This is a genomic window from Brevibacillus sp. FSL K6-6036, assembly GCF_037964015.1.
GTDB classification, from domain to species: domain Bacteria; phylum Bacillota; class Bacilli; order Brevibacillales; family Brevibacillaceae; genus Brevibacillus; species Brevibacillus borstelensis.
The window spans coordinates 3,652,319-3,709,989 of sequence record NZ_CP150173.1 but is presented as its reverse complement, the minus strand read 5'-3'; the positions used below and the strand labels follow the sequence as shown (position 1 = coordinate 3,709,989).

The following is a 57,671-nucleotide window of genomic DNA, read 5'->3' as shown; positions in this document are numbered from 1 at the left end:
CCGGTTCAAGGAGAAGAAACCGGGCTGATCGGGATTGACCATATCGTCGGAAACGTGGAAGTCATGGACGAATGGGTGGCCTACTACCAAAAAGTCATGGGCTTCACGGCCGTGCAGAACTTCAGCGACGATGACATCTCGACCGAGTACTCCGCATTGATGTCAAAAGTGATGCAAAGCGGCACGGGGCGGATCAAGTTCCCGATCAACGAACCGGCCGAGGGGCGCCGGAAGTCGCAGATCCAGGAATTTCTCGAGTTTTACAAAGGTCCGGGTGTGCAGCATATCGCCCTGTTGACCAACGATATAGTAAAAACAGTTTCCGCACTGCGGGCAAATGGCGTGGACTTCCTCTACGTACCGGACACGTACTACGAAGAACTGAAGGAGCGTGTCGGAGAGATCGACGAAGACATCGAAACGCTCCGCAACCTGCGGGTGCTGGTGGACCGCGACGATGAAGGATACCTCTTGCAGTTGTTCAGCAAGCCGATTGTAGACCGTCCGACCCTGTTCGTAGAAATCATTCAGCGAAAAGGGGCGCGCGGCTTCGGCAACGGAAATTTCAAGGCGCTGTTTGAAGCGCTCGAGAGAGAACAGGAGCTGCGGGGCAATCTGTAAGAAGCGGCTTGGCTTTCTGTCCGTCGACAGCTATGGCTGTTGGCGGATTTTTTTGTGCGTCAATTCAGTCTAGACTGACGATTTGCTTGACCGCATAAGCACTCCGTGGCGATAATGATAACAACAGACTGGAAGAGGAGCGACAAGGATGAATTTGGCCCTCATGATCCCCTTGGCAGAACGAACTGCCGTACTGGTCGTAGCTGCCTTGCTGTTCACGCGCGTCAAAGCATTTCGCAGCCTATTAAACCAGCGAGCCACTTACAAAGACAAAGCAGTCATGGTTCTCATCTTTTCCGGAATTTCGATTTTAGGCACGTACAACGGCATCTGGTACCAGGACGCGATTGCCAACTCCCGCGTGATCGGCACCATCGTGGCGGGCCTTCTGGCAGGGCCGTGGGTAGGTCTGGCGACTGGGCTGGTCGCCGGCATTCATCGCTACACGCTTGGCGGCTTCACCGATCTGGCTTGTGCCATCTCCACGATCAGCGAAGGAGTTTTGGCCGGCCTTTTTTACAGGTTCCGGCGGACGCGGGAAATTCGCTGGACGACGGCAATGGCCGTCGGATTCGTCGCAGAGTGGATGCAGATGGCGATCATTTTGCTGGTGGCCAGGCCGTATGCGGATGCCCTGGCATTGGTGAAGGCCATCAGCGTGCCGATGTCGGTGGTGAATGCGCTCGGGATCGCCGTCCTGATCATCATTATCGATCTGGCAAAGACGGAAGAGGACCGGATTGGCGCTCTTCAGGCTCAGCGAACGATGCAGGTCGCGGACAAAACGCTTTCTTACCTCAGACAAGGGCTTACCTATGAGTCAGCCAAGCGCGTCGCCGAGGAAATCCTCCGCACGACCAGAGTGGCGGCCGTGGCGATTACGGACACGAAGACGGTCCTTGCCCATGTCGGCGCCGGCTCCTCTCATCATGTGGTCGGGCAGGAGATTACCACAAAAGCGACCAGGGAAGTGCTGGAGACCAAGGAAGTGAAGATCGCGGGGACAAAAGAGGAGATCGGCTGCCGGGAAAACAACTGCACACTGCGCAGCGCCATACTCGTACCGCTGATGCGCAAGCGGGGAGAGGTAGCCGGTGTGCTCAAGCTGTATCAGGATCGATCCCGCAAGCTGTCGGCGGTCGACCTGGAGCTCGTTCGCGGGCTGGGCAACCTGATCTCGACCCAGCTCGAGCTGGCCGATCTCGAAAAGCAGGCCCGTCTTTTGGCGGATGCCGAGATCAAGGCGCTGCATGCGCAAATCAATCCGCACTTTTTGTTCAACGCGCTCAATACGATTGTTTCCTTCATCCGCTTTCGCCCCGAGCAGGCGCGGGAGCTGCTCATTCATTTGGGAGAATATTTCCGCAAGAATTTGCACGACAGCGGTGGTTTTGTGACGCTGGCGGAGGAGCTGGAGCACATCGAGGCTTACCTCGCGATCGAGCGGGCCCGCTTCGGCGAAAAGCTGAAAGTGGAATATGAAATCGAGCCGGGCGTAGACCGCTATGTCGTTCCCGGGCTCGTCCTCCAGCCGCTCGTGGAAAACGCGATCAAGCACGGACTGTTGCCGAAGCGCGAGGGAGGCGTCGTCAAAATCAGCGCCCGCTTGAAGGACAAGCAGGTATTGGAGCTGAAGGTTGCGGACAATGGTGTGGGCATGGAAAAGGACCCGTTTGTCCCGCCCCCTCCGGCCCAGGACGGAAAACGCCGGCTGTCCGGCATCGGGCTGTCCAATGTAAGGAGCCGTCTGCAGGCCATCTACGGCCAGCCGTACGGGATCGTGATCGACAGCAAAAAGGGGCTGGGAACGACTTGTCTCATAGAATTGCCTTTAGGAGTGAAAGTTCATGCTGAAAGTGTTCATCGTGGATGATGAAGCCCCGGCAAGGGCAGAGCTTCGCTATCTCCTGGAACAATTTTCGGATGTAGCCGTCATTGGAGAAGCAGAGAGCGGGGAAGAGGCGCTCGAGCTTATTCCCGACGCGGAGCCGGATGCCGTCTTTCTCGATATTCACCTGCACGATCGCGACGGCGTCGATGTAGGGCAGGATTTGCTCGAATTGATGGTGCAGCCGCCCGTCATTATTTTTGCCAGCGCCTATGAGATCCACGCGGTCCGGGCTTTTGAGACGGAAGCGGTGGATTACATCGTCAAGCCGTTCAGCGAGCATCGATTGGAGAAAACGATCAACCGTGTCCGAAAGCTTCGTCCGCTGCCGGGAAGCGAAGCGGCCCAGCAGCCTTATCTGGAAATGCAACTGCAAAGCTTGCTCCAGACCGTACTTCAAGATCAGCAGCCGCGCCGGATACCGGTGGAGCGCAACGGGAAGATCATGCTGATCGATCCCAACGATATCGTCTACGCTACGGTGGACGGCCGATACGCGAGCATACATACGGAAGAGGAGCAGTACGCCACATCCTTTACCCTGCAAGAGCTGGAGAGCAGGCTGTCGCCCAAACAATTTTTCCGGACGCACCGGGCGTTCATCGCCAATCTGTACCGCACTGCAGAGCTGGTTCCCTGGTTCAAGGGAGCGCTCTATCTGGTCATGCAGGACGCTCAGCGGACGGAAGTCCCGGTAAGCCGCAATGTCGTGAAGGAGTTGAAGAAACGGCTGGGATTTTAGTTCCAACTTACTTTTTTTACTTTGACAAAAAAGCATGTATCCGGGAATATGGCTTTTGCTGCGGCAGCGGCCACTTGCCCGGATACATGCTTTTATCCTTTTATTGACATGGATTCCGTTATCTTTCTACATCATCTGGAAAGCCCAAAATAAGGCGGACAATGCCAATAATCCCGCCAGCCAGGTGAAGCTTTTCCGTGTCCACCAAAATAGCCAAATAGCCCCGATGCCTGCGATGATCAACAGAAAAGGCTCATTGCCCTTTTGCCACCAGGAAATCAGCAGAGTGGGAACAAGTCCAAACAGTGTAGAAAAGACGCTTTCATGAGCCGTTTCGTTTCAACCCTGCATTTTCTCCTTTCGTGCTCGATTTTTTACTGTTCAGACAATTTTTGTTTTTTTGATGTACAACCGTGTGATAGGGTAGGTTGAGGTCTTATTCCTCATGTTCCTATTCATCATTTTACAAGGGGGAGAAAGGAATGAAAAAATGGCTTCTCTCAGTCCTGATCTGGGGCGGGGTTGCTGCGCTGGGGGCAGTTGCCTTCGGCTTTCTGGCCCTGTCACGCGGTGAATCCGTCAACTCGTTCTGGCTGCTGACAGCTGCGATCTGTTCGTACGCTGTCGCGTATCGCTTCTACAGCAGGTTCATCGCCCGGAAGATCATGGGACTCGATGACAATCGGGCTACACCTGCAGAAGTGAATAATGACGGGAAGGACTTTGTTCCGACCAACAAATGGGTCTTGTTCGGGCATCACTTCGCGGCCATCGCCGGTGCCGGGCCGCTCGTCGGACCGACATTGGCCGCGCAAATGGGCTACCTGCCGGGGACGATCTGGATTATCGTCGGGGTCGTCATCGGCGGAGCGGTACAGGACTTTATCATCCTGTTCGGCTCGATGCGGCGCAATGGAAAGTCGCTTGGCCAGATTGCCAAGGAAGAGATCGGTCCTTTTGGCGGGGCGCTTGCCCTGATCGGGATCGTAGCAATCATGGTGATTTTGATTGCCGTATTGGCCATGGTCGTTGTCAATGCGCTGGCTGAATCGCCATGGGCGACATTTACCATCTTTATGACGCTGCCGATTGCCATTCTGATGGGGCTGTACATGCGGTACATTCGCCCCGGGCGAGTCATGGAAGGCTCGCTGATCGGACTGGTGCTTCTGTTCCTGTCTCTGTGGTGGGGACAGGCGGTCGCTGAATCTCCTACCTGGGGACCTGCGTTTACCTTTAGCAAGGTTCAGCTCGCCTGGATGATTATCGCTTACGGGTTCGTCGCGTCTGTCCTGCCTGTCTGGCTGCTGCTGGCGCCTCGCGATTACTTAAGCTCGTTTTTGAAGGTCGGAACGATTGCCGTTCTCGCTGTAGGGATCGTGCTGACGCTGCCGCCGCTGGAGATGCCGGCTCTGACGAAATTTATCGACGGAACCGGTCCTGTCTTTGCCGGAAACCTGTTCCCGTTCCTGTTTATTACGATCGCCTGCGGAGCCGTCTCCGGTTTCCATGCGCTCGTCTCTTCCGGTACAACTCCGAAGATGATTGCCAAGGAATCGCATGCGCCGATGATCGGCTACGGCGGGATGCTGATGGAATCTGCTGTCGCGATTATGGCGATGATTGCGGCTTGCGTACTGACACCTGGTGTCTACTTCGCCATTAACTCGCCGGCTGCGGTAATCGGGGTGGATGCGGTCGCCGCCGCACAGACGATTTCGAGCTGGGGCTTTACGATCACTCCCGATGTGATTACGACACTCGCACAGGACATCAACGAAAAAACGATCCTGTCCCGGACGGGCGGAGCACCTTCGCTGGCCATCGGGATGGCGACCATTTTCTCTACGGTGTTGGGCGGTAAGGCATTGATGGCCTTCTGGTATCATTTCGCGATCTTGTTTGAAGCCGTTTTCATTTTGACGACAATCGATGCTGGTACGCGTGTCGGACGCTTCATGGTTCAGGACATGCTGGGCAATATTTTCCCGAAAATGAAGCAGGTAGACTGGCTGCCGGGGAACCTGATCGGCTCCGCCGTCATCACGGCAGGCTGGGGATACTTCCTCTACCAAGGGGTTGTCGATCCGCTGGGCGGAATTTATACCCTGTGGCCGCTGTTCGGTATCGCCAACCAGATGCTGGCTGCAATCGCCTTCGTTGTCGGTACGACGCTCATTATCAAAATGGGCAAGGCGCGGTACGCCTGGGTCACCTTGCTGCCGATGGTTTGGCTGACGTCAGCTACACTGACCGCTGCATGGCAAAAGCTGTTCCACGCCGATCCGAAGATCAGTTTCCTGGCTCACGCAGATGCATTCCAAAAGGCGCTTGATGCCGGAACGCTTCCTGCGGGTGTCAAGACAGTGGAGGCAGCCCAGAAGATGATCCTGAATGACCAGATTGACGCTGCCGTCTGCGCGATTTTCATGGCGATCATCATCGGGATTATTGCCGACGGGATACGGCTGTGGATCAGCATTTTGCGCGGAAAGAAATTCGAGCTTCACGAATCCCCGTACATTCAATCCAAAGGGGACAATTACTACGACGGCAAAGGACATGCCATCGCATGAGAAAAAGGTGGAGAACGATCAAAAAGTCCCTTCGTCAGATCAGCTCGATCATCAAGACCATCTTCGGCATGCCGGACTACGATCGTTATCTGCAGCATTGGTACCAGACCCACGCCAAACCCGGGTACTTTCCGATGACGGAAAGAGAGTATTATATCTACGCGCTGCGTGAGCGCTATGAAAAAGGCGGAGTGACCCGCTGCTGTTAGCTGCTGTCGCTCATCACTGCCGGTAGCCGTTGCTTGCCAGCGCTGTTCCTTACTTACAGATGTTCCCTGCAGCATCCTGCAAGACCAGACGGGAGGCCAATCAACAGGCCTCCCATGACTTTTTGCCGGGCTTTCATCAGGTGGACAGCAGGGTGTATCAGCAGGGAAAGTATGGTACACTAGAGGCAAAGTCAAGATGTGGGTGGCGATACGTGTGCATGCAACAACCTTGGAGGCACTCAAGGAACTCGCTCTGGATTGTGCCAGAAGCGCAGGAGAACTCAGTCTCAGACGAATGAAGCAGCCTTTTACTGTCGAATATAAAACATCCGCTTCAGATCTTGTCACAGCTGTGGACAAGGAAGTGGAGAAGCATGTTATCGATGCGATTCTGCGCCAGTATCCCGAGCATGGCATACTGGGCGAGGAGCGAACGTTTACGGGAGATCCCGGCGAGTATGACACTTTATGGGTCATCGATCCGATTGATGGAACGACCAATTTTGTTCATCAGCAGATCAACTTTGCTGTTTCCATTGCCGTTTATCACAAAGGGGAAGGATTGATCGGTGTCGTCTATGATCCATCCCGGGATGAGATGTTTCACGCAGTAAAGGGGCAAGGCGCTTATTTGAATGGCCAAAGACTGCGTCTGGAAAAGACCGTTTCCTTGGAGGAAGCTTTGCTTTGTACCAGCGTTTTCTGGAACAAACAAGCGGAACAAATGGGGATTGACCTGATCGTGAAAAAATTGGCCGGCAAGGTGCGAGGCATGCGTCTGCTGGGCAGCGCTGCCCTGGAAATGGCGTACGTGGCGGCAGGACGACTCGACGGGTATGTCAGCCTCTCGCTGAACGCCTGGGATTTTGGAGCGGGGAGAATTCTGGTAGAAGAAGCAGGAGGCAAGGTGACCACAATGGACGGGAAGCCGTTGCCGTTTGATCGGAAAAGCAGCGTCATGGCTTGCAACACGACGTTTTACGAAGAACTACAGCACTACATCCAATCGGAGCAGGACGCCGATCCTTCCTGATTCCATCATACTGCTCATAAAAACTGCCTGTCGGGCAGTTTTTTTATTTTGCCTCCGTACCATTGGAGAAGCGGTTATAAAAGGTAGGGGGAAAGTCAACAATGGAGGAAAAAAGGAGATGCCGCATGATTTTCTCGAGATCATGGAAAAAGCGGAAGCTCCGCTCAGGGGGGCACTTGTCTTCCCTGTCTTTTCAGCCCGGCTCAGACGAGAGGGGACTGACGCCGCTGTCTTTCGAGCTGGAAAGCAATTTGCACATTCTCCGAAACATTTTCGCCGATTGCACGGATGTTCTTTTTCATGATTTTTGGATAAGTGGAAGCCGGAGAGCCATCCTGATCTACATCAATGGCACCGCCAATCAGGAGGAACTCAATCAACAGGTGCTGACCCCCTTGCTGGAGGGGCGGAGGAGATCGGCCGGGTCCCCTTTGTTTCACGGGATCATCCCCGTAGCCTCCGGAAGCGAGATCGGGACTATCGAGGAGACCGTCAGACACGTCATGGACGGCAATCCTGTCATTTTGACGGATGGAGAAAACACTGCGACCTCGGTCGGATTAACCAAGTGGGAGACGCGCTCAGTCGAGGAGCCTATCGCCGAATCTGTCGTTCGCGGACCAAGAGAAGGCTTCGTGGAAACCGTAGAAATCAACACCTCGCTTTTGCGGAAAAGATTGCGCACTCCGCTTTTGAAGATGAAGTCCTACAAATTGGGGAGCATCTCCCATACCGAAGTGGTAATCGCCTACCTTCAGGGAGTCGCGGAGAAAGCGCTGGTCGATGAGGTGGAAAAACGTTTGCACAGCATACGGATCGACGGGGTATTGGACAGCGGAGATTTGGAGGAGCTGCTGCAGGACAACCCGTATTCTCCTTTTCCGCAGCTTCTGTCGACCGAGAGGCCGGATATTGCCTGCTCTCAATTATTGGAGGGCAGAGTCGTCATCCTCGTCGAGGGCTCGCCGATCGCCGTGGTGGCTCCGACGACCTTTTACTCCTTTCTGCAATCTCCCGAGGATTATTACGAGCGCTATTTCTTTGGCACCGTGATCAGGTGGCTGCGCTATCTGTTCTTGTTTATTGCGCTGCTTGGCCCCTCCTTTTATGTGGCAATCGTTTCTTTTCATCAGGAAATGATTCCGACGGCGCTGCTTTTGACGATGGCCAACTCCCGGGAGCTTGTTCCATTCCCTGCGTTGTTGGAAGCGCTTTTGATGGAGATCACCTTTGAAGCGTTGCGGGAAGCGGGTGTCCGCCTGCCCAAGCAGGTCGGGGCGGCGGTCAGCATCGTAGGTGCCCTCGTTATCGGGCAAGCGGCGATTGAAGCAGGGCTCGTCTCTTCGCCGATGGTCATGGTTGTCGCAATCACTGGCATCGCGTCTTTTATCATTCCTCATTACACGCTTGGAGTGGCGATCAGAATTCTGCGTTTTCCGATCATGCTGCTCTCCGGCATTTTTGGCATTATGGGGCTGATGCTGGGACTGCTGATGCTGCTCACGCATCTGTTTACCCTGCGATCCTTTGGCGTCCCGTATTTAAGCCCGCTTGCGCCGTTAAACCTGCAGGAGCTGTCCGACGTGATGGCGAGAGTGCCTCTCTGGATGACGGATGCGTCGGTGGATGAGCACAGGGGCAAGAATACAGGCCGCGATCAAGAGCCCGATACTACCTAGCAGGTAGGCAGAAGGAGCGGCGAAGACGAGGATGAAAAAGGCTGTCGGATGAAGGAGGAGCGGCAAGGAGTGAAGGTGTACCGGTTGCTTGGAGTCGTTCTTCTGCTGCTTGGCTTGACCGGTTGTTGGGATCGCAAAGAAATTAATGACATCGCGATTATTACTGCAGCGGGTGTCGACCTGACCGAAGACAAAAAGGTAGAGCTATCGGTCCAGCTCTATGTCAATCACGCGGGCAGACAGCAGGAAGAGGCCGACCAAACCGTCGTGCAATCAGCGACAGGCATCACTCTGGCCGACGCGGTAGAAAGTCTGCAGGACACGCTTTCCGCACAAGTTTTTTGGGGCCATACGGAGGTGTTTATCTTTGGCAGGGACATCGCAAGAACGGGAATTGAAGGCCATGTCGATTATTTTTTTCGGCAGCCGGGTCCTCGCGGGCTTGCCTATTTGTTCGTGAGCAGAGGCAAGGCCAAAGATATTTTGAAGCAAAAGCCGCCGCTTGAGAGAAGCAGCTCCAAGTCGCTCGAAGAGATCGCCAAGGCCCAAAAAGGTGAAGGCGTGACCTTAAAAGAGCTGGCCCAGATGATGGAGAATCCGGCAAAAGTATCGATCATTCCCCTGGTGGCAACATTGCCGGAGCAAGATGGCGGGCCAGTTCCCTACATCTACGGAATGGGCGTGCTGAAAAAAGGGAAGTGGGCGGGGCAAATGGACGAGAGGGAAGCGCAAGGGGTGCTGTGGCTTCGAAACAGGATCAAATTTGTCATGATCACCATTCCGATCGAAAAGCATAAGGGATATGTTTCTCTGAAGATGGTCAGGGGCAGGGCAGTTCTCAGCCCGCAGGTCAAAAACAGCAAGTGGTCCATGCAGGTCAAACTGCACGCCGAATACGATGTCAGACAAAATACGACGAATCTGAATATGACCATACCGGCAGATGTCTCCATCGTAGAGTCCTACGCCGCCGCATATACTCGGTCGGTCATAAAAGCTTCCCTGAACAAAGCACAGAATGTCCTGCATGCGGACGTGTTCGATTTTTCCGGCGTCTTTCATCGAAAGTACCCACAGGAATGGAAAAAAGCCGTAGCAGATTGGGAACGCACCTTCTCCGAGATCGAGGTGGACATTCAGTCGACAGCCGAAGTGCTGCGACCCGGGGTGTCCAATCCCCATCAATAAAAAAGGGGCTGGGGCATATTGAAGTGGGTGGGTGTAGCCGCGCTGACCGTTTTGGCACTCGTGCTTGCATGGTACGAGCTTCCGCGGTTGACGGCAGAAATGAAGCGGGAACGAACCGTATTTTTGGTCATCACAGTGACAGGATGGGGGCTGGGAAGCTTGCTGATTTTTTTTCCGGAAATGCCAGGACTGACCCAGCTCGTGGATTTCCTTTACAGACCGCTTTATCCCTTGATCGGGAAAGGGTCCGGTAACGCAGGGGAGTAATGGACATGCTGGATCGAGGCAAAATTTCTGTTCTGCAAATGTGCCTGTCGATGTATTTGATGGTCGGGGCTACGGCCATTCTTATCATTCCGGCGATTACAGCGAAGGAAGCAAAGCAAGACATGTGGATTTCTCCCTTTTGGGGGTCGCTGTCCGGTTTTTTGGCTGTATGGCTGGCTTGGTCGCTTTACAGGTTGACCCCCGGCAAATCGATCATTCAAACCGGAGAGGCGGTTCTGGGACCCCGTTTGGGAAAGGCAGCTGCTCTTCTGTACATTCTTTTTTTGGTGCACGGAGCAGGCCTGATTGTCCGTGAATACGGCGAATTTATCGTCGGTACGATCTTGCTGAAAACGCCGATTGTGGTCGTGATGGGCAGCATCGTGCTCACGGCAGCATTCGCAGTGCGCTCCGGGATCGAGGTGTTGGGGCGCTTTTCTCTCTTGCTCGGTCCGCTCTTTGGTCTCTTTTTGATCGGGATTGTTTTGCTGCTCATTCCGCGGTATGAGCCGACTCATATGCTTCCCGTTATGGAGAACGGGCTTAGACCTTCCCTGGCTGGTGCCGTAACGCCGTTAACCTGGTTTATGGAATTTCTCTTTATTTCCTTTCTCTTTCCGCATCTGCGTGCAGAGGAAACGCATAAAGCGTTGAGAGCGGGGATGTGGGCCGTTGCATTGATGCTGGTCACGATGGTCATCGCGAATCTGTCCGCTCTGTTTCTGTTTGGAGAAATAACCGGAAGGATGTTTTTTCCGGTCTTCAATGCATCCCACTATATCAGCATGGCAGAATTTTTGGAGCATCTCGATGCCATGGTAATGGCGCTGTGGGTCATGGGCGGTTTTTTTCAAATTTCGATGTGGTACTATGTGACCGTTATCAGTGTGGCTCAATGCTTTCACCTTTCGGATTACCGGCCGATCGTCTATTCCGTCGGCATTCTGATCATCGTGTTCAGCTTGTGGCTTGCTCCGGGATTCGCTGATCTGATCAATCTGTTTACCACCTCTGAGCCGTTTTACTCGGCGACCATGCAGATTTTGCTTCCTGCTCTGACCTTGATCATTGGGCTGATCAAGCGGCGGAGAAGGCCACTTTCAGCAGAAGCCGAAAAAGTGGTGAACCGAAAGGGAAATGGCTAAAGCGATGTGTCACGGGAATACAACGACGGGGGACTTTCCGATCCAGGAAAAGATCTGCGTCGTTTTCCTGATGTCAGGAAATCGGGCCACTCCCTTTCTGGCCTGTATAATCCTCCACTTTTTAACAAATAGTAAACAAAGAGATGGAGTACAGTATAAAAAATAACTAGGAATGACAAGGTTGACATATCATTATTCTATATAAATTTAACAATTATAAAAAAGTAGTTAATATTTTTAATAAAAGTATATTCGAGAAAACTGTGATATGATTCATACGATAGTTGTCTGACATCTGGGAGGGACATCAATGGACGCAACTGTGAACTCACAGCAAGGGAAACAAAAACATCCTCCAGGATTGTATTTGTTGTTCTTTACGGAGCTTTGGGAACGCTTTAGCTATTACGGCATGCGCGCCCTGTTAACCCTGTATTTGACCACAGCGCTGATCAGCGGCGGACTAGGCTTTGAAAAGGGCTTGGCGTTGAGCATCTACGGCTTGTTTACCGGTGCCGTTTACTTTACGCCGATCATCGGCGGGTATTTATCGGACCGGTATCTCGGCAGAAGACTGGCGATTACCATGGGCGGTATTACCATGGCAGTGGGGAACTTTCTTCTGTTCGCCGTACAGAGCACAACTGGATTGTATCTGGGCCTTGTTCTCCTGATTATTGGAAACGGTTTCTTCAAGCCGAATATCTCTACGCTGGTCGGTGAGCTTTACCCCGAAAATGACAAGCGCAGGGATGCCGCGTTTACGATTTTCTACATGGGGATCAACGTGGGAGCGCTCTTCGCACCGCTGATCTGCGGCTATTTGGCGGAGGAGCACTTCAAGACCGCGCTGGACGGTGTGGAAATGTACGGCTTCAAGTACGGGTTTTTGGCTGCCGCCATCGGGATGGTGATCGGTCAGATCGCTTTCAACCTGCTTGGCAACCGCTACCTGGGGGATATCGGCAAACAGCCGCTCGGAAAGAGTGAAGCTCCGGGGCAGCAGGAAGCCGCCAATCGGCCGCTCACCAAGAAGGAGAAGCAAAGAACCGCCGTCATCGTCATTTTGGCCTGTTTTGTCGTCTTTTTCTGGGCAGGATTTGAACAGGCGGGGAGCTCTTTGACACTGTACACAGACCTGTTTGTCGATCGTACCATTGGCGGCTGGGAGGTTCCGACCTCTTGGTTTCAATCCTTGAATCCGTTGTTTATTGTGCTTTTGGCACCCGTTATCTCCATGCTGTGGGTGAAGCTGGCCAACAGCAAGCGAGGCGACTTGAATATTCCTACGAAGATGGGACTGGGAATGATCCTGCTCGGTCTCGGGTACATGATTTTGCTGCTGGCTGTCATGCAGACCGGAAGCGACGAAAACAACATCCTGACAAAGTCAAATATTATGATTATTGTGTTGACCTACCTCATGCATACGCTCGGTGAGCTGTTCCTGTCTCCTGTCGGGCTGTCGATGGTCAGCAAGATCGCTCCGGTCAAACTCGCCTCGCTGTTGATGGGCGTATGGCTGGCAAGCTCCGGAGTGGCAAACATCCTGGCCGGCCAATTGGCCGCTTTTACACAGTCGCTCGGATACTTTGAAGTGTTTGGTATCATCGGTTTGATGGCGATTGTACTGGGGCTGGTGCTCCTGCTCGTATCGCGCAAGCTGGTACGGATGATGGAATAACCTCATACAGAAGAAAGGACAGCTCGGGAGGCGGGCTGTCCTTTTTTGCTGTCTTCTTGTCCTTATCCGATTTCGATCCCGTGTGCGGCCAGCGTCTCCCGCAGGGCCCGGGCCATCAGGTCGTATCCGAGCACATGAGGATGGAGGCCGTCATCGGCGAGCTCCTCCCGCAAAGTGAGACCGTCTTCGTCAGTCATGTGCCGGTGGTAGTCCACAAAGATGATGTTTTCAGCGCGTGCGTATTCCTGCAAGGCTTTATTGATGCTGGCGACCAGCTCGTTTCGCAAGCTGTTTTTGGCGTAGCGCTCCATCCGGGTCGGAAGCAGGGAACAGAGAATCGGAGCAATCCCGTTTTCTCTGGCTTGCGTCAACATGGCAGCCAGATCGTCGACGATTTCTTGCTGTATGTGCTCCGGCTGCTTGCGGTCCTCTGGCAGCCACTCGTCCAGGGCCCACGTGTTATTGATGCCGAGAAGGATGATCGCGTAAGCAGGGCGGAGCTGCACCACATCAGCGGCAAACCTACGCAGGGCAAAAGCGGTCGTATCTCCGCCGATTCCCCGGTTGACTATGACACGGCCCGCACCGCCGAAATAGGTGTCGACGTCCCACCAGTGCGTAATCGAGTCCCCGAAAAAGACAAAATCAATTTTCCTTTGGTGATGCAGCAAGGCCTCATTGTGGAAATCAAATTCGTTGCGGCGTCTGTCGGCCGCAGCCTCGATGCCAAACAAGCCGGGCTTGAGCAAAGCTGGTCTGTTTTCTTTCACGTTCATTCTTTCCCTCCGATCCGAGACTAACGGGAGCTTCCGCAAGCTGTCCCCAGTTGCAACCGCACCTTCGCTATTTGAAAACGACAGATGGTGAGTAATGGCTTCAAGTCACGCACTTCCCTATCCTATCATGAGGTTCTGCCCTGTTTTGGCTTTTCCTGCTTGTGGTGCCCATAGGTCAGGGCAGCAAAAAAGCGGGCTTCCGGGGAAGCGCCGCATGTGGTCAGAAAAAGACCGCCCGTTGAAAGGGGGTCAACGGACGGCAATGGAGGACGATATGTCCATCGTAGGGTCTGACACCTCCCATCATAGGTTTTTCATGTTAAGAACAAATAGAGAAACGATAAAGGCTTTGTTAATTTTTTGGAAAGGGGAGGTCTGGAGCCTTTTTTGGCCTGATTTTTTGTCTTGTAGACGAGCATCCATACGAACAGGGAGACTCTCTCATATTCTGTGAAAAGGAGCGGCGTCGCCATTTCTGACGCCTGCTTCAGACAATCACAGAGGAGGCCATGCAAATGAGCGGAGGTTTTCACAATAACAATTTCATCTGGATCATCCTGATCATTGTTTTGATCTTCGCGTTCCTGGACGACTAATTTGTAAAAAAGAAAGAAGACCCTGCTTTCCAAGGAAGCGAGTCTTCTTTCTTTTACATAGACGATGCGGGAAAGCTATCACAAGATAACAGAAATCAATAGCTTGCACGCAGCGAATTATTTTTTCAAATGCTGGAGGAACTGGCGAGTCCGCTCTTCTTTCGGGCTCGTAAACAATTGCTCCGGCGCACCGCGCTCGACGATCACGCCCTGGTCCATAAAGATGACTTCATCTGCCACTTCGCGCGCAAATGCCATCTCATGCGTGACGACCACCATGGTCATCCCTTCGACAGCCAGCTCCTTCATGACCTTTAGCACTTCGCCGACCAGCTCGGGGTCGAGCGCGGAGGTAGGCTCGTCAAACAGCATTACTTTCGGGTCCATGGCGAGAGCGCGGGCGATCCCGACACGCTGCTGCTGGCCGCCGGATAGCTGAGCAGGGTAGTGGTCGAGCTTGTCAGCCAGTCCTACCTTGGACAGCAGCTGCGCCGCCTTGCCTCTTGCGGTCTCCGGTTTTTCTCCTTTTACGGTGACGGGGCCTTCCATGACATTTTGCAGCGCCGTCATGTGCGGGAACAAATTGTAGCTTTGGAAGACCATCCCGGTCTGCTTGCGCAGCTTCGGGATATCCGATTTTGCGACTTTGCGGGAAAAGTCAAGCTGGACATCGCCGATTTGCACGCTGCCCTCGGTCGGGATCTCCAGAGCGTTCAGGCAGCGGAGCAGCGTCGTTTTGCCGGAACCGGACGGCCCGATGATGACGACGACCTTTCCTTTCTCTACCGTCAGCGAGATGCCCTTGAGGACGTGCAGATCGTGAAATCGTTTATGAATGTTGCTGATAGTTATCATGCGTATGCTCCCCTCTAGGCGACGTAGCGGTCAAGCCTGTGCTCGATGCGATCCTGGATCGCCGAGAGTACCAGACAGATCAGCCAGTAGATCAGTGCCGCTTCTGAGTAGACCAGGAGCGGTTCATACGTAGCCGCTGCGATCTCCTGCGCTTTGCGAAACATCTCGGGAACGAGGATAGCCGCAGCGAGCGACGTATCCTTTACCAAGCTGATGTACGAGTTGGACAGAGGCGGGACAGACACGCGCGCCGCCTGCGGCAGGATAATGCGCACCAGCGCTTGCCGATACGTCATGCCGAGTGAATAGCCGGCTTCCCACTGTCCCTTTGGTATGGACAGGATCGCGGCCCGGACCACTTCCGAAGCGTAGGCGCCGACATTGAGAGAGAAGCCGATCACCGCTGATGGGAACGAATCGATCGTAACGCCGATGCTGGGCAGACCGAAAAAGATGATGAACAGTTGCACCAGCAACGGCGTTCCGCGAATGATCGAAACGTACGTGCGGGCGACGCCCACCAGCACTTTGTTGCCGGAAATTCGGGCCAGCGCCGTCAGGATGGCGATGACCAGCCCGATGGCGAACGAAATCAGGGAGAGGGACAGGGAGTACGTCAGAGCGCCTTTCAGAAGCGGCCAAAAGGAGCTCTGCGCAATCTCTACCCATCTGTCAAAGCGTTCCGGGTTGCCAAACAGGTTACTTAGAAACATCTGCACCAAACCATTTCTCGGAGATTTGTTGGAACGTACCGTCTTTCATCATATCGTCAAGCGCTTTGTTGACCGCCTCTACGAGCTCGGTGCTGCCTTTGCGGAACAGAAAACCGTTTTTCGCCCCGTCCGGATGCTTGGCAATAATCTTGATCGGGGTATCCGGCTTTTGCTTCAGAAAATCGAGCAGGGACAAGCCGTCATTGATCGTGACGTCGACACGCTTGGAGACAAGTAGGTCGATCGCTTGGTTGAAGCCCTCCACAGCGACGATTTCTGCGCCGTTTTGCTTGGCGATGTCTGTCAGATTGCTGGTCAAGGTTTGCGCTGCTTTCAATCCTTTGATGCTGTCAAAGCCAGTGACGGTGTTGTTGTCCTTATGTGTCACCAGTACAGCAGTCGACACGGTGTAGGGGTTGGAAAAATCGTATTTCTCCTGACGATCCGGGCGGATGCCGACCTGGTTGGCGACGAGGTCAAACCGCTTGGAGTCGAGGCCGGCGAACATGGCATCCCACTGTGTTTCCTGGAAGACCGGTTCCACCCCGAGACGTTTGGCCACTTCGCTGATCACTTCTACGTCAAAACCGGTCAGCTTGCCGGATTGGTCGTGGAAAGTAAAGGGGGCATACGTCCCTTCCGTACCAATCACCAGTTTCCCTTCGGCTTTTACTTTATCCAACAGGTTTTGTTCTGCCTTTTGCTCGGAAGGGGCCTGTGCAGGAGCAGGGGCCGGAGCGGCGTTATTCGTTGTCGAAGCAGTGCCGGACGAGCCGCATCCCACGATGCCAAACATAAGAGAGGAGATGAGTGCGGAAAACAATAATTTTTTCATAAATAATCCCCCACTAAACCGATGTGATTTGTTTAGAACATACTAAAAGTCTTTGCCTGTTTTGTCAATAAAGAAATCAGCTCTAAAGGGCTGCGAAAAAGCGTCGGCTGTCAATCGGTTCCATCATGCAGAAGAAAAGTGGCAGATCTCTTCTCCGACGGGAAAAGAGACCGTGCCACCTGGTCAAGGGCAATGAGCTTACTTGGAAATGTCCTCGCCAAACCATTTTTCCGAAATCTGCTTCAGCGTGCCATCCTTATGCATGGCATCCAGCGCTTTGTTGATCTCCTCGATCAGTTCGTTGCTGGTGCCTTTGCGGAACATGAAGCCGCAATTGAGGCCTTCTTCTTTGACTTTGACGATTTTGATCGGGGTATCCGGCTTTTGCTTCAGGAAGTCGAGAACAGACAGGTTGTCGTTCAGCACCACATCGACGCGTCTGCTTGCGATCAGCTCGATGGCGTTGTTGAAGTTGTCCACCGCGACGATTTCGGCGCCCAGCTCGCGAGCCATGTCGGCGTAGTTGCTTGTCATCGATTGCCCGGCTTTGAGGCCTTTGATGTCAGGAAAATCCTTTACCGTCTCGTTGTCTTTATGAGCGACGAGCACAGCGCGGGAAACGGAATACGGGGAAGAAAAGTCGTATTTCTCCTGACGGTCGGGACGAATGCCGACCTCATTGGCGATCAGGTCAAACCGCTTGGAATCGAGTCCCGCAAACATGGCATCCCATTGCGTCTCCTGGAAGACCGGTTCTACACCAAGGCGCTTCGCTACTTCTGTAGCCACGTCGATGTCATAGCCGGTCAGCTTGCCGGACTGGTCGTGGAAGGTAAAGGGAGCATAGGTGCCTTCTGTGCCGATCACCAGTTTGCCCTCGGCTTTCACTTTTTCCAACAGGTTTTGAGGAGCAGCCGCCGATTGGTCAGGAGCTGCGGATTGATTTGGGTTTGCAGGCGCTGTAGAGTTGCCGCATCCAGCAATTCCGAGCAATAAAGTCGAAATTAATGCTGTGAAAACAAGTTTTTTCATCGTGAATCCCCCACTAAGTTGATATGATTTTATGGATTCATACTAAAAGCCTTTCTTCTATTTGTCAATGAAAAGAGTGCGAGGGAGAAGAAAAGCACGGACAAGGAGAAAAGGAACAGAAACTCCCTCTTCTAAAAAGGATGTCCATTTGATATCCTGTTATAAGTCTACGAGACGCGAGAGTTCGGAATCCCCACCTCTCGTAAAACAAAACTAGGGGAGAGCAGTCAATTGCCTAAGGTCTGTTCTTATGGAAGCCGCTCTCCTGCATTTCGCGTGGAGGCGGCTTTTTTGCGTAGGTGAGCAGGATCGAGGCGGGCTGATTGCTCTTCGCTTTAGGAGGAACTGATCCGATGAATTTTCCACCGGAAGAGAAGCGTTTTCTCTACCTGACAGCGACGTTCATGACGTTGCTGGTTGTTGCCAACATCGTTTCGGCAAAGGTCATTGACCTGTGGGGCGTGATTTTGCCAGCCGCGGTGATTGGGTATCCGCTGACGTATCTGTTGACAGACGCGATCAGCGAGCTGTACGGGGAGGCACGGGCCCGCCAGGTCGTCTACGCAGGCTTTTGGGCCAACGCTCTGATGCTCCTTTTTGTCCAGGCGACGATTCTTCTGCCTCCTGCCGGCTTTTGGCCGCTCCAGGAGTCGTACGAATCCGTCATGGCTTCCTCCGCGCGCGTGGTCATTGCCAGCATGCTGTCCTATTTTGCCGCGCAAATGGCTGACGTCAAGGTCTTTCATTTCATTAAGCGGCGAACGGGGGAGAAGCATTTCTGGCTGCGCAAAAACGTATCGACTGCAATCAGTCAGTTGCTCGACACATCGATCTTTATCGTCATCGCTTTTTACGGGACGATGCCGACAGATGCCTTGCTGCAGATGATCATGTTTCAGTATTTGGTGAAAACGATGATTGCCGTCGTGGATACGCCGTTGTCCTATCTGGTCGTCAAAGGAGCGAGAAGGCAGCGAGCTGTCTCTGGCTTGGCCGGTTGAAGCGGGGAAAAGGCACAAGGAGCTTCCCGATCACGCAACAAAGCTTCCCGATCACACACAATAAAAATGGAAAGGACCGATGAAGGAAATGGCAACAGTGGAGCACAATCACAGCAAGTACAACAGCATTCGTTTTGATACACAGGATGAATCGGCGATTCTGGTCGACATTCTCGAGACGATTCCGTACGAATACGTGGGAAAGCGTACCGAAATCATGATGCCTACGAATGAATTTACATCTGTTTGTCCGTGGTCGGGTCTGCCAGACTTCGCAGACCTGAAAATTTATCTCGTGCCAAATGAAAAGCTGATTGAGATGAAGTCGCTGAAGTACTATTTGACCTCGTACCGCAATGTCGGAATATATCAGGAGCATGCGACGAACCGGATATTAAACGATCTGGTGGCGTGCTGCGATCCGCTGTACATGCGCATCGTCGCCGTCTGGAATGCGCGCGGCGGCCTTGGAACCGAAGTGGTAGTTGAGTATGTGAAGGAAGAAGCGTAAAATAAGGACGAGTATCATTGCCCCCGTTCGTTTTGCACGGGGGTACTGTTATATATGAACATCACTTTGTCGTCATTATTTTTGTCGCAAATAAAGGAGAAGAACAGCATGCTAAACGATTGGCGGATGTATACGGATGCGAGCGGCCAGGACCAGAATCACATGGGCTGGCATGAAGTATTGAAGGAAATCGCCCAGTTGAACGGTACGTCGAGGACGCTGGTCCATGCCGCATACGGCGATCATGTCGACCTGGTGGTAGCCGGCGGTAATCAGGGCCAAATTCTGGTCCAGTGGAAAGAGCATGAGCCTGAGGCGCGCCATTACGTTTTGACCGCCGACAAGCCGGCCGGAACGATGAGCACCTTGACGATCGAAGGGGCGGATGTTTCTTTTCCGGCTTCCTGGTGTATCGAATTGGAACAGGCCATACCTGTATTGGGCGATCTTTTGCGTACCTGCGAAAAAGGAGAGCCGTCGGGACTGACCTGGATATCGGTGGAGATGTAGCAAGGGAGGCACTCATATATGGAAATATCGCTGCTGCTCCAATCGATTCTGCTGATGGCGGTGATCATTGCGATTGGAAGTGTGATCGGATATCGTCAACCGCTGACGGGGGAATCCCGTCAGCTCATCATCACGATTATCGTCAACGTGGCTATGCCGTGCATCATTTTGGACGGGGTGTTCCAGACGCCGATCGACAGCCAGACGATGACGCAAATTGTTATCATTTTTGGTATTTCCGTACTATTGAATTGTCTCGGCATCCTGCTCGGTTGGCTGGGGGCGCGGACCTTGCCTTTGCCGGAAAAGAAACGGCGCGAGATGGCGATTCTCTCCGGATTGGGGAATACGGGCTTTATCGGACTCCCGCTCTGCGCGGCGCTGTTCGGGCCAAAAGGAGCGCTTTTGGCAGCCGTATTTGATGCGGGGGTGGACGTCGTGATGTGGACCGTAGCGGTAATGATGCTCCAGGAAAAAGGGGCCTTTAGTCTGAAAGGCTTGAAGGCGATGGTCAATATTCCGATGATCGCCATCGTTCTCGGACTGGGAGCGGCCATGGCGGGATTCATGCCTCCGGAGCCGGTCAAGCATCTGGTCGGCACGCTGGCAAAGCTGGCTTCTCCGCTTGCGATGATGTACATAGGGATGCTGCTGCCGCTGCTGCTCAGGAAAAAGCCCCATTTCTCACTCCCGGTTCTGGGCATGCCGCTGACCTTCAAGCTGATCGTCTTTCCGCTGTCCGCTGCTTTGCTGCTGTCCGTTCTCCATTTGGATGGGGAGATTACCCGTGTCGCGATCATCCAGGTAGCGATGCCGACGCTGACGATGGCATCGATCCTGTTCGCGCGATACGCGGCAGATGAAGAGATGGGGGCGATGACGACGGTTTTTTCGACCCTGCTGGCCCTCGTTTCCATCCCTGCTGTCATCATGGTGGGTAATTTTTTCTTGCGATAACGGGCACTCTCCTTCATGAAGATTGTTTTGATTGATTGTGAAACGTTTCATGGCGATACACAGTCAAACAAGGTAAACCGGCTGTATTAATGGAGGAATTGAACATGAGAGGAAAACGTGCAATCGCTTGTTTGATCGGGCTTCAACTTTTGATGGCAGTACCTGTGGGCGCTGCGGGGAATGCATCCGGCAACGCAGCCGCCAGTCCGGCAAGCAACACACAAATTTCCGTAAACGGGCAGGCTTTGCAGTTGAAGCAGCCAGCCATCATCATCGACGGCCGTACGTATTTGGCGATTGAAGACATGGCGGGCATCCTGCAAGCAAAGTGGCAAGCCGGCAACAATCAAAAAGAGGTCGCTGTCACTCTGCCTGACGGAAAGACTATCTCCTTTCAGATAAACACGAAGCGGGTCGCTGTCGACAACAAGTGGTCGGAGATCGACCAGGGCGCGATTCTCCACAACAAGCAAATGTATGTGCCGCTCAGATGGATGACGGAGAAAAGCGGGTACGAGTTGAAGTGGAATCCCCAAACGAGGACGGTGGAAATCGTGGCGCCAGTGGGAAATGAAGAGTTCAAGCAAGTGGACTTCACTTCGCTGAGCGAGGACGAAAAAGCGTTTGTCCAGCAGGTAAAAGGGACGCAGGGCGTGCATCAAAAGGGTGATTTGTACGTGATCGCCCGCGGTCAGGCGCCCAACCCCGGTTACGGCATCGAAATCGTGAATACGGAAATGAGCTGGGAGCAGCTGAAGGTGTACGTGAAGCTGACCAAGCCGGAGCCGGGCCGGATGTATGCGCAAGTGATTTCGTATCCGTTTATCGTGGCCAAGGTTAAGCTGCCGCCGTATACAACGCTGCTCGTGCTGGATGCCAATACGAAAAAGCCGTTGTTTGAAGGGGCGCAAGGGATGTAATCCGGAATTCGGTCAAGCAATGGGTGTCAGAGCAGGCGATTGCCCCACACGGGATCAGCCGGCCTGGCCCTCTTTTTTGAAGCGAAAGGCGACAGGTTTGCCGTATTCAATTTAAGCGGCTGCCCAGTTGTTTTTCCAAAAAGAGTCGTGTATAGTGAAAATATTGGAAAATGCTTATCCTCAGGAAGGAGGTGCAGGTACGTGTTTGGAACCGTTCAAGCTTGGTTTGTTGTGGAAACTAGCAGTATGACACATGATTTTTTGCTCCAAGGGGAAAGTCTGCCCTTTTTTGGTCATACAACCGAACGGAACAAAACAGGCGTACCGTGCATCGATACTTGCAACCGCAGGTGACAAGGCGAACTGAATCATAGTTCGTCAACCACCTTATCTTCTACACGCAACCGATGCCGCAGGTTTATGCCTGCGGCTTTTTGCTGTTTTCATTTACATTTCAAGTGAGCCGACCTGAGGAGGAAAAAATCATGATCGTCGTTTCTGCACAGAACATTCATAAAGGCTATGGAGCAAACCCCGTACTGGAAGGGGTAACGCTGGAGATCAAAGCAGGAGAGCGGGTCGGCTTCGTCGGCCCCAATGGAGCGGGAAAAACTACGCTGTTCAAGCTGTTGGCCGGATTGGAGCAGCAGGATCAAGGAGAGCTGTTTAGGGCAAAGGGAAGTGTCTGGGCCTATTTGCCGCAAAACCCGCAGTACCCGGAAAATTGGACGGCACAGGACGTGATCGCCAGCGCTTTTGCGGATGGTCTCCGCTTGCAGCAGGAGATCCGGGAGCTGGAGCGGCAGATGAGCCTCGTGACCGCAGAGGACCGCGATCTGGAGCGGCTGATCCATCGCTATCAGCAGAAGCAGGAAGCTTTTGAGCAGTTGGGCGGGTATACGTGGGAGGTCCGCATGGCGCAGGTGATCGAAGGCTTGGGCATCGAAGAGTGGCTGCTGTCAACGCCGTTCGTACAGTTGAGCGGCGGAGAGAAAACGAAGGTCGGCCTTGCCAAGCTGTTGTGCGAGAGAAGCGATGTGCTGCTTCTCGATGAGCCGACCAACCATTTGGACGTAGACGCCATGGAGTGGCTGGAGGGCTTTCTCAAAGACTACGCAGGGACAGTCCTGTTGATCTCCCATGACCGTTTTTTCCTCGACGCCGTCGTCACGTCGATTTACCATGTGGACGGGGGCGAGGTGGAGCATTACCTGGGCAATTACAGCTATTTTGTCACGGAAAGGGAAGAGCGGCTGCTCCGCCAGTTCGAGGCTTACCAGGAGCAGCAGAAAAAGATCAAGAAAATGCAGGAGACGATCAAGCGCTTGAAGGAGTGGGGAAATCGTTCTAATCCGCCGAATGAAGCGTTTCACCGCCGCGCCAAAAGCATGGAAAAAGCGCTGGCAAGGCTGGAGCGGATCGAACGTCCGCGGATGGAAGCAGAGCGGATGGGACTGTCCTTTCAAAAGACGGATCGCAGCGGCCAGGATGTCCTGATCGCTTCCGGACTGTGCAAGTCATACGGGGAGAAATGCTTGATGAATGGGGCCGATCTGCTGCTCCGATACGGTGAAAGAAAAGCTCTGCTTGGCCCTAATGGCTGCGGGAAATCGACGTTTATCAAAATGCTGCTCGGGGAGGTAGCCCCCGACAGCGGCACAGTCAAAGTGGGAGCCAGCGTCAAGGTCGGATACCTTTCACAGCAAGCGCTGGAAGGCGATCAAAAGCAGAGAGTGATCGACGTTTTCCGGGAAACAGCAGCCGTCTCCGAAGCGGAGGCGCGCCACCGTCTTGCCCGCTTTCTCTTTTACGGCGAGCATGTGTTTAAACGAATCGGCCAATTGAGCGGCGGAGAGCGCATGAGACTGCGCCTTGCCCAGCTTGTGCACCAGGAGATCAACCTGCTCATTCTCGATGAACCGACCAACCATCTGGACATCGAGGCGCGCGAAACGCTGGAGGAAGCGCTGGCTGACTTCCGCGGGTCCTTGTTCATCGTCTCGCATGACCGCTACTTTTTGCAGAAAATGGTAAACGGTGTTTTCTGGATCGAGGAAGGCAGGCTCATGCACTATGAAGGCACGTTCCAGGAGGCGGTCGAAAAGAGAAAGCTGGAGAAAGAAAAAGAAAAAGAGCGAGAAAGAGGCTCTTCGAGACAGGGCCGTCCAGGAGCGTCGGCGATAAAGGCGAATGAAGAAGCGAAGCCTGCCTTGGGCCAAACACCAGGAGCAGGAGCCAAAACCGAGAAGCAAGACACGTCCGTGATCGCTACCGAAACACGTCCGCTTCCAAATGAAAATACGATGCCCGAAACACCACCCTCTATGGCAATTCAGCAGCCATCGCCGCAGTCTTCTCCCAAGCGAATCAATACGTATAAGCTGGCGGAGCTGGAGCGGCGGATCGAGACTCTGGAAGCAAGACGGGATGAATTCTTGCAGCTTTTGTCGCAAGGCTCCGATGACTATACGCAATTGATGGAGTGGCAGTCCGAGCTGGAAGCAGTGGAGGCAGAAAGAGAACGGCTGTATCTGGAATGGCTGGAGATGCAGGAAGGCTGACTCCCTGATTCGGAAGAGAAGGGGCTTGTGAGTTCCCAGGTACGGAATCCATTTGGTTCCGTACCTTTTGCAACCTTTTGCCATACGTGCTGTAAGAGAGATTTGGAGAGGGGGAATGCATGTGTGGTATTCGCTTGACTTACATCCTCTTCAATTATGCTCACAAACAATAAAAAGCAAAGCACATTCCCGAAAAGGACGGCTTTGCTTTTTATTGTTTTGTAACTAATGAAATTCAGCCTGATCACGCTTCTGCCCGCTCCGGCAACCGGTGATACCTTGTTCGGAACAACACCAGCATGATGACCATCAGCACCCCTCCGATGATGAACGGCCCGCTGGCAAACCATCCGTAGACGGCGCCGCCGGCGAGCGGACCGAGGATGCGGCCGAGACTGTCCATCGAGCTGATCGCGCCGCTCGTTACGCCCTGGCCCTGTGAGGTGCGCTGTGTAATCATGGCAGTTCCGGTCGCCCGAATCATGCCTTGTCCGGCTCCGAACAGCGACAGTGTCAAAGCCAGTGTCCAGAAGCTGGCGGCGAGCGGAATCGTGAAGAAACCGATGCCGTACAAGGCAAGCCCGATCGTCAGGACGAGCGGCTCGCCCAGCCGCTTCACCAGTCTCCCGATCAGTCCGCCCTGGACAAACGCGGAGATGATCCCCATGACGAGAAACATGTACCCGAGGTCCTTCGATGTAAATCCGTACAGGTGATTGATGTAGAGGGCAAAGGTGGTCTCCAGGCCGGAAAAGGCAAAGGAGACGACAAACATGATGCCGTACATCAGCGACAGGGGACCGAACAGGACGGAGAAGACATTTCCCTTTTTTTCGCGTGTTTGCCCTGTCCGCTTTTCCTTTGGCAAGCTTTCCGGCAGCGCGAATAAGATGATAAGGAACGTCAAAAAAGCCACACCGCCCGAAGCAAAAAACGGAACGGAGAAACCATACGGACTGAGGAATCCGCCGATCGCCGGACCGAATACAAAGCTCAGTCCGATTCCGGCGCCAATCACCCCCATGCCTTTGGCGCGTTCATCGGAGGGAAAGACATCGGCCACCATCGCAGTTACGGTCGGCAATGCGGCAGCCGAGACGATGCCTCCAAGAATCCGGTATGCAAGCATTTCTGTATAGGTATCCGCTATCCCGAACAGGATAAACGTGATGGAAAAGCCAAACAGGCCAAACGAGATCAGAGGCTTTCGTCCGATGCGGTCCGAAAGCGCCCCCCAGATGGGAGCAAACAGCAACTGCATGACGTTGTAGCTGGCGAACAAGATTCCGATTTGCAGGGAAGAAGCGCCAATGTTTTCGGCAAAGTACGGCAAAATGGGTATGATGATGCCGAACCCCAGCATGGTGAGGAAGGCGATCAGAAACAGTAAGGGGAGGTACTTCTTTTTCACAAACACTTACCTCTTTCCGGCAAAAAATGTGATGCTGTTTCCACCTTACGTGAACGGTCGGATGAAGTCAAGCAAGCCCAAGGGACGAGTGGGCCAAGACATGGTATACTGTTGAAATGACATGAAATCGTCATAGGAAGAGCAATCGACGTAGGAGTGTTGAATGATGTCTACCGCCATGATGGTATACCTGGCCTGGCAAGAGGATGACTGGCTGGATGAAATTCTCGACCGCTTCAGCGAGGTTCGGGCAATGGTCCCCAACGCCAAGACGTTTCGCTTGCTGAAGGAGGAGAAGGATTCGCAGCAGATCGACCGATATGTCATCGTCCTGAATGCCGCCTACGAGCAAGAGGAGTGCCGCCAGTTTTTGCAGCAGTGGGAAGCGGACGGCCGATCCGCCCACGACTCGCTCTACATCGTAGGGTTGAAGCCGGATGAACAGGAAAGCTGGCAACGTGCTTATCCGCAAGCGAACATTATCGTGATTACGGGATTTGCTGTCGAATTCGACTACGATTCCGTATTGTCGCAGATGGAATCCGATCTGGAGGGATCGCGTTGAACGGACGTGAAGGATTTGACCTGCAGTCTTTTTTGCGGCGGTTTAGCCTCTTCATCTATACCGGAGATCCGGAAGGTGATCTGATCTTGCTCGAAGATGAGATTCGCGAGCTGTACCAGCTTGGCATGATCGAGAAGGAAGAAATGTTCGAGGCTCTTGGAGCGCTAAAGCAGCACTACAAAAAACGGATATAGCCCTTGCTGCCTGCAACCGCCGCTTTTTTTGCCCTGCCTGCAGGAAAACGGCCATTCACTTTCGGATCATAGGAGCGTTTGTTGCGAGAAAGAGGAATCGGTATGGAAGAGCCGAGTCCTCTTTTTTGCTTGCTGAACATATCTTCAGAAAATCTTAAGTTTTTTCCTCTCTTTTTGCTAAGGAATTCCGGGTAGGATTAGGGCAGTGAGAGGAGTGACGGAAAGATGAAAAACACGTATGAAAGAGTAGGGTGTCTGGAGCCGATGCTTGCGCCGATTACCGACAAGCTGGTCTTTGCCGCCCGCTTCCTTTCTTCTCCGCAGACTGTGGGCAGCATTGTCCCAAGCTCTCGCCAGCTAACGGAACGGATATTGTCACCTGTGGACTGGGAACGTGCTGCCGCTGTAGCGGAGCTGGGAGCAGGAACAGGTGTTTTTACAGACGCGATTCGAAAGGCAAAGAGAAAGGATTGCCAGGCGCTCATTCTGGAGCAAGATGATACCATGCGGGAGAGGCTTGTCCGCCGCTACCCCGATCTGCTTTTCAGCGATGACGCCAGGAAGCTGATACAAGCGATGGAGGAGCACGGCATGGGGCAGTTGGACGCGGTGATCAGCGGCCTACCCTTTGCCAACTTTCCTCAAGGGCTTCGCGATGAGATACTGGATCAGGTGGAGGCTGCGCTGAAGCCGGGAGGCGTCTTTGTGCAGTTTCAATACTCCTTGCAAATGAAAAAGCAGCTGGAGAAACGCTTCGGAAGAGTGGCAATCCGGTTTGTGCCGTTTAACTTTCCATGTGCCTTCGTTTATGTATGCCAAAAGAGGGGGGGATAAGTCATGGAAACGGATATGATTACCAGCATGGTTGCCCAGTACGGGTATCCCGCGCTGTTTCTCTCCCTGTGGCTGGGGATCGTGGGAATGCCGATTCCCGACGAAATGATCGTGATGACAGCCGGAGCGATTACGGCTCAGGGCTGGCTCCAGCCGGTTCCGGCGTTCATCGCGGTCTATCTCGGAGTCGTCTCGGGACTGTCGCTCGGATATTTTCTCGGGTACCGGGTGGGAGCGCCGATTCTGCGGTGGCTCGCGCGAAAGCTGAACGGAGAAAAGTACCTGAAAAAGGCGGAGGGGCTGCTTGAGCGCTACGGGAATGGCGCGATATGCCTCAGCTATTTTTTCCCCGTCATTCGCCACGTCGTCCCTTATCTGGTCGGGATTCAACGGATGTCGCTGCGCCGCTATGCACTGTACTCGCTGCCTACTGGCTTTGTCTGGACGCTCAATTACTTCATGGCCGGCCGCCTGTTCGGCACTCATCTGGAATCGATCACAGAAGGTGTCCAAACCTACGGGTGGATTACTTTATGTGTGCTTGCGCTGTTCGCGGGGCTGTACGTGGTAATCCGCCAGCGCAAAGGGACACGCGTGTTTTGGGGGCAAAAGGAACAGTAACAGGAGGAAGAGATTGTGGAAGAGATAACGATTCTGGTCGTGGATGATGAGGAAGAAATCCGCAATCTGATCGCGATTTACTTGCAAAACGAAGGCTACCGCGTGCTGAAGGCGGCGGATGGTGTGGAAGCGCTGGAGATGCTGAGGCGGGAAGAGGTTCAGCTTCTCATCCTCGACGTGATGATGCCCCGCATGGACGGAATCCAGGCGTGCCTCAAAATCCGCGAACAGCAGCATCTGCCGATTATCATGCTTTCGGCCAAGTCCCAGGATATGGACAAGATATACGGGCTCAGCACCGGCGCCGACGACTACATGACAAAGCCTTTCAATCCGCTGGAGCTGATCGCTCGGGTCAAGTCCCAGCTGCGCCGTTACCTGAAGCTGAATCAAGTGAGCGCACTGCGGGAGGACGAGCTGGAGATCGGCGATCTGCTGATCAATACGGCTACCCGCGGGGTCAAGGTCAGCGGCCGGGATGTCAAGCTGACGCCGACCGAATTTGCCATCCTGGAGCTCCTCGCCCGTCACCCGGGAGTCGTCTTCAGCACGGAGCATATTTACGAACGGGTATGGAAAGAGTCCTTTGGCCAGTCAGACAACACGGTGATGGTGCACATCAGGAAGCTCCGCGAGAAGATCGAGGAGGATACGCGCAAGCCGAGGTACATCAAGACCGTTTGGGGAGTTGGATACAAAATTGAGAACGCTTTTTAGGTGGCTGTCGCCGATTCGCTGGATCAAGACGGCGTACAGGTGGACGAAAACGGGGTTCTTTTTCCTGGTGGAATACTGCGAGCGGAGTCTTCGCTTCCAGTTGATCCTGACCTTTTCCTTTTGCATATTGGCAGCTGTTCTGGCGTCCTCTGTTGTCAATTTGCTGACAGAGGATATGTACCGCAGGCCTTACGTTGATTACAGCTACAGCATGGAGTCCATGGACTGGGAGACACGGGATCTGGCGAGACGAATCCAGGAAGGGGAGGTTGAAGACAACCAGTACCTCCAGGAGCTGATGAATCGCGCGCAGGAGCTTCGCGGCGTGCAAATGCTGCTGGTCGATCTTGACGGCAAAGTGCTGATGAAATCGTCGAGAGCGACAGAAAGCCAGGTTGATCTCTACTCGGTGATCAGCAAAGCGATGGAGCTTCGCAGCGGCCAAAATTGGCAGGGGGAGCGCCAGGAGTTTACGGCATTTTACCCGGTTGAGCTGAACGGACAGAAAGGGTATGTGATCGCCCGGGGAATTCCGGAGGCCACGATTCAATATCAGGTCGAATTTAACGGCTTTGTGCCGTTCTCATTCGTTTTGGTCTTTTTTTATCTGTTTTACCGCTTTACAAAGCGAAAGACCGGATACATCGAAGAGCTGGCCGCGAGCTTGCTGGTCATCTCGCAAGGCAAGCTCGATCATCGGGTAAACGTACGGGGTGAGGACGAATTGGGTTCGCTTGCGCGGAACATCAATCGCATGACAGAAGAATTGCAGGAGAATATCGAGCGGGAGCGGCGGGCTGAGCGGACAAAAGCCGAGCTGATCACGAATGTCTCCCACGATTTGCGGACTCCGCTCACATCGGTCATCGGGTATTTGCGGCTGCTTCGGGACAACGCCGGAAGCGAGCAGGAGCGCAGCGAATACACCCGGATCGCGTATGAAAAAGCAGAGCATTTGAAGCGGCTCGTGGAGGACTTGTTTGAATACGCCACACTGAGCGGGCAGGGTGTCCAGCTACATCGGCAGCATGTCAGCCTGACGGGGATGCTGGAGCAGCTAGTCGAAGAGTACGTGCCTTTAGCGGAGGAGCAGCAGCTGACATTTTGCAAGAAGCTGCCGGCGGATCGCATCTACGTGAGCGTCGATCCGGAAAAATTTGTCCGCGTGCTGGAAAATCTGTTCAGCAACGCGATCAAATACGGGCACAAGCCTGGCAATATCGACATCTCTCTTATGAGAGAGGGAGAAGGAGTAAGACTGACGGTCGCCAACAAGGCAGACGATCTGTCCAATGAGGATCTCAGACGCATGTTCGAGCGTTTTTATCGGGTCGAAAAATCCCGCTCGCGGAAAACGGGAGGAACGGGATTGGGGCTGGCGATTGTCAAAAGCATCGTGGAATTGCACGGAGGAAGCATCCGGGCAGAGCTTCAGGAAGGGATTCTTTCCTTTCACATCTGGCTGCCAGCGGATGCTCAAGAGGCGCGGTAATCCGCGTCTTTTTTCAATTCCAGCCAAAGCTGTCAAACCACTGATTGTTCTGAAAGTTGGCGATAGCCTGTCGAACATACGGGATGACGTTGTCCGGCAGCTCGCCTGTATGGGCCCAGCGCAGCTCGTCGCATTTGTCCGGCTCAGCATTGACGATGGAGCCTGTCCATTTTTCTGCAGCGAGAAAAAAGTCGATCCTCTCGTCCAGCGACTTGCGGTGCATGACGCCGACGACGCGCAAATCCTCCGGGGCAATCTCGATGCCTGTCTCCTCCCTCGCTTCGCGAATGGCGGCAGACTTCACTTCTTCGCCGCCGTCGAGATGACCGGCAGGGACGCTGTAGTTGCCATCCTCGTAGCCCGTGTTGTAGCGGCGCAGCAGCAGGATTTCGTCACCACGGAGCAGAAACAGATGGACTGCTGCAGGCAGTGTGTAGCGTTCTTTTTTCATGCCAGTCTTCCTTTCTTTATTCCCTGGAATCATGGGTAGGTTGATGCGTTTCCGCCGCTTTTTGCTTCAGGTACTTGTCCCTTCGGCGCAGAGCAGGCGAGGTGACCATGGCGTACAGCAGCATGCCTACTCCGGCAAGGCCGAGAATGATCCCGATAGTCAAGTATCCCATATGCATGAAAATGCCCTCCTTTTTTCAGCCCCAGGCATGATTGTCTCCTTGAACTGTGATATAATTTGATGAGTTGTTTTTGGCAAGGGAAGAAGGTATTTCAGGCGATCTGCCGGCTTGTGCCGGACGCTTGGATCACCCCGAAAATCTCACATAAAAACGCAGGGAGGCTCCACTTGATGACTCAGCACACGTCTGTTGATCAACTGGCAATCAACACCATCCGAACGTTGGCGATCGACGCGATCGAAAAGGCCAATTCCGGTCACCCGGGCATGCCAATGGGTTCAGCGCCGATGGCTCATGTTTTGTATAGCCGTTTTATGAAGGTGAATCCGCGCAACCCGCAGTGGGTTGACCGCGATCGCTTCGTGCTTTCGGCCGGACATGGCTCTATGCTATTATACGCGATGTTGCACCTGATGAAATACGATGTTTCTCTGGAAGACCTGCACAACTTCCGTCAATGGGGAAGCAAAACGCCTGGGCACCCTGAATTCGGGCATACGCCTGGGGTGGATGCGACCACGGGTCCACTGGGACAAGGGATCGCGATGGCTGTCGGCATGGCGATGGCCGAAAAGCATATGGCGGCTGTCTACAACCGCGAAGGCTTCGACATCGTCAACCACTACACGTACGCGATCTGCGGCGACGGCGACCTGATGGAAGGCGTGTCCAGCGAGGCATCTTCTTTGGCAGCCCACCTTAAATTGGGCAAAATGATCGTTCTGTACGATTCCAATGATATTTCTCTGGACGGAGAGCTCTCCCTTTCTTTCTCGGAAAGCGTGGCGCAGCGCTATCAGGCGTACGGCTGGCAATACCTGCGCGTCGAGGACGGAAACGATCTGGCCGCGATCGAAGCGGCAATCGCAGAGGCGAAGCAGGATTTGGATCGTCCGACGCTGATCGAGGTAAAAACCGTCATCGGGTACGGAAGCCCGAACAAGAGCGGCTCCAGCAAATCGCACGGCGCTCCGCTCGGCAAGGAAGAGGCGGCATTGACCAAGCAGCAGTACGATTGGAAATATGAAAATGAATTCCACGTACCGGATCAGGTAGCCGATTTCTACAGCAAGCTGGCAGAGGCGGGAGAGCAGGCAGAAGCGGCTTGGCGCGACCGTTTTGCCGAGTATGCCAAAGCATATCCTGAACTGGCCGAGCAATTCCGGACGGCTGTGGAGGGCAAACTGCCGGCTGGCTGGGACAGCCAAATGCCTGTTTACGAGGCTGGTGCGAAGCTTGCTACCCGCGCGGCATCCGGTAGCGCGATCAACGCCCTGGCGAAAACCGTTCCATTCCTGTTCGGCGGATCGGCTGACCTGGCGTCTTCCAACAATACACTGATCAAAGAAGCAGGCAACTTCCTGCCGGGTACCTACGAAGGCCGGAATATCTGGTTTGGAGTCCGCGAGTTTGCGATGGGTGCTGCTTTGAACGGGATGGCCCTGCACGGCGGCCTGAAGGTATACGGTGCGACGTTCTTCGTCTTCTCCGACTACCTGCGACCTGCTATCCGCCTGTCCGCACTGATGAAACAACCAGTCATCTACGTCTTTACGCATGATTCCATCGCGGTTGGCGAAGACGGCCCGACTCACGAGCCAATCGAGCAATTGGCGTCCCTGCGCGCGATTCCTGACCTGACTGTACTGCGTCCGGCTGATGCTGTCGAGACGAACGAGGCATGGAAATACGCCGTATCCCGCACTGACGAGCCGGTCGTACTGGTCCTGACCCGTCAAAATCTGCCGGTCATGGCTGAAACGCTCGAAAAAGCGGCAGAAGGCGTAAGCAAGGGAGCCTACGTGTTGGCCGATGCGCCAAACGGCCAGCCGCAGCTGGTCTTGATCGCGACCGGTTCCGAGGTGTCTCTGGTCATGCAAGCCCGCGAAGCACTGGCAGAGCGCGGCATTCAGGCTCGCGTCGTTTCCATGCCGAGCTGGGAGCTGTTCGAGCGCCAGCCGCAGGAGTATCGCGACGCAGTCATCCCGCCTGCTGTCAAAGCGCGCTTGGCTGTCGAGATGGGCTCTCCGCTCGGCTGGGAGCGCTATGTCGGCGACGGCGGCAAAGTGCTCGGCATCAATATGTTCGGGGCGTCCGCTCCGGGCGAGCGCATCATGAAAGAGTACGGCTTTACTGTCGAGAACGTGGTGGCAGAGGCGGAAAAGCTGCTCAAATAACGAGAATCATACGAGGCTGATTAAACTCTTTTTGTACATTGCAAAAAAGGAGGCAGTCCCTTGTGTCTAAACAGACATAGGGCTGCCTCTTTGATATTGAAACGAACCGAATCATATAGGATTGCAGTGCTTTTTGTACAACTTTCAACTATTCAATAAAGTAGTACATGATCTATAGTTTTCTTCTCCACCAATTCATTTAACAGTCGTTCCCGAACCTGAAACATTCAAGAAGCTTTATTTTGCATGTGCCAGACCCGCCTTTTCTTCCTGGGTGATCACAAGCCCAACCTTCCATTCACATTCATGCTTCTTAGCCAAATCTAGTCATTAGAGTTTATTTCTATATGTTGAAAACGGAATTACTATACAATAAGCTATTTTAATATGATTGAACTATGATTAAACTATTCGAGTCTTGCTATCTGATTTGAGAAAATCAAGTTGCAAGGTAAAACTTTTCTTCCCCTTGGCTAAACAAGGAATTTATTACCTAAAAAATTTTTTTGTTGCATAGTCATGAAGTAAAAAAATACTGACTAATGTAGACAGGAAACTTTTTTTGTTCCTATCCGTCTAAAAAGGTGGGAGAGAAAGAACTAGGAGGTCAATTATGGCAGCAAAGGCTAGACAACGGGTTAAAAAGAAAAATAAGATGCTATTGTTTGCCGTTTCCTTTGTCATTTTTTTGTTTCTGAGCGTTATTGGAGGCTACTTCTCCCTGCTGTATGCAGGGGAAAAAATGATCGATACAACGAAACTCGAAGATCTGAAAGCTGAACCGTCCATTATTTATGACAAAAACGGTAAAGAAATGATGAGCCTGGTAAGACAAAAAAATAGTGACTACGTTCCTTTTAGCCAAATTTCACCAATGCTGATAGATGCTTTGTTATCCGTGGAAGACAAACGGTTCTATGAACACAAAGGGATCGACATGATTAGGATTGGCGGGGCCATTATCAATGATATTCAAAAAGGATCATTGGCTGAGGGAGGAAGTACGATTACTCAGCAATTGGCTCGAAGAGTGTTCCTTTCTCTTGAAAAAACATTTTGGAGAAAAACGAAAGAAGTAAGCATAGCTATTGCACTGGAACGCAACTACTCCAAAGACCAGATTCTGGAGATGTATTTGAATCAGATTTACTTTGGAGAGGGCGTGTACGGTGTAGGAGATGCAGCTAAATTATACTTTGATAAAAAGCCTTCTGATCTAACAATTTCAGAAGCAGCAATGCTCGCAGCCATACCGAAAGCTCCGTCTACGTATTCTCCATTTGCCAATCCGGAAAAGGCAAAGGAAAGACGGGATACCATTCTGCGATTAATGTACGAAGATGGGCACATCACGAATGAGCAAAAAGAAAAAGCGCAAGCGGAACCACTCCCAAAAGAGCATAAAAATACAACGGAAAATAGCTCAAAAAACGTAAATCGGGCATTTATCGACTACGTCTTCCGGGAAGCAGAAGCCCGCTATAATGTCACAGAAGAAGAGCTTTACCGCGGCGGCTGGTCCGTCTATACGACATTGGAGCCCAATATACAGGACGCGATGGTCAAGGCGTACGCAAACGAGAAGAACTTCCCCAAACCGGGACCGAAGCGTGCTGTGGAGTCTGCAATGGTCGTCGTCGACGCCAAGAACGGAGGCATCGCCGCATTGATGGGCGGCCGCAATTACACGGCCAAGGGCTTTAACTACGCGACAGACATGGCCCGTCAGCCAGGTTCGTCGTTCAAGCCGCTTGCCGTCTATGCGCCTGCAATCGATACGGACATCCACAAATGGAACGCGCACTCTATGCTGTCCAACAAGCGCCAGAGCTTCAACGGCTATGAGCCGCGCAACTACAACGGAAAGTACAGCGAATCCATCAGCATGATGAGGGCGCTGATCAATTCCGACAACGTCCCGGCCGTCTGGCTGCTCAACGAGATCGGCGTGAAGACGGGGATGAACTACATCGAGAAGTTTGGCATTGAGCTGTCGCCGGATGACCGCAACCTGGCCATCGCCCTCGGAGGATTGAGCAAAGGTACCTCCCCGCTGAAAATGGCCCAGGCGTACACCACCTTCGCCAACGGCGGGGTGATGGCCGAAGCGCATATCATCGAGAAGCTGGAAAACAAGCGGTCAGGTGTGGAACACGTCTTTGAAGCGAAAGAAAACCGGGTACTGAAGCCGGAAGCGGCATGGGAGGTTCACACGATGCTGGAGCGTGCCGTCCAGGAAGGTACAGGACGCGCGGCAAAAATCTCCGGTCGCCCTGTAGCCGGGAAGACAGGTACGACGCAGTCCATCGCTGGAGACAGCGGCGTAAACAAAGATGCATGGTTCGTCGGCTATACGCCAGAGTACGTAGGGGCCGTCTGGATGGGCTTCGATCCTGAAGACAAACAGCACTTGATGCGGCAAGGAAGCAGTCTGACCGCGAAAATGTTCTCCATGGTGCTGGGAGAAGGCCTGAAAGGCGTCAAGTCCCGCGGCTTTGAGCCTCCGGCCGGTATCCAGAGGCAGCAGGAGGAAGAAAAAGAAGAAGTCCTGCCTGTGCAGCTCGCTGCCGACATGACGCTGGATGAAGATAAGCTGAAGGTCGTGCTCAGTTGGATCGGCGGAAGCCCGGATTACACGTATGATGTTTACCGGTTCACAGACAACCCGGAAAACCGGGAGAAGGTCGCATCGGGATTGCGTGAAATGTCCTATGTAGATACGCTGAACGGTCCGACGATGTACAAATATATCGTAGTTCCGCGCGATGCGGACGGCGAAGAGAAAAGGCCGTCCAACGTCGCCGAAATAAACATGAGCCAACTGGAAAACCTTTTGCGGGAAGGCGAGCATCATGATGATGGCCAGATGCAGGACGGTGACATTCCGATTGACGGAGGCATGGATAACGGCGAGTGGCCTGGACAGGGCAATGGCAACGGAGGTAACGGCCAAGGCAACGGTAATGGCGGAAACAACGGCAACGGAAACAACGGACAGCCGGATGGCCAGCCGCCTGTGGCGCCGCCAGACATTGTACCGTCTGGGGAGGGGGACTCGCAGTCTCCGCCCCAGGGAATCGAGCTGCCGCCTCCTCCCGACCAGGGCCAGCAGCCGGGTTCTGACGGTTTCAACGGCTAGAATGCAGACACTTCCAAACAATTGACGCTCGTACAACTATTTTCACGTCATGGCACACGTGGTACAATACATGTAAATCGGGAGACAGGAGGGACTGTCCATGAAAGACTTCACACAGGAGAATTTACAAGTATTTTTCCGGGAAAAGCTACGTGGTGCCAAAGTGAACTTTGAACGTGCTCTCGACTGTAAACACACCGATTTTGACGACCTGTACCCATATATGAATGAGCAACCGCAGTTCTTCTGGTATAAACGCTATGTCGCTTGGTCGGAGCTATTGACAGTCGTTCGGTTGGCGGAAGAGCTGGGGATCGAGTGGAAGGATGAATTCAACGAGCAGCAGGTAGAATTCATCACCGGCAAGGTTCTGCAGGGCAAAGTGCTGGATCAATGGCATCCAGAGACCGAGCCGGAGGAAACCCTTAGCAACGTGGAAGAATAAGTACTGGTTGCAGCTTTATAAACAACAAAAGCAATATCCTTATAAATGAAGTACGCGCTCTCACAACGGGAGCGCGTCTTTTTGTGTGGAAAGGAATCGGTTGGCTCTTATACTTTTCTCAGCGTCCAACCTCTGAAACACTTCTTGAAATCGCTGCTTTTGGAAACGGCTTTCGCTTTTCCTCCCAATATTTGCAGCGTAACATTCCCATGCAAGCCCCGTCCTACTCAATGAAGCCAATGATAGGTGACCCCGCGTGTCTCTTCCTCCGGCCCTGCCGCCAGGACGTAAGGGCCCGGATTAGCCCATTGCGATACGGTCGGAGTACGGTCGGAGATGATGACCTCAGTTCCTGTCGCGGCGAATGTGTACAGCTCCTCGACATCCGGATTGTGCAGGCGGATACAGCCCAGCGACATAGATTTTCCGATGCTGTCAGGCTGATTGGTGCCGTGAATCGCATAGCCGTCCGACTGAAATACGAGGCCGCGTGAACCGTATATATGGTCATGACCCTCGGGGCGGTTTATCTTTTTTTGAATCGTAAAATACCCCTCCGGCGTGCTGCCGTTTTTTCCGATGCCGATCGGATATCGTCTGACGACGTGCGGGCCGCTGGCAAGCGTCATCGTGTGCCCAGCCTGATGAACCTGAATCTGCAAGGGCTGAAGCGGGATGAAAGGCTCGGGGTAGCCCTGCAAGGGAAGGACGTTCTGCATGCTTTCCCAGGCCGATTCCGGGCGAAAAAGAGCAGGATAGTACGGCCAGGCTGTCAGACCGCTCGCGGGAGTCGGGACAGGCACCTCCGGCAGCGAGTTGGCCGGGTACGAACCGGCGAGACAGTCCAGTGATTCAGGCAGGTAGCCTTTTTGCTGATACGTACGGTACAGCGCATTCCGCAATATCAGCACCTGCTCCAGTGCCCGCTGTTCCTCTGCCAAGGCCGACCGGGCATTTTGCACGGCAGGCTTGTCCAGACAATCGCAAGCCTGATCGAACCAGACGTCCTGCAGTACCGTCCGGCTGACAGGGTCGTAACGCAACAGGCCGCGCACCTCAGCAGGCCGATAAAACAGAAGCGGAGTAAACAGCGGTGCTCCAGCCACCTCAGGAACAGCCAGCACGGTGTACGGCTGCTTCAAGGAGGGACGTCTTGCGGCCGCATAGGCTTCGACTTGACTCCGCAATTGCGAGCGGCTCACATTTCCCGGGACCGCAATCACTTCGACATGGGGCCGCTGCAGGTGAGCAGGCACAACACTTTCCGGGGAGGCGCTCTCCTTCGGCTCGGTGAGCGGACTTGGCGAATAGACAAACTGTCCGAATAAAAAAAGCAGGGAGGCGAGCAAAAGGCGCGTTGTTCGCTTCCACATGGTCCTTCGACGTTTCCGCAGCAAGTCATGATACGCATCCCGGAGCTGCTCCGAGAAATCATCGGCAGGCAGGTGCAGCCCGCGCCGATACGCCTCCAGAGCCTGGTCCTCGTTTCCCAGGCGCTCCCGTTCCATTCCCAGGTGGTACCACCCTACAGCCAGGTCTGGATGGTTTTCAGTGAACCAGCGATAGAAGGAAAGGTCGGTCCGATCTGGATATGTAATATGGTATGAACTTTTTTCCTGGAGAAATTGAACCTTGTTCACGAAAAACCCTCCCTATTGGAAATATCGGCCAGTTCAGGGAAAATGGTGAGAGGGGGCGAGAAAATGATCTATCTGCGAACCATCTACTTGCTGAGAGAACGCTTTTTGACAAAGACAGGCTATCCGTTTTCACTGCCTGCCTACCGGGAGCTGGAGCGCATCGATCTGACAAGCAGTGTCACGTTTTTGGCAGGGGAGAACGGCTCAGGAAAATCCACTTTGCTGGAAGCGATTGCGTATCAATGCGGGTTTCATACGGCCGGAGGCTCGCGGGCCAACTCCTACCACGTCGATCGGGCGGAAGCGGCATTGGGTGATTATATCCGCCTTTCCTGGATGCCGAAAATGACGGACGGATTTTTCCTCAGGGCGGAGAGCTTTTATCAGTTTGCCAGCCATATCGACGAGGCAGAGCGCATCGAGCCAAACGGTTACCGTGCGTACGGCGGCCGTTCCCTGCACGAGCAGTCGCACGGGGAGTCGTTTCTTTCGCTGTTTGCAAACCGTTTCAACGGAAAGGGCATTTACCTTTTGGACGAGCCGGAGGCGGCATTGTCCCCGATGCGGCAGCTAGCCTTTCTGTACCTCATGATGGATTTGGTGAAAGAGGGGGCGCAATTTCTCATCGCGACACATTCGCCGATCCTGATGGGCTTTCCCGGAGCGACGATTCTAAGCTTTGACGAATCGCCGCTGGCGGAAGTTCGCTACGAAGAGACGGAACATTACCAGTTGACGAGAAGGTTTTTGGAGAATCGCAAAGCGTTCTTGGAGGAAACAAAACCGGATTAAAACATAAACATGCTGCAAATTCAACCGCCCTGCACGTCGCAAACCACGCGAGAAAAATCAAGCCGCTCCAGTGCGTCCTGCTCAATCCAGAAGTAGAGTCGGCCCACGTCTTCCCACATCATGCCGGTTTTGTCGTCTTCCGAATCCACCTGGAACAAAAGACGCCACTGCGAAGCGCGGGCCAGCAAATCCTCCTCGCTTTTCCGGTCTGCACCCTCAAGCAGGCGAACGCAGTGGACCTGCATGTCTCCCTGCATCGCGTCGGGGCAGCCCAGCAGACGGTTTTTCATATCATCGGGATGCTGAAATTTCTCGTCGAAGCGTCTGCCAAAAACATCCCAATACAGATCATAATCCTCCCGGTTAGTGCTCCAGCTCATGCCAAGCCCGGCGATGTCTGCCGACTCTCCGGGAGGAATCGTCCATTCTGTTAAAAACGATACGGAGGCGGGGGAGAAGACGGCTTCGGGATCGCAATCCTCCAGCTCTTCGGGCGGCGCTGTACGAATCAATTCGATACCGGCAGTATCAGGTACGTAAAGAACCTTTGCCGTTTGATGGGTATCGTAAAAACCTTTGACTCCATACATGGCGGATGCGGCGTAGAAAAACAGCAGCAGGCCCTGCTTGGGCAAGATCGGGTCAGCCAGCGGCGGCAGCTCGGCGAGATTGATTTGGGCGATAAAGGAGAGCGGATAGGACCTCCAGTACGGCCAACTCTCCCCGGCCGGTAGATCCGGCATGCCACCGATTTTGGAAGCGCCAGAGGGGAGTGCATGCTCGTCCGGGACTTTCTGTGTGAATATTCGGTAAGATGGGCGGATCAACGGCTCGAATTTGTCGGCGTAAGCGTCAAGTCCGGATTCACGAAAGAGCGTGAGAATCTCGTGTTTCATCTTCATACATCCTTTCGGGGATAGGTAGATGCTCCCTTATGAGCAGATCCTCGCCTATGGGGAAGCGGCACTAACGGCTACTCTTTGCTGGACCGTTCCTTGAGCAAGTGGATGAGCATGTCCAGTTTCTCGTTTCGCGCCTGATCGTTTTTCGTCTTGTCCTTCATAAACCGGATGATACAAATCAGAAAGTATAGAATAAATCCGAACGATGCCAGCGTGATCAGCACGGGAATGAACGTAACAAGCGTAGGGACTCCAATAGTATGCATGTCTTCTCTCCTTTTCTCTGCATAAAATGGAAAATTGCTTCCATTATAGCATTTTAAGAGTTATGCTCCAAACGCCATATCGCTCTGCCATATAAAGAGGGGCAGCCTGGTTATCATCCAGACTGCCCCTTTTCACTATTAGCTGCGAAAAATCGCTTCGGTCCGATAGATTCGTTGACCGCGGGAAGAGAATCGCTCTTCGTATTCCGTCATCACGTTTTCCTCGGCCAGCGCCGATTGGTGCAGATCAAAAGTGATGTTGCGCAATTGAAAACGTTCGTTTGAAAACTGATTCAGCGAGAATTCAAACAGCTTCTCGTTGTCCGTTTTCAGGTGAATCTCCCCGTTTTTCTTCAATACCTGCTTGTACGTATTCAGGAAGCTGGCATAGGTCAGGCGGCGTTTCGCATGACGGGTTTTCGGCCAGGGATCGCTGAAGTTCAGATAGATGCGGGAGACTTCTTCAGCACCGAACAGGTCGGGAAGCAGCGCAGCGTTGTACTGGACGAAAGCCAGATTGGGAATCTCGCGCTTCTCGGTACGCTGTGCGGCACGGAGAACAACCTCCGCCTTCAATTCAATTGCAATGAAGTTGATGTCAGGGTGCCTCTCGGCCAAGGTGTTGATAAAACGGCCTTTGCCGCAGCCAATCTCGATATGGATCGGATGATCGTTTCCGAACCGTTCCTTCCAGCGTCCTTTCATGCCGGCAGGGTTGTCCACAAAGGTGGGATATTCGCGCAGGGCTTCTTCAGCACCTGGAATGTTACGCAGTCGCATAGGAACCTCCTTCAAACATAGCTCCTATTACTTTACGCCGTGTCGGGACAGGTTGCAAGCATGCAAATCATCCAAATAGACCAGTTCCATTTTTGACCTGCGAGCCTGCGTATCAAATGGGAAAATCTATGAGGTGAAATAGGCCATAAGTCGCAAAATACATATAAAATCCCGATTTTCCGCAGGCAAAAATTGGACCGGAATATTGGTAGATGATGGGGAGATAATTGACTGAAAATTTGACGAGATTCCCGCCGCTATGGGAACGAATGTGTCAACTGGAAATACGGGCCATTTGCGTTTGGCTGAGGTGGAAAGATTTTGGGAATTTAACAAGCTGTGGGGCGATGATAGAGTAAATGGCAAGCGAATAGTCAGCCAATTTGTTGACAAATAGGGAGGATGAACAGCATGAAACTTCGCAAATTACTCGTAGGAATTCTACTAGGGTCCGCTCTGGGCTTTACCGGAATCGTAGCACCAATGCCAGGAAACCACGAAGTAGCGGAAGCAGCATGGAGTCAGTCCCGTGCCGACAAAGTTATCAATACAGGGAAGCAATACCTTGGTACCCCGTATAAATTCGGCTCCAAAAGCAGCACGACTCGCACGTTTGACTGCTCGTCATTTGTGCAGCGAGTTTACAAGAAAGCCGTAGGGAAATCTCTTCCGCGTACTTCTCGTGCCCAAGCGAAGGTAGGAAAGAAGATTGCGAAAAGCAACCTGAAAAAGGGAGACCTGATCTTCTTCAAAGCGAGCCAGTATACAAAATCCACGCGCATCACACATGTAGCCATCTACGCCGGCAATAACAAGCTGTTACATACCTACGGAAAACCCGGGGTAACGTTCTCTACGTTCAAGGGGACTTCGTGGGAAAGAAGATTCGTTACTGCTAAACGCGTCTTGTAATCTCTACTATATCAATACGTGTCATTTGTCAAAAGGTTGCGCTAAGTCCAATTACACAAAATTTGTAAAAAGAAAGCTCTTGCCGGGGCTTTCTTTTTTTGCATGCAAAAATATTTTTCTGAAAATTTTATCTTTAGCTCTTTGACGCATAACTAGTTCGTGGTATAAATAGGATAATCTCTTTTGAAGGAATTTCTGCACCAAGAATAGTTCTATGAAGTAATTCATTCTGCAAATCCTGGGATGGGAGTGGATCCATGTCTTTTGAACAGCTCGTCAAGGAATCGTTTACCCAGTTGTCTTCCGGACAGAAAAAAGTAGCCGAGTACCTGCTGGAGAACATCGAGAAGGTAGCCTTCTATACAGCTGTACAGATCGGCAGGGAAGCAGATGTCAGCGAAACGACCGTGATCCGTTTTGCTTATGCGCTCGGATTCAGAGGTTTTTCCGACATGCAGGCGGCGATCCAGCAGTACGTTCTGGAAAGCAGCTCTTCCCGGTATGCAGAGCCCGCGCCGCAAGCGGGAGAGGAACCGAACATTTTTACACGGGTTATCGAACGGGACATTGTCATCCTGAGGCAAACGCTGCACCAGCTTAACCAGCAAGACGTATGGAGAGCAGTGGACTGGCTGCTGGAGGCGGATCAGGTGCTGGTCGTCGGGTATCGCGCGTCCTATGCGGCGGCCCACTGGTTTACTTTCATGCTCGGGATGATCCGCAAGAATGTGCTCCTTATTCCCTTCAGCGGCGAGACGGAGGAGAGAATCGTCAGTCTCACGGAAAAATCAGTCGTCATGGTCATCTCCTTTCCGCGCTACACGAAGGACAGCATCCGGGTGGCGGAAGCAAGCAAGCGGATGGGAGCGAAGATTATCGCCGCTACGGATCGGCTCTTGTCTCCGGTCAGCCGCATCTCCGACATTGCGTTCACGACTGACATCAATATCGAATCCGGCCATTACTCCAATGCATCCGTCATCAATCTGTTAAATCTGCTGCTTGCCGGAATTGAAGAGAAATGCGGCGCGAACAACCAGGCGAGAATGAAACAGTTGGAGCAGCTTTATTCCAACTGGGGCACTTTCGAGGAATAGTTTCCGATCTCAAAAAGGAGGAGAGCGCTTCTTCTTTTTTGTGATAAATAGACTGCCAATTCAAAATATTAAAAAGAGAGAGGGGTTTGCATGAAGAAGAAATGGTTGTCTGGTTTGTGGGCGGTCTTGTTGGTCCTTGCGCTTGGACTGAGCGGCTGTTCCCAGTCCTCATCCGGTACAGGGGGACAAAAAGAATTGGTTGTAGCGTTTGACTCCGACGTTCCGACGATGGACCCGCACATGCACAATGAGCCGAATGCGATCACGACCAACTGGCATATTTTCGACTCGCTGCTCTTTCTGTCCCGCGATTTGAAAATCGAGCCGGGGCTTGCGGAGAGCTATGAACAAAAGGATGACACGACGTGGATTTTCAAGCTGCGTCAAGGCGTTACCTTTCACAATGGAGAGGAATTCAATGCAGACGCGGTCAAGTTTTCTCTGGAGCGGGTGCTGAATGAAAAGCAAAAAAGCCCACAGCGCGGCAACATCAGCGCCATTTCTGCCGTGAATGTACTCGATCCGTACACGGTGGAAATCAAGACAAAGGAGCCGTACAACTTGCTGCCGCATCGCTTGTTCTACCTCAGCATCGTCCCGCCGAAATACGTACAGGAGGTGGGGGACCAGGAATTCGCGCAAAAGCCGGTGGGGACGGGACCGTACAAATTTGCAGAGTGGGTCAAGGGTGACAAGATCGTTCTGGAAGCGAACGAAAATTACTTCAAAGGCGCACCGACGATCAAGAAGGTCAGCTTCCGCGTCATTCCCGAGGTAGCGACGCAGATCGCGGAGCTGCAGAGCGGAGGCGTGGACATCATTCGCATGGTGCCGCCGGACATGCTCGCCCAGCTCGAGGGCAACCCGCAGCTCGCTGTCACTTCGACACCTCTCTTGCGGGTCTACTATATGGCCTTTGACACGAAGAAAAAGCCGTTTGACGACGCCCGCGTAAGACAAGCGATGAACTACGCAGTGGACATTGACACGATTGTGAAAAAAGTGCTGGCCGACAAGGCTGTGCGTACACCAGCGGGAGTGAACCCCAATCACTTTGGATTTGACGAGAGCATCAAGCCGTACCCGTACGATCCGGAAAAGGCAAAGAGCTTGCTGAAGGAGGCGGGGTACGAAAACGGTTTTGAGACGGAAATCCATTACTTTACGCCGGGGATCGGCCAGCAGATCACAGATGCCGTCATTTCTGATCTAAGCAAGGTCGGCATCAAGGCGAAAGCAAAATTTTACCCTGAATCCAGCTCGTTTGTGGAAAAACAGCGGGCGGGCGATCTGCCGTTCCGCCTGGGCCATTGGGGCAGCTACTCCGTTTACGATGCGGATGCGATTCTTCAGCCGATGTTTGACAGCAAGGGAGTATACAGCAAGTACTTCAACACGCCACAACTGGATGCATTGATAAACGAAGCGCGCTCGTCTGTCGACCAGGACAAGCGCAAAGCGCTTTACAGTCAGGCACAGCAATTGATTTACAAGGAAGCGCCGTGGATTTTCCTGTTCTCGCCGATGGACAACCAGGCGTACAATGCGAAGCTGCAGTTCCAGGCGAGGGCGGATGAACGCATTTACGCCTATGAAATTGACTTCAAGGAATAGCCGGGGGGAGATTCTCCCCCTTCATCTACCGGAAAGGAGGGAAGTGCAATGGGAGGATTATGGAAGCAATGCTTGCGGATTGTCCTCGTCTTGTTTGGCATCTCGACAATCGCATTTTTTCTCATCCATTTATCGGGGGACCCTGTGCTCCTGATGCTGCCGCCGGAGGCAACCCAGGAGGAGATCGATGCATTTCGCCATCAGATGGGCTTTGACAGACCGCTTTCCGAGCAATACGTCAACTTCCTGGTGCAAGCTGTCCAGGGGGATTTCGGCAAGTCGCTCAAATTCCACCAGCCCTCGCTCGATGTCGTTTTGGAGAGAATTCCGGCCACGCTGGAGCTGACGCTGTTTGCGACTCTGCTCAGCATTGTCATCGCCATTCCACTGGGCATCTACTCGGCGGTCAACCGCAACTCTCTGTCGGAAAACCTCGTGACCGTCGCCGTTTTTCTCGGACAGTCGATGCCGATCTTCTGGACCGGGATCATGCTGATGCTCCTGTTTGGGGTGAAGCTCCACTGGCTGCCCGTTTCAGGGAGAGGGACGTTTGCCCATTTAATCATGCCGGCCTTTACGCTCGCGGTGTGGGTCGCTCCGACAACGCTCCGGATCGTCCGCTCCAGCATGCTTGAGGTGCTGCAGCAGGATTACATCCGGACCGCCCGTTCCAAGGGGCTTGCAGAGAAGGTGGTCATTTATAAGCATGCCTTGAAAAATGCGGCGATCCCGATCATTACGGTCATCGGGTTTCAGATCGGGAAGCTGCTGGGCGGAGCCGTCGTGACGGAGACCGTCTTTGCCTGGCCGGGAGTCGGACAACTGGTCGTCAAGGCGATCTACACGGCTGACTATCCGCTGGTGCAGGCATGTGTCGTTATCCTGGCGCTGATCGTGGCTACGATGAATTTCAGCGTCGACTCGATGTACCGCTATCTGAATCCGAAAATCAAATCTGGCTAAGCGAGGTGATTGCGATGAGCAGCGCAGGGTTGCAAACTGCTGCTGAGCCGGTATTGGAATCCCCAAAACCGGCCGTGCCCGAATGGAAGCGGAAGTACCGGAAGTTTGTGAAAAATCCCATCGGCATCATAGGGCTGGTCATGGTTTTGCTGATCACCTTCATTTCGATCGCGGCACCGCTGTTGACCAGCCACGATCCGATCGAAGTCAATCTGGAGGAAAAATTGCAGCCGCCGGTCTGGCAGGAGGGCGGCACGTGGGAGCACTGGCTGGGAACGGATGAGGTCGGGCGCGATGTATGGGCTCGCCTCGTGTACGGTTCGCGCGTATCGTTGTCGGTCGGATTTTTTGCCGTCGTGATTTCCTTGGCACTGGGAACGGCGCTGGGGATTCTGGCCGGATATTTTCGCGGCAAAACGGATTTTGCCATTTCCACCGTAATCGACATCATGATGGCGTTTCCCTTTATTCTCCTGGCGCTGGCGACGATAGCCGTTATGGGTCCGAGTCTTTTGAACATGATTCTCGTCCTCGGCCTGACAGACTGGACGCAGTACGCGCGTCTGGTCAGAGGTGATGTGATCAGTCTGCGGGAGCAGGAGTTCATTCAGGCGGGGTACGCGCTGGGAAGCCGGCACTGGCGGATTATTTGGCGGCATCTTTTGCCCAACTGTCTGCCGTCTGTCATCGTGCTGGCCACATTGGCCATGGCCCGGGCCATCCTGATGGAATCGTCGCTCAGCTTTCTCGGACTCGGTGTCAGCTCCCCTACACCTAGCTGGGGGTTTATGATGAGTACAGGCAGGCCTTATATCGCGACGGCATGGTGGCTGGCGACGCTGCCGGGCATCGCAATCCTGATCACAGTCCTCGGCATCAATTTGGCAGGTGACCGCATTCGCGATATGCTGGATCCGAAGGTCGATTAAACACCAGCAGCATAAAAAGGAAAGGAAGGAATTCCACATGAAAGCTGAAAAGGTTGTTCTCCGCAAAATGAGCATGACGCTGAAATCTCCGTTTCAAACGAGCTTCGGCACGCAGATCGTCCGTGATTTTATTTTGGTTGAGGTGCATACCAAGGATTTCGTCGGGTACGGTGAATGCGTCGTGTCCGGCGAGCCGCTCTACAGTGAAGAGACGGTCGGCACGGCATGGCATATGCTGGAAGACTTTCTCCTCCCGATGCTCTTTGAAAAGGGCGAGATCACCCACCCGGATGAGGTCGGGGCACTGTTTGCTCCGATTCGTCGCAATAATATGGCAAAATCGGCTCTGGATGCCGCCTATTGGGATTTGTACGCAAAAGAACAGGGCATTTCGCTGGCAAAAGCGCTCGGCGGGACAAAAGACAAGATCGACGTCGGCATCAGCCTGGGAATCGAAGCGGACATCAACGATCTTTTCCGCAATGTGGAAAAGTATCTGGAGCTCGGCTATCGCCGGATGAAGATCAAGATCGCTCCGGGCAAGGACGTCCAGGTCATTCGGGCACTGCGCGAGCGCTTCGGCAATATCCCGATGATGGCAGACGCCAACTCCGCGTATACGCTGGAGGACGTGGACATTTTGAAACAGCTTGACGAATTCGACCTGATGATGATCGAGCAGCCGCTGGCTCACGATGACATCATCGACCACGCCACTCTGCAAAAAGCGCTAAAAACGCCGATCTGTCTGGATGAGAGCATTCACTCCTACGACGATGCACGCAAGGCAATCGAGCTGGGCAGCACCCGGATTATCAATATGAAGGTAGGGCGAGTCGGCGGGCTCTCGGAAGCAAAGCGCATCCACGATCTGTGCCAGGAAAAAGGCATCCCGCTGTGGTGCGGGGGCATGCTCGAGTCCGGGATCGGCCGGGCGCACAACATCGCCGTGACGACCTTGCCGAACTTCACGCTTCCCGGAGATACCGCAGGCTCGTCCCGTTACTGGAAGGAGGATATCATTTCTCCAGAGGTGGAGGTGGACGCTGACGGAACGATTGCCGTCCCGGACCTGCCTGGGATCGGCTATACACCGGTGCCGGAATTGATTGAAAAATACACAACAGCCAGCAAGGTTGTGACGAGAGGGTAGGACAAATGAGTGTAAAAGCGGTTTGCGACTATCTGAGAGAGTGTCAGGCTGACATCGTCCGGACATATGAAGAGCTTCACGAGCTGGCCGAGCCGAGCTGGCAGGAAGAGAAAACCTCGCAGTACCTGGCACAGCGGCTGCAGGCGGCCGGGCTGACTGTACGGACGTACCCTGGCCATTTTGGACTGACCGTGGATATTCCGGGCGAGGAAGAGGGAGTCGTCGCGCTGCGGGCTGACATGGATGCGCTTGTGCAGGAAGTGGACGGAGTGGTGCGTCCGAATCACTCCTGCGGACACGACGGACACAGCACAATGGTCCTCTACGCCGCCCTGGCCTTCGCCGCAGCGGGTATACGTCCGAAAAAGACAGTCCGCTTCCTCTTCCAGCCGGCGGAGGAAAAGGTGGGCGGAGCGCTGCAGATGATGAAGGATGGGGCGCTGGAAGGCGTCGAAATGCTGTTTGGCGTCCATGTCCGGCCAGTCATGGAATTGGCCAACGGTACGGCTGCTCCCGCCATTTTGCATGGTGCCAGCGCGTCGATCCACGGCACCATTTCCGGGCTGCAAGCGCACGCTTCACGGCCGGAACGCGGGAAGAACGTCATCGAAACGGCATCTATGCTCGTTCAATCGCTGCAAAACATCCGCCTGGAGGCAGGCTGTCCATTCTCCGTGAAAATGACACAGCTGGCTGCCGGCGGGGATACCTCCAATGTCATTCCGGACAGGGCCACCTTCAAGCTGGATGTGCGGGCGCAGACCAACGAGGGCATGGAGGAGCTGCAGGAAAAGCTGAAGCACACTATGCAGCACGTAGGGAGTCTGATGGGAACCCCGATCGAATGGAGCATTCCCGGTGCGGTTCCAGCCGCAACCTTTAACGAACGTGCAGCAGGAATGATGCGTGAAGCGATCTCGCTCGTATTGGGGGAAGAGAACATTGCCGGACCTTGCGTTTCCCCGGGGGGAGAGGACTTCCACTTTTACACCTACCACAATCCGGGGCTGGCCGGAACGATGCTCGGCCTGGGATGCGGCCTGGCCCCCGGCTTGCACCATCCTGACATGTCCTTTGACACAAAGGCGCTTGTCGCCGGAGCGCAAATATTGGCGACATCGGTGCTGATGGCCGCCAGCGGAAAGGAAGTGTGAACATGCAACCGATCCTTCAGGTAGAAGACTTGCACATCTCCTTTCGGGGAGAAGATGGCGACCTGAACCCGGTGAGCGGCATCGATTTTCGCGTCCATGCGGGAGAGACGCTGGGAATTGTCGGGGAGTCAGGCTGCGGAAAGAGCGTTACTTCTCTGGCGATCATGGGGCTTTTGCCAAAGGGGATCGGCCGGGTCAGCGGAGGGCGCATTTTGTTTCAGGACAAAAGCATTGCGGACATGAGCCAAACCGACCTGCAGAAGCTTCGCGGAAATGAAATTGCGATGATCTTCCAGGAACCGATGACCTCGCTCAATCCGGTGTATACGATCGGCGAACAGCTCGGTGAACAGATCCGTCTGCACCTCGGCCTGGGCAAGCGGGAGGCCCGGGAGAGAGCGATTGAGATGCTCAGAATGGTCGGGATTCCCCGTGCGGAGGAGATCGTGAAGGAATACCCCCATCAGCTGTCCGGGGGGATGAGGCAGCGCGTCATGATCGCCATGGCGATGTCCTGCGATCCGAAGCTGTTGATTGCCGACGAGCCGACGACAGCCCTCGATGTGACGATCCAGGCGCAGATTCTGGACCTGATGCGAGAATTGAAGGAAAAGAGGGGTACCTCGATCATCTTTATTACCCATGACCTCGGGGTAGTCGCGGAGATGTGCGACCGGGTGGTGGTCATGTATGCGGGACAGGTGATCGAGGAGGCTGCTGTCCGGGAGCTGTTCCAAAATCCGCAGCATCCCTACACCAAAGGCTTGATCGCTTCGATCCCGTCGCTCCACCAGCAGCAGCGCCGGCTGAACTCTATCCGCGGGACAGTGCCTCACCCATCGGCCATGCCGGGCGGCTGCCGGTTTGCTCCGCGCTGTGACTATGTTCGCGACGAATGCAGCCGGATTCCTCCGCTTCTTGGCGTGGGGGAAGGACACAAGTGCCGTTGCTGGCTGGTGAAGGAAGGAGGGGAGGAGCATCGTGGAAGCTTTGCTGCAGGTACGTGATTTGAAGAAGTATTTTCCGGTGAAAGGGAAATGGTTTCAGCCGACGACCCACGTCAAGGCAGTAGACGGCGTCACCTTTTCCATACAGAAAGGAGAGACGGTCGGCCTTGTCGGCGAGAGCGGATGCGGCAAGTCGACCACAGGGCGAGCGCTCCTGCACCTGCTGCCTCCGACCGGGGGAGAAGTCATCTATAATGGAAGGAATCTGACCAAGCTGTCCACAAGCGAGCTTCGTGTCCTGCGAAGGGAGCTGCAGATCGTTTTCCAGGACCCGTACGCTTCGCTCGATCCGCGGATGAAGATACGGGACGTCCTGCTCGAGCCGTTGGAGATTCACGGCATCGGAACCAAGCAGGAGCGATTGAAAAAGGTGGAGGAAATCCTGGAGATCGTCGGCCTTGGCGGTCACTATGCCAACCGGTATCCGCACGAATTTTCCGGCGGACAGCGTCAGCGGATCGGAATCGCCCGTTCCCTGATTCTGCGGCCTTCCCTGATCGTCGCCGATGAGCCCGTATCAGCGCTGGACGTCTCCATTCAGTCGCAGATTCTCAATCTGCTGCAGGATTTGCAGGAGCAGTTTGACCTGACGTATCTGTTCATTTCGCATGATCTGAGTGTGGTCAAGCACATTAGCGACCGGGTCGGCGTCATGTACTTGGGCAGGCTGGTGGAGTTCGCTCCAAAGGAATCACTCTATTCGGCTCCTGCTCATCCGTACACGCAGGCATTGCTGTCGGCGGCGCCGGTAGCCAATCCGGATGCCAGGCCCCAGCGGATCATCCTCAAGGGAGATGTGCCCAATCCGGCGAATCCTCCGAGCGGCTGCGCTTTTCATACGCGCTGCCCGCATGTGATGGAGGCGTGCAAAAGTGTCAGGCCTGAGCTGGCGCCGGTCGATGGGCAAGGGCACTGGGTAGCTTGTCATTTGCATCAGCAATAGGCTTGGAACAGTACGCTTTCATGGATAGACACGGGAGAGGGTGCCTCCGTTTTTTAGAGGTGCCCTTTTGTGTTGTGTTCTCTGTTTCCCTTCTTGAGGTTGGTTCTTGGGACTGCTTCTTGGAGGACATCGCTTTTGGGCTTTTCACGCTTTATTGGAAATGCACTTAGGACAGGCTTTGGTGGGGGAGATGAAAAAGGGAGAAAACGCTGCAGGTTCGGTGGGACACTTCTTCGGAGCCAGGTCTGGCCGGCTCCATTCCAAAAGCGGAACCGCGTCCAAAAGCCGCCCATTCATGAAGTACCTCAGAGTTGGACGCTGAAAGCGTGTTCCGCTTTTTCCATTCCGCCTGGGTAGTGTCCCAAAGACCTTCGCATTTTCTCCCTTTTTCATCTCTACAGCTTCAATGGTTGTTCGGGTGTTTCTTTGAGCGAATCAATGAAGTGGAGTAAAATCGTCCTCGCAGCTTTAGACTGTCTTCTGATCCGAAAGCTCTGGAGGGCTCAACCTAAAGAAGGGAGTGCCAAGATGCGGTGCTCTATGCCGCTTCAGTACAATTAATATGCTTCTGGACAATAATGTCTGGGCGTTATTTACATCCCTGGCCTTCCTCAGCTTCTTGTCATTCCTTCCCTCTCTTGCCTTGTAACCCTCCATGACCTTCATGAACATGCCTTCAATCAGTCTTCTTTCAAAAAGCCAGACAAAAGGCAAACAGCAGTAGAGATGAAAAAGCAGAAAAAACACGAAGGTCTTTGGGGCACCAGCCTAGGCGGAATGGAAAAAGCGGAACCGTTTTTAGCGTCCAACTCTGAGACGCCCCTTTGAATCGGCTGCTTTTGGACGCGGTTTCGCTTTTGGAATGCAGCCGGACAGTCATGTCCCGCAGCAGGTGACCCACCGAACCTGTAGCGTTTTTTCTGCTTTTTCATCTCCACCACCAAAGCCCCGGACAACGCTCTTTCCTAACGAGCCAAAAATGAATGAATGTACATTCACCAAAGCTGTGATATATTCAAGGGAGAAAATTTCCTGAAATGTGAAACAGGAGGTTATGAAAAGTGGACGTGAAAGCAGGCGACGTGTTCAGGTGGGAAAGGACGTTTCGTGAAGAGGAGGTTTTGCAGTTCGCGGAGCTGACCGGCGACAAGGGAAGACATCATGTGGAACGTGATGAAAAAGGGCGGCTGATGGTTCACGGTTTTCTTACGGCCAGTATCGGAACAAAGCTCGGCGGAGATATGAACTACATCGCCCGAGAATTGGTCAGCGAGTTTCTGAGGCCTGTCTTTTCAGGAGATACCGTCTCATGTGAAATGACCGTGACCGAGGTAACGCAGCAGGAAGGCTACAAGCAGGTTTCAGTGAAGCTGATCTATCGCAATCAGGACGGAAAGGAAGTATTGACGGGAGCAAGCCGCGGAATTATACGGGACTGACATGCAGCCCCCAAAATCGAATGATCGGGACGGAATAGGCATAGGCATAGGCATAGGCAAAGATTGCCCCCACATACAGCAAAAACAGGCTGAGCGTTGGAAAAGCGCCCAGCCTGTTTTTGGATGATAGGTTAGATCTTCAAAATAGCGCCGTTGCTGGCGTTGGTAACCATCTTGGAGTAGCGAGCCAGATAGCCGGTCTTCACCTTTGGCTCAAATTCGGTCCAGTTGGCCTGACGGCGAGCCAGCTCGTCAGGGGCTACATGCAGTTGGATGGAGCGATCCTCCAGATCGATGCTGATGATGTCGCCGTCCTGGACGAAAGCGATCGGACCGCCCTCCGCTGCTTCCGGAGAGATGTGGCCGATGCTGATTCCGCGGGAGGCGCCGGAGAAACGGCCGTCGGTGACGAGCGCCACTTCCTTGCCCAGTCCCATGCCCACGATCTGGGAGGTAGGGGCGAGCATTTCAGGCATGCCCGGACCGCCTTTTGGCCCTTCGTAACGGATGACAACGACGTGGCCTGGCTTGATCTTGCCTGCAGCGATACCGGCAAGCGCCTCTTCCTGCGAATCAAAGCAGATGGCAGGTCCTTCGTGCCGCTTGATGGACGGATCGACGCCGCCGGTTTTGATGATGGAACCCTGCGGAGCCAGATTACCGAACAGAACAGACAGTCCGCCTGTTTCGCTGTACGGGTTGTCGAGTGTGCGAATGACCTGCGTATCCGTGATTTCCGCGTCAGCGATATTTTCCGCCAGCGTTTTGCCGGTCACGGTGATGCGTTCAGGATGCAGGGCGCCCGCCTTTTTGGACAATTCCTTCAAAATGGCGGAGACACCGCCCGCATTGTGGCAGTCCTCGATGTGGTAGTCGGATGCCGGAGCCAGCTTGCACAGGTACGGGATGCGCTTGGCTACCTCGTTGATCCGCTCCAGCGGATATTCAAAGCCTGCTTCCTGGGCAATCGCCAGCGTATGGAGAACGGTGTTGGTGGAACCGCCCATTGCCATGTCGAGGGCGAATGCGTCATCGATGGCTTCCAGCGTAACGATATCGCGAGGCTTGATGTCGCGAGCGATCAAATCCATCAGTTTTTGGGCCGATGCTTTGACCAGCTCCTTGCGTTCCGGAGAAACGGCGAGAATGGTTCCGTTGCCAGGCAGAGCCAGTCCGAGAGCCTCCGCCAGGCAGTTCATCGAGTTGGCGGTGAACATGCCGGAACAGGAGCCGCAGGATGGACAGCCGAATTGCTCGAGCTCGTCCAACTGTTTATCGTCGATCAGACCGGCCTGGTACGCTCCGACTCCCTCGAACACGGAGGAAAGCGAAATGGACCGGCCGTCGCTTGTTTTTCCGGCTTTCATCGGGCCGCCTGTCACGAAAACAGTAGGAATGTTAACGCGCAGTGCTCCCATGATCATGCCGGGGGTGATTTTGTCACAGTTGGGGATACAGATCATGCCGTCAAACCAGTGAGCGGCCACGACTGTCTCCAGACTGTCGGCGATCAGCTCGCGGCTTGGCAGGGAATAGCGCATCCCGATATGGCCCATGGCGATGCCGTCGTCTACGCCGATTGTATTGAATTCAAACGGCACTCCGCCCGCTGCGCGGACTGCCTCTTTTACGATCTTTCCAAATTCCTGCAGGTGGACGTGACCGGGAATGATGTCGATGTATGAGTTGCAGATCGCGATAAACGGTTTGTCGAAATCCTCGTCTTTTACGCCGGCTGCACGCAGAAGGCTGCGGTGCGGCGCACGGTCAAAGCCTTTTTTGATCATGTCGCTTCGTTGTCTGGCCACTTGAAAAACTCCCTTCCGATTGAAACGATGCCTGTTTATTTTGAACTATCTTATCACTTTTTCATAAATAGAAACAACCGTAAAAGTCTGAACATTTGCTCAGGAAAGAGCTTCTCAAGGCGTCAAAAGCAGCGCCGCTTGCCTGTTCATAACAACGGAACTGGTGAAAAAGAAAGTACTTTGTTCTACAATAAGGTACATGAAATAAATAGAGCTGGAGTGAACAGGATGTGGGAAGAACTAAAAACGATCTGGGAACAGGGAACTGAGGAAGAACGACAAATCCTGGAGCTTGCCGTTCAGGCGATCCGACAGCGCAGGGAGCGGGGAAGCGCGTTTTTGTCCGGCTTTCTCGGATTGAAGGGCGATTTCGTCGACGAGAACACCTATCGCTTTGAACTGCCGTTGACTGTGTTTACGCACAACTCGCTCGGTGTCGTCCACGGCGGGATTTTGGCTACGCTCATCGATTCGGCGATGGGGTCGCTCATTAACCGCTCCCTTCCGCCTGATCAATACGCCGTGACGACTGAACTGAAGACCAATTACCTGCGTCCGGGAAAGGGAGAAAAGCTGCGTGCGGAAGCCAGCTTCATCCATCGCGGACAAACATTGGTGGTCATGGATGGCAGGGTGTACGACGAACGCGATCGGCTGCTGGCTCACGGGACCGGGACGTTCATCGTCCTCAAGCGAAAGAGATAGGCAGTCTGTACACAAAAAAACCTCTATACGCAAATAGCGGATAGAGGCTTTCGGCCGTGCAGCGCAGCTACGTGCACCAGGCGAGGCGCATGTTTTTTACCCAATGGCTATGAGGCCGCTGTATTGGGCAATGTAGTCCAGCATCTTGCGGGAAAGTGGAACGATAAACTCCATGTTCTCCCGTTCGGTAATTCCGGAACGCGTCACAATCCGCGCCCATTTTACGGTGAGCTTGTAGTAGTCCGAGCCAAATTCCGAGCGGATCAGCTCGCTTTTGTGGCGGAAAGTAATCGGCGCGTTGTCAAGCTTTATCGGAACCATGCTGACGATGTCATGCAGGAACAGGTGATACGTCATATGAGGCTTGAAAAACACCAGCTCCTTGCTGGTTACGGAGCAACCCAGACTTTTGTTCAACTGGGTCAGCATCAGTTCGCCTTCCAGATTTTTCAGGCGAATAAAATCGCTGTTCATGTCTTTTCCCCTCCTTTGGCGGAAGCACTTGCCCGGATGCGCTTTTGCAAAGACCGGGCAGCCCCTTCAAAACACGGGTGTCTCCCTATCATAGGGATGAACCGGGTCCGGATGCAAGGGTAATCAATGGATTTACAGAAAAGAAAAGGAGAGACTCCCATGATCGAAATAGCCAAAGAAGCAGCAAAATACGCTGGAACCTATCTGCAGGAACGTTTTTTGCAACAGCTCATCCCCGATGAGGAGCTTCACAACGACGTAAAGCTTCCCGAAGACAAGGAGAGCGAACGACGGATCATTGAGGTTTTGCATAAGCATTTTCCGGACCATACCATTTACTCCGAGGAGATCGGAATGGTCGAACGCAAGGAAGACTATCTCTGGATCGTGGATCCGCTGGACGGTACAAACAACTATTTCATCGGCTATCCGTATTTCTCTATCTCGCTTGCCCTGCAGTACAAAGGTGATGTGATCTTGGGCGTCGTCTACAACCCGGTGGCCGGTCAAATGTTCTGGGCGGAAAAAGGCAAGGGAGCGTTCCTCAACGGGAAGCGGCTGGAAGTGAACAAACGCGATGATTTGACCCGGGCAGTCGGAACGTACATCCGGGGACGCAACTCGGTCACCAAGGAGCAGGAGCTCGAATTCACGCGTCCGTTCGTGCTCAAAACGAAGCGGCTCTTGCGCAACATCGCGCCAGCTCTGGACTGGTGCCTGCTCGCCAACGGGTGGCTGGACTACATCGTGATGCAGCGATCCAGCATCATGGATGTGGCCGCTGGCATTCTGATCGCACAGGAGGCCGGTGCCCTCGTCACAGATTGGAACGGAGAGATCTATCATCATGAAGACTTCGACAAAGAGCGTCTGCCGTCGCTAGTGGCGAGCAATGGCGTACTGCACGAAAAGGTGCGGGAACTGATCTCGGAATAGCAGAAGCGTAACCTTGAAAAGGGAAGCAACGTTGCTTGGCAGCCGGGAGACAGAAAGCGAACGGGCAGGTTAACTGGGTTTGGAGGAGTCCTCTTGTTTTTTCGGGTCATGTATGAAATTTTTGTCATCCTGCTGGTCATCACGTATGCGATTGTCGTCTTCGCCGATCCGGCCAGTCATCCCCGGTTGACCGAGGAGTTTATGAATCAGGCAGACGTCATCCTGATCAGCTTTTTGGCAGCGGAATACGTCATCCGCCTATGGCTGGCCAAAGATAAAAAGAAATTTGTCATCAGCAACTGGTTCGATCTCGTCGCCATGATCCCGCTTGATCATTATTTTTATCTGGCGCGCTTCATGCGTATCCTGCGCCTTGTCAGGATATTGAGAGCTTCTCCTTTTCTCTGGAGCATGCTGAAATCCAAGCCGATGCAGCGGGTGATTGGCGTGGTCACCTTGATCATGCTGTGGAGCTCGGGAGCCATTTACCTGCTGGAGGCCGGCATCAACGAAAATATCGTTCATTTCGGCGATGCTCTTTGGTGGTCCATCGTCACGACGACAACAGTCGGATACGGAGACATCTCGCCCGTTACGACGGGGGGCAGAATCATGGCTACGATATTGATGGTCACCGATATCGGGACTCTTGGCGCTCTGACCGCAAACTTCGCCCATCATTGGACCGAGTTTCAGGAGGGGAAAGGGCAGACGCCGGAGGAACACGCTCATGCGGAAAAGAAGATGCGTGCGCTTCATCAATTGCAGCAAGTCGAGCAGTTGACGCAAAAAGAGTACGAATCGATGATGAAAACGATTGAGGAGTTGTATCGGGAAAGGAACGGGGAAGAACGTTAGTCGGGAAGCAGGCAACGTAATAGCCAGACTGCGGACTTGATCCATCAGGCAAACGGTGGATAAGAAAAAGGCATGGCGCACAGGGCGTCATGCCTCAGGCTGTCGAGAAAGTCGACAGCCATTTTTATTTCCCTGTATTTTATGACGACACCGCGTTAATGCGTTATAATATTCTTGTAATTACATTTACTGGCGGGTGATTATTGTGCTTTCCTCTAATGAAAAAAAGCAACAAATGCAATATGAATTTGTATGCCTTGATGAGTTGGTCCCGGAGGACCATTTGCTACGAGTTATTCAAAAGCATGTAGACTTCTCTTTCATCCGAGAAAAAGTACGCCAATACTATTGTGAAGATAACGGTAGACCAGCCATTGATCCGGTGGTTTTATTTAAAATGATTTTCATTGGATACCTTTACGGTATCCGGTCAGAAAGACAACTCGAAAAGGAAATTCAGACGAATATCGCTTACCGCTGGTTTCTTGGCCTTTCACTAACAGATCGAGTTCCAGACCACACTACCATCAGTTGGAATCGTCGAACTCGTTTTAAAAACACAAATGTTTTCCAAGAGATTTTTGATGAAATCGTTCGCCTTGCTATCCAACATCGCATGGTTGGCGGACGTGTTTTGATAAGTGATTCCACTCATCTGAAAGCAAATGCGAACAAACGTAAATTTAAGAAGCATGTTATTGAAAAATCTAGTCGAGCCTACCTTAGTGATTTAGAAGCAGCCATTAATGAAGACCGTGAAGCACACGGAAAAA

At 53.4% G+C, this 57,671-nt stretch carries 55 protein-coding genes (2 of these 55 running past the window's edge); 41 read left to right on the top strand and 14 right to left on the bottom strand.

Going from position 1 to position 57,671, the window contains the following annotated elements:
* From hppD to NST37_RS18600, 11 genes are all read left to right on the top strand, one after another.
* On the top strand, positions 1 to 621 hold the 3' portion of the coding sequence (gene hppD / locus NST37_RS18650) for a 4-hydroxyphenylpyruvate dioxygenase (RefSeq protein WP_003389034.1). 471 nt of this gene lie to the left of the window's left edge; the window shows 621 of its 1,092 coding nt (coding positions 472–1,092); its start codon lies off the left edge, out of view; the stop codon is at positions 619 to 621.
* Between the two features lie 148 nt (positions 622 to 769).
* On the top strand, positions 770 to 2,494 hold the full coding sequence (locus tag NST37_RS18645; protein ID WP_003389035.1) for a sensor histidine kinase: 1,725 nt from the start codon (positions 770 to 772) through the stop codon (positions 2,492 to 2,494).
* Positions 2,469 to 3,251, top strand: a complete 783-nt coding sequence (locus NST37_RS18640; RefSeq protein WP_024983859.1) for a LytTR family DNA-binding domain-containing protein — start codon at positions 2,469 to 2,471, stop codon at positions 3,249 to 3,251. The genes NST37_RS18645 and NST37_RS18640 overlap by 26 nt, the downstream gene beginning before the upstream one ends.
* A gap of 482 nt (positions 3,252 to 3,733) precedes the next feature.
* Positions 3,734 to 5,827, top strand: a complete 2,094-nt coding sequence (locus tag NST37_RS18635) for a carbon starvation CstA family protein (RefSeq protein ID WP_327925830.1) — start codon at positions 3,734 to 3,736, stop codon at positions 5,825 to 5,827.
* Positions 5,824 to 6,036, top strand: coding sequence for a YbdD/YjiX family protein (locus NST37_RS18630; protein ID WP_003389039.1), 213 nt, complete (start codon positions 5,824 to 5,826; stop codon positions 6,034 to 6,036). Before NST37_RS18635 ends, NST37_RS18630 begins: the two co-directional genes overlap by 4 nt.
* A gap of 214 nt (positions 6,037 to 6,250) precedes the next feature.
* Positions 6,251 to 7,069, top strand: a complete 819-nt coding sequence (locus NST37_RS18625; RefSeq protein ID WP_024983861.1) for an inositol monophosphatase family protein — start codon at positions 6,251 to 6,253, stop codon at positions 7,067 to 7,069.
* Positions 7,070 to 7,194: 125 nt separating this feature from the next.
* Positions 7,195 to 8,748: a spore germination protein gene (locus NST37_RS18620; RefSeq protein ID WP_157211825.1), complete on the top strand. Its 1,554-nt coding sequence runs from the start codon at positions 7,195 to 7,197 to the stop codon at positions 8,746 to 8,748.
* A gap of 48 nt (positions 8,749 to 8,796) precedes the next feature.
* The gene (locus NST37_RS18615) at positions 8,797 to 9,936 is read left to right on the top strand and encodes a Ger(x)C family spore germination protein (protein WP_024983863.1); all 1,140 of its coding nucleotides are present in this window, start codon (positions 8,797 to 8,799) and stop codon (positions 9,934 to 9,936) included.
* A 27-nt stretch (positions 9,937 to 9,963) separates the two neighbouring features.
* Complete coding sequence (locus NST37_RS18610; protein ID WP_227278493.1) at positions 9,964 to 10,203, top strand: hypothetical protein; 240 nt, start codon at positions 9,964 to 9,966, stop codon at positions 10,201 to 10,203.
* A gap of 5 nt (positions 10,204 to 10,208) precedes the next feature.
* On the top strand, positions 10,209 to 11,348 hold the full coding sequence (locus NST37_RS18605; protein ID WP_157211826.1) for an endospore germination permease: 1,140 nt from the start codon (positions 10,209 to 10,211) through the stop codon (positions 11,346 to 11,348).
* Positions 11,349 to 11,658: 310 nt separating this feature from the next.
* Positions 11,659 to 13,032 carry a peptide MFS transporter gene (locus NST37_RS18600; RefSeq protein ID WP_003389045.1) on the top strand — a complete coding sequence of 458 codons (1,374 nt, stop codon included), beginning with the start codon at positions 11,659 to 11,661 and terminating at the stop codon, positions 13,030 to 13,032.
* 62 nt (positions 13,033 to 13,094) lie between these two features.
* On the opposite strand, the gene NST37_RS18595 is transcribed toward NST37_RS18600, so the two are convergent.
* The 5 genes from NST37_RS18595 to NST37_RS18575 form a co-directional block, all read right to left on the bottom strand.
* Positions 13,095 to 13,808, bottom strand: a complete 714-nt coding sequence (locus NST37_RS18595) for a GDSL-type esterase/lipase family protein (RefSeq protein WP_003389047.1) — start codon at positions 13,806 to 13,808, stop codon at positions 13,095 to 13,097.
* A gap of 713 nt (positions 13,809 to 14,521) precedes the next feature.
* Positions 14,522 to 15,259, bottom strand: a complete 738-nt coding sequence (locus NST37_RS18590) for an amino acid ABC transporter ATP-binding protein (protein WP_003389049.1) — start codon at positions 15,257 to 15,259, stop codon at positions 14,522 to 14,524.
* Between the two features lie 14 nt (positions 15,260 to 15,273).
* A complete protein-coding gene (locus NST37_RS18585; protein ID WP_003389050.1) occupies positions 15,274 to 15,972 on the bottom strand; it encodes an amino acid ABC transporter permease in 699 nt (232 codons plus the stop codon).
* Positions 15,959 to 16,807 (bottom strand): amino acid ABC transporter substrate-binding protein, encoded by an 849-nt coding sequence (locus tag NST37_RS18580; RefSeq protein ID WP_003389051.1) that lies wholly within the window; start codon positions 16,805 to 16,807, stop codon positions 15,959 to 15,961. Before NST37_RS18580 ends, NST37_RS18585 begins: the two co-directional genes overlap by 14 nt.
* Before the next feature lie 198 nt (positions 16,808 to 17,005).
* The gene (locus NST37_RS18575; protein ID WP_031933150.1) at positions 17,006 to 17,839 is read right to left on the bottom strand and encodes a transporter substrate-binding domain-containing protein; all 834 of its coding nucleotides are present in this window, start codon (positions 17,837 to 17,839) and stop codon (positions 17,006 to 17,008) included.
* 353 nt (positions 17,840 to 18,192) lie between these two features.
* On the opposite strand from NST37_RS18575, the gene NST37_RS18570 reads away from it, so the two are divergent.
* The 6 genes from NST37_RS18570 (at position 18,193) to NST37_RS18545 (ending at position 24,299) form a co-directional block, all read left to right on the top strand.
* Positions 18,193 to 18,840 (top strand): queuosine precursor transporter, encoded by a 648-nt coding sequence (locus NST37_RS18570; protein ID WP_024983868.1) that lies wholly within the window; start codon positions 18,193 to 18,195, stop codon positions 18,838 to 18,840.
* A 79-nt stretch (positions 18,841 to 18,919) separates the two neighbouring features.
* Positions 18,920 to 19,351 carry a preQ(1) synthase gene (gene queF, locus NST37_RS18565; protein ID WP_003389056.1) on the top strand — a complete coding sequence of 144 codons (432 nt, stop codon included), beginning with the start codon at positions 18,920 to 18,922 and terminating at the stop codon, positions 19,349 to 19,351.
* Positions 19,352 to 19,459: 108 nt separating this feature from the next.
* Positions 19,460 to 19,861, top strand: a complete 402-nt coding sequence (locus NST37_RS18560) for a hypothetical protein (protein ID WP_003389057.1) — start codon at positions 19,460 to 19,462, stop codon at positions 19,859 to 19,861.
* Between the two features lie 18 nt (positions 19,862 to 19,879).
* On the top strand, positions 19,880 to 20,818 hold the full coding sequence (locus NST37_RS18555; protein ID WP_003389058.1) for an AEC family transporter: 939 nt from the start codon (positions 19,880 to 19,882) through the stop codon (positions 20,816 to 20,818).
* A gap of 104 nt (positions 20,819 to 20,922) precedes the next feature.
* A complete protein-coding gene (locus tag NST37_RS18550; protein ID WP_339185645.1) occupies positions 20,923 to 21,738 on the top strand; it encodes a stalk domain-containing protein in 816 nt (271 codons plus the stop codon).
* A 485-nt stretch (positions 21,739 to 22,223) separates the two neighbouring features.
* Entirely contained in the window at positions 22,224 to 24,299 is a 2,076-nt protein-coding gene (locus NST37_RS18545) for an ABC-F family ATP-binding cassette domain-containing protein (RefSeq protein WP_339185644.1), read from the top strand.
* 244 nt (positions 24,300 to 24,543) lie between these two features.
* On the opposite strand, the gene NST37_RS18540 is transcribed toward NST37_RS18545, so the two are convergent.
* Complete coding sequence (locus NST37_RS18540; RefSeq protein WP_003389061.1) at positions 24,544 to 25,710, bottom strand: tetracycline resistance MFS efflux pump; 1,167 nt, start codon at positions 25,708 to 25,710, stop codon at positions 24,544 to 24,546.
* A 163-nt stretch (positions 25,711 to 25,873) separates the two neighbouring features.
* On the opposite strand from NST37_RS18540, the gene NST37_RS18535 reads away from it, so the two are divergent.
* The 6 genes from NST37_RS18535 to NST37_RS18510 all read left to right on the top strand — a co-directional run bounded on the left by NST37_RS18535 (position 25,874) and on the right by NST37_RS18510 (position 30,133).
* The gene (locus NST37_RS18535; protein ID WP_311068141.1) at positions 25,874 to 26,275 is read left to right on the top strand and encodes a hypothetical protein; all 402 of its coding nucleotides are present in this window, start codon (positions 25,874 to 25,876) and stop codon (positions 26,273 to 26,275) included.
* Positions 26,266 to 26,469: a YqgQ family protein gene (locus tag NST37_RS18530; protein ID WP_024983872.1), complete on the top strand. Its 204-nt coding sequence runs from the start codon at positions 26,266 to 26,268 to the stop codon at positions 26,467 to 26,469. The genes NST37_RS18535 and NST37_RS18530 overlap by 10 nt, the downstream gene beginning before the upstream one ends.
* 225 nt (positions 26,470 to 26,694) lie before the next feature.
* A complete protein-coding gene (locus NST37_RS18525; RefSeq protein ID WP_339185643.1) occupies positions 26,695 to 27,303 on the top strand; it encodes a phospholipid methyltransferase in 609 nt (202 codons plus the stop codon).
* Between the two features lie 3 nt (positions 27,304 to 27,306).
* Positions 27,307 to 27,924: a DedA family protein gene (locus NST37_RS18520; protein WP_003389067.1), complete on the top strand. Its 618-nt coding sequence runs from the start codon at positions 27,307 to 27,309 to the stop codon at positions 27,922 to 27,924.
* Between the two features lie 15 nt (positions 27,925 to 27,939).
* On the top strand, positions 27,940 to 28,641 hold the full coding sequence (locus NST37_RS18515) for a response regulator transcription factor (RefSeq protein ID WP_003389068.1): 702 nt from the start codon (positions 27,940 to 27,942) through the stop codon (positions 28,639 to 28,641).
* On the top strand, positions 28,625 to 30,133 hold the full coding sequence (locus NST37_RS18510; protein WP_003389069.1) for a HAMP domain-containing sensor histidine kinase: 1,509 nt from the start codon (positions 28,625 to 28,627) through the stop codon (positions 30,131 to 30,133). Before NST37_RS18515 ends, NST37_RS18510 begins: the two co-directional genes overlap by 17 nt.
* A gap of 13 nt (positions 30,134 to 30,146) precedes the next feature.
* On the opposite strand, the gene NST37_RS18505 is transcribed toward NST37_RS18510, so the two are convergent.
* Positions 30,147 to 30,584, bottom strand: a complete 438-nt coding sequence (locus NST37_RS18505; RefSeq protein ID WP_003389070.1) for an NUDIX domain-containing protein — start codon at positions 30,582 to 30,584, stop codon at positions 30,147 to 30,149.
* 16 nt (positions 30,585 to 30,600) lie between these two features.
* Positions 30,601 to 30,762, bottom strand: coding sequence for a hypothetical protein (locus NST37_RS18500; protein WP_003389071.1), 162 nt, complete (start codon positions 30,760 to 30,762; stop codon positions 30,601 to 30,603).
* 173 nt (positions 30,763 to 30,935) lie between these two features.
* On the opposite strand from NST37_RS18500, the gene tkt reads away from it, so the two are divergent.
* The 3 genes from tkt to NST37_RS18485 all read left to right on the top strand — a co-directional run bounded on the left by tkt (position 30,936) and on the right by NST37_RS18485 (position 36,526).
* On the top strand, positions 30,936 to 32,942 hold the full coding sequence (gene tkt / locus NST37_RS18495; RefSeq protein WP_339185642.1) for a transketolase: 2,007 nt from the start codon (positions 30,936 to 30,938) through the stop codon (positions 32,940 to 32,942).
* A gap of 613 nt (positions 32,943 to 33,555) precedes the next feature.
* A complete protein-coding gene (locus NST37_RS18490) occupies positions 33,556 to 36,081 on the top strand; it encodes a PBP1A family penicillin-binding protein (protein WP_339185641.1) in 2,526 nt (841 codons plus the stop codon).
* Between the two features lie 100 nt (positions 36,082 to 36,181).
* The gene (locus NST37_RS18485) at positions 36,182 to 36,526 is read left to right on the top strand and encodes a hypothetical protein (protein ID WP_003389074.1); all 345 of its coding nucleotides are present in this window, start codon (positions 36,182 to 36,184) and stop codon (positions 36,524 to 36,526) included.
* 227 nt (positions 36,527 to 36,753) lie between these two features.
* Here the strand turns inward: NST37_RS18485 and NST37_RS18480 are convergent, their stop codons facing one another.
* Positions 36,754 to 38,166, bottom strand: coding sequence for a L,D-transpeptidase family protein (locus NST37_RS18480; protein WP_339185640.1), 1,413 nt, complete (start codon positions 38,164 to 38,166; stop codon positions 36,754 to 36,756).
* A 63-nt stretch (positions 38,167 to 38,229) separates the two neighbouring features.
* Between NST37_RS18480 and NST37_RS18475 the strand changes: the two genes are divergently transcribed.
* Positions 38,230 to 38,958 carry an AAA family ATPase gene (locus NST37_RS18475; RefSeq protein ID WP_003389078.1) on the top strand — a complete coding sequence of 243 codons (729 nt, stop codon included), beginning with the start codon at positions 38,230 to 38,232 and terminating at the stop codon, positions 38,956 to 38,958.
* Positions 38,959 to 38,978: 20 nt separating this feature from the next.
* Here the strand turns inward: NST37_RS18475 and NST37_RS18470 are convergent, their stop codons facing one another.
* The 3 genes from NST37_RS18470 to trmB all read right to left on the bottom strand — a co-directional run bounded on the left by NST37_RS18470 (position 38,979) and on the right by trmB (position 40,906).
* The gene (locus tag NST37_RS18470; protein ID WP_031933143.1) at positions 38,979 to 39,854 is read right to left on the bottom strand and encodes a YwqG family protein; all 876 of its coding nucleotides are present in this window, start codon (positions 39,852 to 39,854) and stop codon (positions 38,979 to 38,981) included.
* 77 nt (positions 39,855 to 39,931) lie between these two features.
* A complete protein-coding gene (locus NST37_RS18465; protein WP_003389080.1) occupies positions 39,932 to 40,126 on the bottom strand; it encodes a hypothetical protein in 195 nt (64 codons plus the stop codon).
* A gap of 138 nt (positions 40,127 to 40,264) precedes the next feature.
* Positions 40,265 to 40,906 (bottom strand): tRNA (guanosine(46)-N7)-methyltransferase TrmB, encoded by a 642-nt coding sequence (trmB, locus tag NST37_RS18460; protein ID WP_003389081.1) that lies wholly within the window; start codon positions 40,904 to 40,906, stop codon positions 40,265 to 40,267.
* A gap of 411 nt (positions 40,907 to 41,317) precedes the next feature.
* Between trmB and NST37_RS18455 the strand changes: the two genes are divergently transcribed.
* From NST37_RS18455 to NST37_RS18410, 10 genes are all read left to right on the top strand, one after another.
* Positions 41,318 to 41,818, top strand: a complete 501-nt coding sequence (locus NST37_RS18455; RefSeq protein WP_003389082.1) for a C40 family peptidase — start codon at positions 41,318 to 41,320, stop codon at positions 41,816 to 41,818.
* 257 nt (positions 41,819 to 42,075) lie between these two features.
* Positions 42,076 to 42,915: a MurR/RpiR family transcriptional regulator gene (locus NST37_RS18450; RefSeq protein ID WP_039071252.1), complete on the top strand. Its 840-nt coding sequence runs from the start codon at positions 42,076 to 42,078 to the stop codon at positions 42,913 to 42,915.
* Between the two features lie 90 nt (positions 42,916 to 43,005).
* Positions 43,006 to 44,529, top strand: a complete 1,524-nt coding sequence (locus NST37_RS18445; protein WP_339185639.1) for an ABC transporter substrate-binding protein — start codon at positions 43,006 to 43,008, stop codon at positions 44,527 to 44,529.
* 48 nt (positions 44,530 to 44,577) lie between these two features.
* Positions 44,578 to 45,492, top strand: a complete 915-nt coding sequence (locus NST37_RS18440; protein WP_003389088.1) for an ABC transporter permease — start codon at positions 44,578 to 44,580, stop codon at positions 45,490 to 45,492.
* Between the two features lie 14 nt (positions 45,493 to 45,506).
* Positions 45,507 to 46,421 carry an ABC transporter permease gene (locus NST37_RS18435; protein ID WP_171506725.1) on the top strand — a complete coding sequence of 305 codons (915 nt, stop codon included), beginning with the start codon at positions 45,507 to 45,509 and terminating at the stop codon, positions 46,419 to 46,421.
* A gap of 37 nt (positions 46,422 to 46,458) precedes the next feature.
* On the top strand, positions 46,459 to 47,574 hold the full coding sequence (gene menC / locus NST37_RS18430) for an o-succinylbenzoate synthase (protein ID WP_003389090.1): 1,116 nt from the start codon (positions 46,459 to 46,461) through the stop codon (positions 47,572 to 47,574).
* A 5-nt stretch (positions 47,575 to 47,579) separates the two neighbouring features.
* Positions 47,580 to 48,728, top strand: coding sequence for a M20 peptidase aminoacylase family protein (locus tag NST37_RS18425; RefSeq protein ID WP_003389091.1), 1,149 nt, complete (start codon positions 47,580 to 47,582; stop codon positions 48,726 to 48,728).
* 2 nt (positions 48,729 to 48,730) lie between these two features.
* Positions 48,731 to 49,735, top strand: a complete 1,005-nt coding sequence (locus NST37_RS18420) for an ABC transporter ATP-binding protein (protein ID WP_003389092.1) — start codon at positions 48,731 to 48,733, stop codon at positions 49,733 to 49,735.
* Positions 49,707 to 50,678 (top strand): dipeptide ABC transporter ATP-binding protein, encoded by a 972-nt coding sequence (locus NST37_RS18415; RefSeq protein ID WP_024982894.1) that lies wholly within the window; start codon positions 49,707 to 49,709, stop codon positions 50,676 to 50,678. Before NST37_RS18420 ends, NST37_RS18415 begins: the two co-directional genes overlap by 29 nt.
* Positions 50,679 to 51,739: 1,061 nt before the next feature.
* The gene (locus NST37_RS18410) at positions 51,740 to 52,117 is read left to right on the top strand and encodes a MaoC family dehydratase N-terminal domain-containing protein (protein WP_003389097.1); all 378 of its coding nucleotides are present in this window, start codon (positions 51,740 to 51,742) and stop codon (positions 52,115 to 52,117) included.
* A 131-nt stretch (positions 52,118 to 52,248) separates the two neighbouring features.
* Here the strand turns inward: NST37_RS18410 and ilvD are convergent, their stop codons facing one another.
* Positions 52,249 to 53,925 carry a dihydroxy-acid dehydratase gene (gene ilvD / locus NST37_RS18405; protein ID WP_003389098.1) on the bottom strand — a complete coding sequence of 559 codons (1,677 nt, stop codon included), beginning with the start codon at positions 53,923 to 53,925 and terminating at the stop codon, positions 52,249 to 52,251.
* Positions 53,926 to 54,153: 228 nt separating this feature from the next.
* Between ilvD and NST37_RS18400 the strand changes: the two genes are divergently transcribed.
* A complete protein-coding gene (locus NST37_RS18400) occupies positions 54,154 to 54,630 on the top strand; it encodes a PaaI family thioesterase (RefSeq protein WP_003389099.1) in 477 nt (158 codons plus the stop codon).
* Between the two features lie 96 nt (positions 54,631 to 54,726).
* On the opposite strand, the gene NST37_RS18395 is transcribed toward NST37_RS18400, so the two are convergent.
* Positions 54,727 to 55,104 carry a hypothetical protein gene (locus tag NST37_RS18395; RefSeq protein WP_003389100.1) on the bottom strand — a complete coding sequence of 126 codons (378 nt, stop codon included), beginning with the start codon at positions 55,102 to 55,104 and terminating at the stop codon, positions 54,727 to 54,729.
* Positions 55,105 to 55,263: 159 nt separating this feature from the next.
* Between NST37_RS18395 and NST37_RS18390 the strand changes: the two genes are divergently transcribed.
* The 3 genes from NST37_RS18390 to NST37_RS18380 form a co-directional block, all read left to right on the top strand.
* Positions 55,264 to 56,040 (top strand): inositol monophosphatase, encoded by a 777-nt coding sequence (locus tag NST37_RS18390; protein ID WP_003389101.1) that lies wholly within the window; start codon positions 55,264 to 55,266, stop codon positions 56,038 to 56,040.
* Positions 56,041 to 56,133: 93 nt separating this feature from the next.
* Positions 56,134 to 56,898, top strand: a complete 765-nt coding sequence (locus tag NST37_RS18385) for an ion transporter (RefSeq protein WP_339185638.1) — start codon at positions 56,134 to 56,136, stop codon at positions 56,896 to 56,898.
* Between the two features lie 235 nt (positions 56,899 to 57,133).
* Positions 57,134 to 57,671, top strand: a protein-coding gene (locus NST37_RS18380) for an IS1182 family transposase (RefSeq protein ID WP_122958896.1); it runs 793 nt beyond the window's last position. Within the gene, positions 57,134 to 57,671 belong to an annotated coding region that runs on past the window's edge; the region does not span the whole gene.

Coding starts and splice junctions, on each gene's coding strand:
- NST37_RS18645 (WP_003389035.1), top strand. CDS start 770: ATGAATTTGGCCCTCATGATCCCCTTGGCAGAACGAACTGCCGTACTG.
- NST37_RS18640 (WP_024983859.1), top strand. CDS start 2,469: ATGCTGAAAGTGTTCATCGTGGATGATGAAGCCCCGGCAAGGGCAGAG.
- NST37_RS18635 (WP_327925830.1), top strand. CDS start 3,734: ATGAAAAAATGGCTTCTCTCAGTCCTGATCTGGGGCGGGGTTGCTGCG.
- NST37_RS18630 (WP_003389039.1), top strand. CDS start 5,824: ATGAGAAAAAGGTGGAGAACGATCAAAAAGTCCCTTCGTCAGATCAGC.
- NST37_RS18620 (WP_157211825.1), top strand. CDS start 7,195: ATGATTTTCTCGAGATCATGGAAAAAGCGGAAGCTCCGCTCAGGGGGG.
- NST37_RS18615 (WP_024983863.1), top strand. CDS start 8,797: ATGAAGGAGGAGCGGCAAGGAGTGAAGGTGTACCGGTTGCTTGGAGTC.
- NST37_RS18605 (WP_157211826.1), top strand. CDS start 10,209: ATGCTGGATCGAGGCAAAATTTCTGTTCTGCAAATGTGCCTGTCGATG.
- NST37_RS18600 (WP_003389045.1), top strand. CDS start 11,659: ATGGACGCAACTGTGAACTCACAGCAAGGGAAACAAAAACATCCTCCA.
- NST37_RS18595 (WP_003389047.1), bottom strand. CDS start 13,808: ATGAACGTGAAAGAAAACAGACCAGCTTTGCTCAAGCCCGGCTTGTTT.
- NST37_RS18590 (WP_003389049.1), bottom strand. CDS start 15,259: ATGATAACTATCAGCAACATTCATAAACGATTTCACGATCTGCACGTC.
- NST37_RS18585 (WP_003389050.1), bottom strand. CDS start 15,972: ATGTTTCTAAGTAACCTGTTTGGCAACCCGGAACGCTTTGACAGATGG.
- NST37_RS18580 (WP_003389051.1), bottom strand. CDS start 16,807: ATGAAAAAATTATTGTTTTCCGCACTCATCTCCTCTCTTATGTTTGGC.
- NST37_RS18575 (WP_031933150.1), bottom strand. CDS start 17,839: ATGAAAAAACTTGTTTTCACAGCATTAATTTCGACTTTATTGCTCGGA.
- NST37_RS18570 (WP_024983868.1), top strand. CDS start 18,193: ATGAATTTTCCACCGGAAGAGAAGCGTTTTCTCTACCTGACAGCGACG.
- queF (WP_003389056.1), top strand. CDS start 18,920: ATGAAGGAAATGGCAACAGTGGAGCACAATCACAGCAAGTACAACAGC.
- NST37_RS18560 (WP_003389057.1), top strand. CDS start 19,460: ATGCTAAACGATTGGCGGATGTATACGGATGCGAGCGGCCAGGACCAG.
- NST37_RS18555 (WP_003389058.1), top strand. CDS start 19,880: ATGGAAATATCGCTGCTGCTCCAATCGATTCTGCTGATGGCGGTGATC.
- NST37_RS18550 (WP_339185645.1), top strand. CDS start 20,923: ATGAGAGGAAAACGTGCAATCGCTTGTTTGATCGGGCTTCAACTTTTG.
- NST37_RS18545 (WP_339185644.1), top strand. CDS start 22,224: ATGATCGTCGTTTCTGCACAGAACATTCATAAAGGCTATGGAGCAAAC.
- NST37_RS18535 (WP_311068141.1), top strand. CDS start 25,874: ATGATGTCTACCGCCATGATGGTATACCTGGCCTGGCAAGAGGATGAC.
- NST37_RS18525 (WP_339185643.1), top strand. CDS start 26,695: ATGAAAAACACGTATGAAAGAGTAGGGTGTCTGGAGCCGATGCTTGCG.
- NST37_RS18520 (WP_003389067.1), top strand. CDS start 27,307: ATGGAAACGGATATGATTACCAGCATGGTTGCCCAGTACGGGTATCCC.
- NST37_RS18505 (WP_003389070.1), bottom strand. CDS start 30,584: ATGAAAAAAGAACGCTACACACTGCCTGCAGCAGTCCATCTGTTTCTG.
- NST37_RS18500 (WP_003389071.1), bottom strand. CDS start 30,762: ATGCATATGGGATACTTGACTATCGGGATCATTCTCGGCCTTGCCGGA.
- tkt (WP_339185642.1), top strand. CDS start 30,936: ATGACTCAGCACACGTCTGTTGATCAACTGGCAATCAACACCATCCGA.
- NST37_RS18490 (WP_339185641.1), top strand. CDS start 33,556: ATGGCAGCAAAGGCTAGACAACGGGTTAAAAAGAAAAATAAGATGCTA.
- NST37_RS18485 (WP_003389074.1), top strand. CDS start 36,182: ATGAAAGACTTCACACAGGAGAATTTACAAGTATTTTTCCGGGAAAAG.
- NST37_RS18475 (WP_003389078.1), top strand. CDS start 38,230: ATGATCTATCTGCGAACCATCTACTTGCTGAGAGAACGCTTTTTGACA.
- NST37_RS18470 (WP_031933143.1), bottom strand. CDS start 39,854: ATGAAACACGAGATTCTCACGCTCTTTCGTGAATCCGGACTTGACGCT.
- NST37_RS18465 (WP_003389080.1), bottom strand. CDS start 40,126: ATGCATACTATTGGAGTCCCTACGCTTGTTACGTTCATTCCCGTGCTG.
- trmB (WP_003389081.1), bottom strand. CDS start 40,906: ATGCGACTGCGTAACATTCCAGGTGCTGAAGAAGCCCTGCGCGAATAT.
- NST37_RS18455 (WP_003389082.1), top strand. CDS start 41,318: ATGAAACTTCGCAAATTACTCGTAGGAATTCTACTAGGGTCCGCTCTG.
- NST37_RS18450 (WP_039071252.1), top strand. CDS start 42,076: ATGTCTTTTGAACAGCTCGTCAAGGAATCGTTTACCCAGTTGTCTTCC.
- NST37_RS18445 (WP_339185639.1), top strand. CDS start 43,006: ATGAAGAAGAAATGGTTGTCTGGTTTGTGGGCGGTCTTGTTGGTCCTT.
- NST37_RS18440 (WP_003389088.1), top strand. CDS start 44,578: ATGGGAGGATTATGGAAGCAATGCTTGCGGATTGTCCTCGTCTTGTTT.
- NST37_RS18435 (WP_171506725.1), top strand. CDS start 45,507: ATGAGCAGCGCAGGGTTGCAAACTGCTGCTGAGCCGGTATTGGAATCC.
- menC (WP_003389090.1), top strand. CDS start 46,459: ATGAAAGCTGAAAAGGTTGTTCTCCGCAAAATGAGCATGACGCTGAAA.
- NST37_RS18425 (WP_003389091.1), top strand. CDS start 47,580: ATGAGTGTAAAAGCGGTTTGCGACTATCTGAGAGAGTGTCAGGCTGAC.
- NST37_RS18420 (WP_003389092.1), top strand. CDS start 48,731: ATGCAACCGATCCTTCAGGTAGAAGACTTGCACATCTCCTTTCGGGGA.
- NST37_RS18400 (WP_003389099.1), top strand. CDS start 54,154: ATGTGGGAAGAACTAAAAACGATCTGGGAACAGGGAACTGAGGAAGAA.
- NST37_RS18395 (WP_003389100.1), bottom strand. CDS start 55,104: ATGAACAGCGATTTTATTCGCCTGAAAAATCTGGAAGGCGAACTGATG.
- NST37_RS18390 (WP_003389101.1), top strand. CDS start 55,264: ATGATCGAAATAGCCAAAGAAGCAGCAAAATACGCTGGAACCTATCTG.